This window comes from Streptomyces sp. NPDC091272, assembly GCF_044757485.1.
Classification (GTDB): domain Bacteria; phylum Actinomycetota; class Actinomycetes; order Streptomycetales; family Streptomycetaceae; genus Streptomyces.
In genome coordinates, this window is the sequence record NZ_JBIVVC010000003.1 from 624,975 (window position 1) to 682,645 (window position 57,671).

Genomic DNA, 57,671 nt, shown 5'->3' on the forward strand with positions numbered 1-57,671 from the left:
TCCGGCACCCCGTCCGTCGCGATGCCGTCGTGGTAGGAGAAGGGGCGCCGCAGCATCGCCGCGCCCCCGTTCTGCTCGGGCGCCGAGATCCGGGAGTGCGCGTCCGACGCGATGACCAGCTTGCCGTTCGGTCCCACCTTCTGGAGATCGGGCTCGGTGAACTCGTCGCCGCCGGTCAGCGGGGCACCGTCCTTCTTGCGCCTGCCGATGACCGCCTCCTGCTCGTCCCTGGGCAGCTGCTCCCAGTCGTCCAGGAGCATCCGGATGCGCCGGACGACCGCGTACGAGCCGCCCGCCATCCACTCCTGGCCCGCCGGGCCACCGCTCTCCGGGACGAAGATCCGCTTCTCGAAGTCGGCCTCCTTGGGCTGCGGATTGCCCGTTCCGTCCACCTGGCCCATCAGATTGCGGGTCGTCATCGGGGCGGCGGTCGCGCCGGGCGAGCGGTTGAAGCCGTTCATCTGCCAGCGCACCCTGGCCGCCTCCCCGGCCTCCTTCTGCACCGCGCGCAGCGCGTGAAAGGCGACCAGGGAGTCGTCGGAACCGATCTGAACCCACAGATCGCCGTTGCTGCGCCGGGCGTCGAGGTGGTCGGAGGAGAAGTCCGGCAGCGGATCCAGCTCCACCGGGCGCCTCGCCGTCAGCCCCGTGCGGTCGAAGAAGGTCCGCCCGAAGCCAAAGGTCACGGTGAGGGACGACGGCCCGGCGTCGTTCGCGACACCGGTGTCCGTGCTGCCCGACGATTTGCCCGCCATCAGCCGCTCGGCCAGCCCCGACCAGCGGCGCAGCAACGCCGTCGCCTCCTTGCGGCCGGACCCGGGCGCCAGGTCGAAGGCGATCAGATGACCGCGGGCCTGGAGCGGGGTGGTGATTCCGGCCTGATGTTTCACGTGAAACATCGCCTCCGTCGACCCGACGGAGGACAGCGGGCCCGGCCCGTCGGCGACCGGTTCCCCCTGCAGGGCGGAGACCGCTCCCGCGCCGCCCGCCCCGCCCAGGACGAGCCCGGCGGCCGACGCCGCGCCCGCGGTGCCGATCAGCCGGCGCCGCGAGATACCGGGAGAGGCCGCGGGAGAGGTGTCCCCCGCGGCGCGGGAGGTCTCGGTGGAGGGTTTGTCGCTCACGCCGGTCAGCCGATCTTGACGTTCTGGTTCACGGTCACTTGGTCGATGTCGGAGGTCCTGATCGTCACTTCGATCTTCCACGTTCCGGCCATCGGGATCTGTACGCCGCTCGCACTCCAGTGTCCGGGAGCGAGCTTGTCGGGCACCGCGGGCAGCGGGCCGATCTGCTGGGCCTCGTTGGTGAAGGCGACCTTCAGCTCGGGGGCGTCCACCGGCTTGCTGTCCGGGGAGGTGGCCCAGACGTGCAGCGCGTTGCCGCCGGTACGGCCCGGGTTTATCTGGAGCCGGACGGTGCCCTTGCCGCCCTCGCCGCCGGTGTCGAAGGGCATGTTCAGATCGAGTGGACGATTCGGTACTGCCGGAGCCACCGCGCTGCCGCGGCTCGTCTCCTTGAGTTCGGTGCGTCCCGGTTCGGTGCTGGTCAGGACCGTGGTGACGGCGAGCAGTACGACCGCGACCCCGGTCTCCAGGAGGACGGAGCGGCGCAGCCCCGACCGTTCGGGGTCGGCGTCGCGGTCCCGCTTGGCGCGGGCCGTGCTCATCGCGGCCTGCTGCCTCGCGAGTTGGGCGGCCCGCTCGGGATCGGCGGACCCCGCCCCCGCTTCGCCGCGCTCGGCCTCGGCCGGCACGGTCACTGATTCGGTCCGCGCGGTCTCGGCCTCGGCCACCGGGCCCTGCGCCAGCCGCCCGGTCCACCGGCGCGAGAACCAGGCCGCCGTGACCATGACCGCGACCAGCGCGACCTTCGCCAGCAGCAGCTGTCCGTACGTCGTGTCGACGAGCGCCTTCCAGGAGCCGACCTGCCGCCAGGACTGGTAGACCCCGGTCACCACGAGCACGGCGACCGAACCGAAGGCGAGGCGGGAGAAGTTCCGTACCGCGGTGCGGTCCAGCGCGGGCGACCGGTGGAGGGCGACCAGCAGTGCGGCCAGTCCGCCGAGCCAGGCGGCGACGGCCAGCATGTGGAGCACGTCCACCGGCATGGCGATGCCCGCCTGGATGCCCGTCGAGGCGTGCTCGGACATCGCCCAGGTGGCGGCGATGCCTGCCGCGACGACCCCTCCGCCGAGGGCGAGGCCGAAGGTGAGGTCCTTGCGCGAGGAGTCTTCGTCGTCGTCGGCATCGTCGGCGCCGACCTTCTTCGCGTACGCGCCGAACAGCACGGCCACGAACAGCGCCGCCGCGCCGAGCAGCAGCAGCCGCGACACCAGCGCCGCGCCCGCCTTGGTGGTCAGTACGGCCTTCAGCGCGGCCAGGTCGAAGATGCCGGAGAGCTCCCCCGACCCCGTGTAGGGGGCCCGCAGCAGCAGCATCAACAGCGTCGACGCGGCGAGCACCAGCCAGCCGCGCACCACCAGCCGCTGCATCGGACGTTCGGCAGCCCCCCGCCGCCAGCAGGCGAGCACGAACGTGGCCCCGCCGACGAGCACGATGAAGCCGGCGTAGGCGGCGTACCTGGCGATGCCGTAGAGCGCGCCGACCGCGCCGCCCCCGGCCTCCTGGTCCGGCAGGGCGACGCTGCTCTTGGAGGGGGCGCCGATGGAGAAGGTCTGGGCGCCGGAGATGGGGTGGCTGTCGGCGGAGACGGCCTGCCAGGCGACGGTGTACGTGCCGTCGGGCAGACCGCTGTGCAGGGCGACGCCGTACTTCACGACGTCTCCGCTGCACAGGTCGAGTATCTCGCCGGTGTCGGCGCGCTTGCCCGACGGGTCGAGGACCCGGATGGCGTCGTCGCCGAGCGAGATCTGCTCGGAGAAGTTGAGGGTGACGTCCTTGGGGGCGGTGGCGAGCACCGCCCCGTCCTTCGGGTTGCTGTCGGTGAGCGCGGCGTGCGCGGCGGCAGGGCCGATGCCCGCGAGCAGCGCGCCGAACAGGGCGATCGCCACGAGCAGTACGCGTACCGCTGTGGTGGTCGCGGAGGTTCCGGCGGCCTGGCCGGCCGCCGGGGTTCCGAAGCGCGGGGCGGTGTCCGTCATGGTGTGGTCTCAGCCCCTCAGTGGTGTTGCTGCGGGTTGTGGGTGGCTGCCTCCACCGGCATGTCGACCTTGACGGTGCCGGCCTTCTCGAAGTGCAGCTCGACGGCGACCTTGTCGCCCTTGCTCGGCTTCTTGCGCACATCGAGGAACATGATGTGGTTGCCGCCGCGCTCCAGGTCGAGCGTGCCGCCCGCGGGCACGTCGAAGGACTTCACCTCCTGCATCCTGCCGTCCTTCGTCGTCTCGTGGATCTCTGCCTCACCGGCGAACCCGGGGGCGGTGACGGACTTCAGCCTGTCCGCGACCGCGCCGCTGTTCTTGACGGTGAGGAAGCCGCCCGCCATGTCGGCCATGGCGGGCTCCGGCATGAACGCGCCGGAGACCTCGATCCTGGGCCCGCTGTCGGCCGCCGGAGCGGTCGTCTTCGTGGCGGCGGTCCTGTTCCCCGTGTCGCCGCCGCAGCCGGTGAGCGCGAGCGAGCCCGCGAGGGCCAGGACGGCGAGCGGGGCGACACGTGTGGTGGCGAAGGTGCGGGTGCTGCGGACGCCGCCGGCGCCGCGGGTCCTGCGGCGGTTCACGGCGTCTCTCCCTTGACGATCTTCGGGAGATCGGCGGTGTAGTCGTCGGCGGTGGCCTCGTCGGTGTAGAGGAGGTAGCCGGCGTCGGTCTTCGGCGAGAACGCGATGACCTGCTTGGTGTGCATCGACGTGACCTTGCCGTCCTTGTCCTTGGTGGACGGCTCGATGCTGACGCCCAGCTGGCGTGCCCCGGCCTGGATGGTCGGGAAGTCGCCGGTCAGCCCGATGAAGTCCGGGTTGCCCGCGCCCTTGAGCCACTTCCCGAGTTCTTCGGGGGTGTCCCGTTCCGGGTCGGTGGTGACGAAGACGACCCGGAGCTTCTCCTGGTCGGCCTTCGGCAGCTTCTTGTACGCGGCGGCGATGTTGCTCATCGTCAGCGGGCACACGTCGGGGCAGTTGGTGTAGCCGAAGTAGATGAGCGTCGGCTTGCCCTTGGTGGCTTCCCGCAGGTCGTACTCCTTGCCGTGCGTGTCCTTGAGGACCAGGTTCGGCTTGGTGTAAGGGCGGTCGAGGGCCGTCGCGGCCTTGGCCTTGGTCGGCGAGACCTCGGCGACCGACTGGTTGCCCTCCTTCGGTGTGTCGTTGCCGCCACAGGCGGACAGGGTGAGCGTGGCCGCGGCGACGAGCGTCGCCGCGACCAGCACGTTCTTCTTGGCGATGGAACGCAATGGAGATCCTGGAGCTTGAGGAACGGGTGGATCAGGCGGCGCGGCGGCGACCGGCGAGAACACCGAAGGCCACACCCGCGACACCGACGACGATGCCCACGATGCCGAGGATGCGGGCGGTGGTGTCGCTGCTGTCGGCCGCCGCGGCGGTCGCCTTCTCGTCACCGTCGTGCGAGTCGTCGGCCTTGGCCGCCTTGTCGTCGGCGGCCGGGGTGTCGTGACCGTCGGCGGCGGCGGCCGTCAGCTTGAGGACGGGGGCCGGGGACTGCGGCTCCGGCTGCCCCTCCTTGGGCTCCTCGATCCAGCGGACGACTTCCTTGTTGTCGTACGTCTGGACGGCCTTCAGTACGAGCTGGTCGGCGTCCTCGGGGAGCTGGCCGAGCGAGAGCGGGAACTGCTGGAACTCGCCGGGGGCGATCTTGCCGCCGGTCCAGGTGATCTTGGAGACCGCCTGCTTGATCTCCTTGCCGTGCACCTTCAGCGGCTTCTCGAGATCGGCCTTCTCGACCTTCGCGGTCCAGCCGGGGACGGCCTGCGGCATCACGGAGGTCAGCGGGTGGTCCTTGACCGGGAAGCTCACTTCGAGCTTCACCGTCGAGGCGTTGTCGCGCTCGTTGGGGACCTTGACGTTGACGGTGGCGTAGCCGCCCTTGGCGGCCGGGCCGACGGGCTGCACGCTGACGTGCGCGAAGGCGGGACCCGCCAGCAGCACCACGGACGCGGCGGAGGCCACGGAGACGGCGGCGAGACGGGACAGACGGGTGGTACGACGGACTGCGGTCATGGCTGTGAACCCCATAGGTCGAGAGCGAATCGGGTGACAGGAGCACCTCGTCGAGGCGCACCGGATCCGCGACCCGCTCCGTCGTCAGGAGTGCAGACGTGAGGGGCCGCGTCAGGCGATGAGGGAGTACGCCGAGGCGGGCGGCCCGCGCCTGCTCACCGAGTGCTGCAGGGCCCGCCCTTCCAAGCGCACCGGGGTGCGGAACGCGGCGGGTACCGTGCGCGGTCCGCCCGAGGGCGCGCACACCAGCCCCGCCAGAAGCGCGTGCACGAGTACGAGCGCGGCGCGCAGGGACCGTACGAGTGCTCCCGCGGCGATCTCCTCGGCGCTGTAGGCGGAGAGCCTGCCGAGCCGCCGCAGTGCGAGATCGCCGTGCCGCAGCAGCCACCCGGTGGCGAGTGCCGCCAGCAGGTGCCCGAGCAGCATGGGGAGGGTGGGGACCAGGGAGTGCAGACAGTCGGCCGCCGTACCGGCGCCGCCCTGTCCAGTGCCCGTACCGACATCGCCGTACGCACCGTACGCCCCGGACACGCCGTGACTTGGATGTCCGCCGGCGGCCGGACCGAGCCCCGCCGTGGTCACCACGTCCCGTGCCTCGGCCTCGTCGAGTCCGGCTCCGCCACCGCACATGAGGTCGGCGGCGAGCGCGCCCAGCGGGCCCTTTCCGTCGCCGGCGGCGGCTGCCGTGTGGTTCTGCCCGAGCCCGAACAGGACGTGCAGCGCGAGTTGTCCCGCGGTCAGCGCGAAGGTGATCGACGGCAGCGACCGGGTCCGGCCGACGAGCGGCACGGCCAGCGCGAACACCCCGGCGAAGGCCACCGCGAGGGTCCACCACGGCACGGTCGCCGTGGAGCCCAGCACGTGCCCCGTCGCGGACAGCACGACGCAGACCGCGGCGAACACCGCGGCCCTGGCGAGTCGCGGGGCGACCCTGCTGTGTGCGTCGCGCGAGGCGACCGGCTGTGACATGGCGGAGCCATCATCGCACTGCGACCCCGCCCCGGACCCGGCAGGTCCGGAAGCTCCCGATGGTCCGTTACATCACCCCGGGCGGGCCGTCGGAGCGGCCCGCGAACCGGCCCTGACGCGGCTGCGTATACACCGGCGCGCAGGGCGCGTACATCCGCCGAACGAGCGCTCTCACTCCCGTACCGGGCTTACGGAACGCCGCTTGCGGCAATACGTAGACGTATGTCGAGCCGCAGCCAGGAGGCTGGAGCATGAGCATCTGGTGGTCACTCCACTTGCGGCGCGAAGCCGCGAGCGTCCCGCTCGCCCGCCGTCTTCTGCTCGGCGCCATGGAGACCGCAGGTGTCGACCCCGATGTCTCCTACGACCTGTCGGTCGCGCTCAGCGAGGCGTGCGCGAACGCGGTCGAGCACGGCGGCGGCCCCACGGGGGGCACGCACTGCGCCGAGTACCGCGTGACGGCGTACCTGGACGGCGAGAAGTGCCGGATCGAGGTCACCGACTCGGGACCGGGCTTTCCCTCCGGGCGGCGCCGCAATCCGGCCGCGCAGGGTGGTGGACACCTCCGGGAGAGCGGCCGGGGACTCTGCCTGATCGAACAGCTCGCCGACCACGTGCACTTCCGCAACGGCCCCGGAACGGGCGCGGTGGTGAGCTTCGACAAGATCCTCAAATGGCGCGAGGGCGCGCTGCTCCAGGCATCCTGACGGACCCCGGGCAACGCGCCCTCACCACCTCTGCCCCGGTCAGGCCTTGGTCGCGGCCATCCACGCCTCGACCTCGTCGGAACGGCGCGGCAGGGCGGCCGACAGGTTCCTGTTGCCGTCCTCGGTGACGAGGATGTCGTCCTCGATCCGGACGCCGATGCCCCGGTACTCCTGCGGCACCGTCAGGTCGTCCGCCTGGAAGTACAGGCCAGGCTCGACGGTCAGGCAGACACCCGGCTCCAGCGTGCCGTTGACGTACGCCTCGGTGCGTGCGGCGGCGCAGTCGTGGACGTCGAGACCGAGCATGTGGCCGGTGCCGTGCAGGGTCCAGCGGCGCTGCAGGCCCAGCTCCAGGACCTTCTCCACCGGGCCTTCGACGAGGCCCCACTCGACGAGCTTCTCGGCGAGCACGCGCTGCGACGCGTCGTGGAAGTCGCGGTAGGCGGCGCCCGGCTTGACCGCCGCGATACCGGCCTCCTGCGCCTCGTACACCGCGTCGTAGATCTTCTTCTGCAGCGGCGAGAACGTGCCGTTGATCGGCAGTGTGCGCGTGACGTCGGCGGTGTAGAGGCTGTGCGTCTCCACGCCGGCGTCGAGCAGCAGCAGGTCGCCGGAGCGGACGTCGCCGTCGTTGCGCACCCAGTGCAGGGTGGTGGCGTGCGGGCCTGCGGCGCAGATCGAGCCGTAGCCGATGTCGTTGCCCTCGACGCGGGCGCGCAGGAAGAACGTGCCCTCGATGTAGCGCTCGGAGGTGGCCTCCGCCTTGTCGAGGATCTTCACGACGTCCTCGAAACCGCGGACGGTGGAGTCGACGGCCTTCTGCAGCTCGCCGATCTCGAACTCGTCCTTCACCACGCGCGCCTCGGAGAGGTAGACGCGCAGCTCGGCGTCGGTCTCGGCGGTGACCTTGTCGGCGAGGGCCGCCTCGATGCCGGCGTCGTGCCCACGGACGTTACGGACCCGGCCGGTGCCCGCGCGCAGTGCGTCGGGCAGCTCGCGGACGTCCTTGGCGGGCAGACCCAGCACCTGCTCGGCCTCGGCGAGGGAGTGCCGGCGGCCGACCCACAGCTCGCCCTGGCCGTCGAGCCAGAACTCGCCGTTCTCCCGGTCGGAGCGGGGCAGCAGGTAGATCGTCGCGTCGTGGCCGGTCGCGGTGGGCTCCAGGACCAGAACGCCGTCCTGGGTCTGGTCACCGGTCAGGTAGGCGTACTCGGTGGAGGCGCGGAAGGCGTACTCGGTGTCGTTGGAGCGGGTCTTGAGGTTGCCCGCGGGGATCACCAGGCGCTCGCCGGGGAAGCGCGCGGAGAGCGCGGCGCGGCGGTTGGCGGTGTGCCGCGCCTGCGCGATCGGCTCCAGGCCGTGCAGCTCGGTGTCGGCCCAGCCGGACTTCATGTTCTCGGCGAGCTCGTCGGACACTCCCGGGTACAGCCCGTTCTTGCGCTGCTTGATGGGCTCTTCCTCGGTGGCCCCGGCGGCTTCGCCGTCCACGCTCTCGGGGGTCTCCGGGGTCTCCGGCTTGAGCTCCTCAGACACGACACGTCTCCTCATACGACACAGGGCCAGGGGTTTCCCGCCTCCTGGCCCTCCATCGTATGTCCGTGCGGACGGGCGGTCCCCAGCCTGTGGATAACTGTGAGAAATCAGTCGCCTCCGCACCTGGGTGCCGGCCGGGCCGGGCCGCGAGCAGCCCGGCGCGTCAGTCGAACCGGGTCGCGACCAGTGCTGGTCGTCAGTTGAACCGGGCCGCGAGCAGCACGATGTCCTGCGCCGCCTCGGCCTCGTCCAGCCCGCCGGGCAGCACCGTCCGCAGCACGTGGTCGGCGAGCGCGCCCGGGTCGTCGCGGAGCACCGCCGGTACGCCGGCCGCCGCCGCGTGCAGCCGGGCGAAGGCACGGTCCATGGGGTCGCCGGTCCGGTGCAGCAGCCCGTCGGTGTAGAGCAGCACCGTCTCGCCCGGATGCGGGGTGATCTCCACGCTGGGCGCCTCCCAGCAGGACAGCATCCCCAGCGGCGCCGAGAGCGTCGTCTCCGCGTACTCGGTGCGCCGCTCGCCGACGATCAGCGGCGGGCTGTGCCCCGCGCCCGCGAACACGATCTTCCGCCTGGCGGGTTCGCAGTACGCCATCAGCGCGGTGGCCGAGCGGGCGGGCTCGGTGAGCCGCATCAGCAGTTCCAGGTCGGACAGTACGGCGACCGGGTCCTCGCCCTCCATCACTGCGTAGGCCCGCAGGCTCGCCCGCAGTCGGCCCATCGCCGCCGTCGCGCCGGGACCCGACCCGGTGACCGAGCCGACGACCAGTCCGAGCGCCCCCTCGGGCAGCGGCAGCGCGTCGTACCAGTCCCCGCCGCCGAGCGGTCCTGTCCGGTGGCGGACCGCCATTCTTACGCCGGGCACCCGCGGCAGCCGGCGGGGCAGCAGTCCTTCGGTGAGCGTCGCCACGCGCGCGCGTGCCCGCTCCAGCTCCAGGAGCCGGGCCAGGTGTTCGGTGGCGTACCTGAGATAGAGACTCGCCAAGTGGCGTCTTCGGGCGCCCGGTTCGGCGGGTTCGTCGTAGAGCCACACCACCGCGCCGAGGCGGCCGGAGGGACCGGCCAGCGGGAGGGCGTAACTGGCCGCGTAGCCGAGCCGGGCGGCGACCTCGCGGTGCAGCGGGTCCAGGCCCTCCTCGTGGAGCAGGTCGGGGCTGGCGCCGTCGGTGTCCGTACCGGGGGCGCTCCCGGCGGCCCCGTCGAGGATGCGTCCGTACGCGGTGGAGCCGCGCGGCACCGTCTCCAGGTGGCCGAGATCGGCGTGCGCGAGACCGAGACCCACGGTGCTCGCGGGGCCGAGGCCGTCGGCGGGCTCCAGGGCGGCGAAGCCACGGCGGGCCCCGACGAGAGCGGCTCCGGCGCGCACCACCTCGTGCAGCGCCTCGTCGAGCGTCCCGGTGCCCACCAGGCGTTCGGTGAGTTCGTGAAGGGTGGTCAGGTCGGAGACCCAGCCGGCCAGCCGGTCCTGGATCACTGCTCCCGCAGGCGCGGAAGTCTGGGCGGGGGGTGGTACCAGGGGATCGATTCCAGCCACTTTCGGCACGTGTGGGGCGCTCATGTCAGCCGGCTCTCCGCCTGGTGCGATTCGCTCGATAGCATCGCAAACCCCCATGTCATTCTGCGCCGCTCTCAATGGATCCACATCTACACGCAGATGTAAGGCGATGTCCAGCATTGTCTCCCTGATATTCACGGTGTCCCTGGGGAAACTGAGCAATGCCAAGTTGGCGTGAAAATGCACTCCCCGACAGATATTTGGGGTCGACTGGGGCCGTTCCACAGCGCGTCATATCAAGCCGTGCTGGGTATCTGACACCGTGATGACCGGGGGACTGCGGCCGTGCCGCCGTCGACCTGGAACCCGGCGTAGGGCGCAGGCGTCCTAACCGCTGTGGGCCCGGCACGAACCCCGAGCGGCGGGGAAGCACAGGGAAGGCACCACCGGAGAATCTGGCGACGTCCCACGGGACGGGCAAGCGCCTCGTGCGCGCCACCCCACGCCATGCTCCGCGCTCGGCCCCGATGGGTTGCCGTACCGCAGTCTGTTCAGTGTCTATGCACGCGCAGTAAGTGATGCACACATGGTGCGATGTGGACCTCGGCGTTCAACGGAAAGGAACGAGCGCTCATGCGCGAGATCCCCGGAAGGCGACGCGGGCTCCGGTTCCGGCGAAGCGAGCGGCCCGCCCCACCCGGTACGGCGCTGACCTGCGCCACGGTGTGGCGGTGGCCGGTTCTCCCGGGAGTGGGGCTGTCCCTGGACGGTGCCCGCGGCGGTGCGGGCCGTAGCTGTGCCTGCCCCGACCCCGAGTGCGTGGTGCCCGGCGCGCACCCCTTCGACCCCGGCCTGCTGGCGGCCACCACGGACCCGCGCATGGTGCGCTGGTGGTGGGAGAAACGCCCGGACGCGCCGGTGGTACTGGCCACCGGGGGTCGCGCCCCCTGTGCGCTCAGCCTGCCGGCGCTGGCGGGCGCGCGGGCGCTGGTGGCGCTGGACCGGATGGGGGTGCGGCTCGGACCGGTCGTGGCGACGCCTACCCGGTGGTCGCTGCTGGTGGCCCCGTACTCCCTGGAGCGGCTCGGCGAGCTGCTGTACGCGAAGGACCGCGTCCCCTCCTCCCTGCGGTTCCACGGGGACGGCGGCTATCTGGTGCTGCCCGCCTCGCAGACCGGCACGGGGCCGGTGCGGTGGGAGCGGGAACCGGCCGCCGGCCGGGACGGGCGGCCGTGGCTGCCGGACGTGGAGACGGTGCTGGACGCCCTGGTGACCGCGAGCAGCGGGGCGCCGGGCGGCGGGAGCAGGCTCGCGTACTGACGGGACAGGACCCGCGTGCCGACGGGACAGGCCGTCACGCGGTCGTGCCGCTCACTCGTAAGAGTGCGAGACGGCGCGAGTTCGGCGGAATTGGGCGCGCGGCCGGCAAGGCGCGCGCCTTCCGCCGATATCTTCGGCCCACCGTCCCGAATTCTCGGGCAGTCGACAGGTGGGGCTCTCCTTGAATATCCGCATGATCGGGCTTTCGGCCGTCGTGGTGTTCACCGTGCTGCTGCCGCTGGCGGGGGCGTCGGCGGGGCCGGACGGCTCGGAGGGGGAGGGCGCCGATCCCGCGGAGGCCGCGGCCGACCCCGCAACCGGTGAGCGCAAGGCGCGGCAGGACGGGAAGACCCCGTCCGGGCAGGACCAGGACCCCGCGGCGGAGGGGCAGCGGGAGCAGAGCGGCCCGCCGGTACTCGTGCGCTCGCAGTGCGGACCCGAGGTGGCCTCCCCCGACGGTGTCGAGGCGCAGACGTGCGTACTGGCACAGGGCCGGGAGGTCTGGGCGCGCACGTACTACCGGAACGCCACCGGCGCGGAGCTGGACGCCGTGCTCACCCTCATGGGCCCGGCGGGGCGGACCGTACGGTCGCGCTGCGCGGTGGGTGCGGACGACGAGCCGGGGTCGTGCGAGACGCCGCACGGACAGGCGGGCGGTCGCGGCGCCGAGCCGAGGACGGCCGCCGAGCCGAGGATGACCGAGCCGGCGACGGCCGCCGAGCCGAGGAGGTACGCGGCGGTTTCGGAATTCGCGAGTCCGGGCGAAGGCCGGCTGCTGCTGCGGTCCGGAAGCAACTCGGCCGCGCCCACTCCCGGTTGACCGGGAGCGAAAACTGAAAGGCCCGATCGCTGGCGACGGGGGATGCACCAGCGACCGGGCTCCTAGAACGGTAACAAGAGATCTGCTGTTCGCAAATTCGATCTCGCGTATTCAGACAGCGATTTACCCGTCAGTACGGGGAGTTGTGACCGGAGTCACCGTGCCCCGTCCGTCCCGTTGTGCGCCGTGCAACGGCGACGGGCGCGCCCCCTGGCGAGAGGCGCACCGACGACGGGGGACGGGACTCAGCTGAGGGTCACCTGACGGTTGGTGAGGCCGCCGCGGGCGCGGCGCTCCTCGGCCGTCAGCGGCGCGTCGGAGGCGAGCGCCGGGGCGAGCCGCTCGGCGAACTCGGCGGCAGGCTTCTCGCACTGCTCGGCCGTCATCGCGCTCGGCAGGTCCCAGACCGGGACGATGATCCCGTGCGCCCGGAACGAGCCCACCAGCCGGGTGTCCTCGCCGAGCGACGCGTCACCGGCGGCCTGCAGCCGGGCCAGCGCGTCGAGGAGCTGCTCCTCGGGGTGCGGCATGGCCCACCGCAGGTGGTTCTTCTCCGGCGTCTCGCACCAGTAGGCGCCGTCCACGCCCGTCAGCCGTACGGTCGGGATGGCGGCGGCGTTGGCGCGCTCCAGCGAGGCGGTGACCTCGGCGGACGCGTTGTCGCTGTCCGGCACCCAGAACTCGAAGCCCGTGTGCACGTCGGGCACGAACGCGGCGTCGGGGTCGAGCAGGTCCTGGAGACGCGGACCGTCGGCGGACACCTTGTCGGCCGCCACCGGGTTGCCGGGCTCGGTGGAGAGCGCCCGCTGGAGGGTGTCGGCGAGGTCGCGGCTCAGGTCGCCGGACGGGGTGTCGTTCTGCAGTCCGAGGAGTACGGAACCGTCCTCGCGGCGCAGCGCGGGCCAGGCCATCGGGAGCACGGTCGCCAGGGTGACGGACGGGACGCCGTCGGGCAGTCCGTCCTTGAGGTGGAGTTCGACCGTCGCGGCCGGGACCAGTTCGCGCAGCGCGACCCAGTCGCACTCACCCGCCAGGCCCTCGAAGGGGCGCTGGACCAGTTCGGTCACGGCGTGCGACGCGGCGCGGCCGTGGCACGCCTTGTAGCGGCGGCCGGAACCGCACGGGCAGGGCTCACGCGCCCCGACCACCGGCACGGGCTCGTTGCTGCTGTGCTGCGGCTTGGCGGCCTTGGTCTGCGGGCGCTTCTTGGCCATGCGTGCTTCTCCCATTGCGGCAGTGCGGTGTCGGCGCGAGCCTAGCCGCAATGGGGAGCCCGGCCCTGCGGCCCGTACGGGAACCGCGGTCGCCGGACGGGGCGGGAGCTCCTGCGTGCCGACCATGACGGGCCTTCGCCGACCATGACGGGCCTTCGCCGACCAGCCTTCGCCGACCATGACCGGCCTTCGTGAACCATGACCTGACCGGCCTTCGCCGACCACCGCCGGCTTCGCGGGCAGTCGTAGGCCGTCCCGTCGCCCCGGATCGCCGAGCCCCCCCCGCCACGTGGGTCAGCCCAGATCGTCGAAGGGGACGGCGAAGTCGAGCGACGGTGCAGCGACGCGCGTAGCGAAGTCGCTGTGCCGGTGGTCTCCGTCGAGCAGGACCCAGACCGTCACCTCGCCGGACGCCCTGTCGTCCCGTACGCCCCAGTCGCGGGCGAGCGCGCTGATGATGTTCAGCCCGCGGCCTCCCCTGGCGGTGACCGAAGGGGTGGCCGGAACCGGACGGGTCGGACCGCCGCCGTCCGTCACCTCCACCGTCAGCCGGCCGGCGGGGTCGACGCCCCACGCCGCCTTGACGTCGCCGTCACCCACCTCTGCCGCCGTGCCCAGTGGCCTGCCGTGCCGGCAGGCATTGCTGAGTAGTTCGGAAAGGATCAGAACCGCATCATCAACGACCGATTCGGACACCCCTTTTGTGTGCAACTCCGCACGCATCTGGTGTCTCGCCGCCCGCACGCCGGCAGGGCCATGTGGAATGGCCATGCACGACGACGTGGGCACCTCCTGTGCCTCCACCAACGCCACCCCCGAGACCTCCTTCGCCCCACGCCACGGTGTGAATTCCCCAATGGCCTGGACCGGAAACCGGCCAAGCGTTGGCCAATGATGCACTCGTAACGATCGAATACGGTACGGATGCGCCGGTGCACTCCCAGTAGCGGGCGCCTACAACGGACCTGTTCACCCCCGGGTGGCCACCCGGGGCCTCACCTCGGCTGGTCGCGGCCGAGCTGGGCGAGTACCTGTTTGGGGCGGTTGGTGATGATGGCGTCCACCCCGAGGCGGACGCACATCTCGACGTCCTCCGGTTCGTTCACCGTCCATACGTGCACGCGGTGGCCGGCGCGGTGCAGCCGGGCGATGTAACCGGGGTGGTTGCGCACGATCCGCATGCCGGGGCCCGCGATCCCGGCGCCCGCCGGGAGCCGCCCGTCACGCAGCCGGGGCGTGACGAACTGCATCAGGTAGACCGTCGGGATGGCCGGTGCGGCCAGGCTCACCCGGTGCAGCGACCGCGCGGAAAAGCTCATGATCCGCACCGGGGCCGGGGCGTCGGGCTCCTTCGGCGCACCGTCGAGGCCGAACCGTTTCAACAGCTCCAGGAGTCTCCCCTCGACCTGCCCCGCCCACCGGGTGGGGTGCTTGGTCTCGACGGCCAGCTGGATCGGGCGGCCCGCGTCCGCGACCAGCTCCAGGAGCCGTTCCAGGGTCAGGACGGAGGTGAGGTCGCCGCGGCCGGGATCCCGGTCGGGGCGCTCGATGCTCTCCTCGCGCCCCTTCCAGGAACCGAAGTCCAGGGCGGAGAGGTCGGCCAGTTCGAGGGCGGACACCGCGCCGCGGCCGTTCGACGTGCGATTGACCCGGCGGTCGTGCACACAGACGAGGTGACCGTCGGCCGTCAGACGCACATCACACTCCAGGGCGTCGGCCCCGTCCTCGATTGCCCTCTGGTACGCGGCCAGGGTGTGCTCGGGCTCCTCCTCGGATGCTCCGCGGTGGGCGACTACCTGAATGGTCTGCTGTCGTGCGTGAGTCACCGCGACATGGTGTCACCGACATGGGGCAGGTGTACGCGAAGCAGTACGCAGCGGAACACCCGGCGCGGGCCCGCGGGGCGCCGCCCTGGGCTGGACGGTGGTGGTTCGGCCGCCGATCGGCCTCTTTGAGTGGGCCCCGGGATGCGCCCGAAAGGTCCGTTATAAAGGATGACCAGCGGACACACAGGTCCCGCTTACAGTGCTCCGACGTGCTGTGGGAAAAGCTGACGGCACACACTTGCACAGAGACGATGCAAACTACACAGACCCAGGACGACGCGGAACCGAGGAGAGAGCTGTGAGCACCGAGAACGAGGGCACTGCGGTACCGGCCGCCCCGTCCGCACCGCCGCCGCCTCCCGCTCCGGTGACGGGGCCGGGCACCCCGGACCCCACCAGGGAGCTTCCGACGACGCCGCCCGCCGCTCCCGCGGCGCCTCCCGCGTCGGCCGACGCGCAGCAGCCCGCTCCCCACGGTGGTGCGCAGCCCGCACCCCACGCCGGTGCGCAGCCCGCCCCCCAGGCTGTCGGCGCCCCGCAACCCGCCGCCGCCCAGGGGTCCGGCGCCGGTGCTCCGCAGCCGCCCGGTGCGCCCGGCGCGTCCTGGCCCCCGCCCCCGCCGGCGTACCCCTCTTACGGCAACACCGGCGGCGGCCACGGATACGGCCACGGCGCCCCCGGCAACGGCGGTGGCAGCGGCGACGGCAACCACGGTGGCGGCGACCCCTGGGGCGCTCCCCAAGGAGCCGGTTCCCCGGCGCCCAGGCGCAAGGGACGCGGCGGGCTGATCGCGGCGGTCCTGGTCTCGGCGCTGCTCGCGGGCGGCGTGGGCAGCGGGGTCGGCTACTGGCTGGCGGACCGCGAGGCCAACTCTCCCAGCGGCTCCACCACCATCTCCGCGGCGGGCACCCCGCAGGACTTCAAGCGCGACCCGGGCAGCGTGGCGGGAGTGGCGGGCAAGGCACTGCCCTCCGTCGTGACCATCGACGCGCAGAGCGGCAGCGGCGAGGGCGGCACCGGCACCGGCTTCGTCTACGACAAGCAGGGCCACATCCTCACCAACAACCACGTGGTCGCCTCGGCGGCCGACGGCGGCGAGCTGTCCGTCACCTTCTCCAACGGCAAGAAGTACGCCGCCGAGGTCGTCGGCCGGGCGCAGGGTTACGACGTGGCCGTCATCAAGCTGAAGAACGCGGGCGACCTCAGCCCGCTCCCCCTCGGCGACTCGGACAAGGTCGTCGTCGGCGACCCGACGATCGCCATCGGCGCCCCCTTCGGTCTGTCCAACACGGTCACGACCGGCATCGTGAGTGCCAAGGACCGCCCGGTCGCCTCGGGTGACGGCCAGGGCAGCAAGGCCTCGTACATGAGCGCGCTGCAGACCGACGCCTCGATCAACCCGGGCAACTCCGGTGGCCCGCTGCTCGATTCGCGCGGTGCGGTCATCGGCATCAACTCGGCGATCCAGTCGGTTCCCAGCGGCGGGCTCGGTGGCGGAAGCGGTCAGTCCGGTTCCATCGGCCTCGGTTTCGCGATCCCGATCAACCAGGCCAAGACGGTCGCCCAGCAGCTCATCAAGACGGGCAAGCCGGTCTACCCGATGATCGGCGCGACGGTCGGCATGGACCAGAAGGGCAGCGGCGCCAGGATCGCCGACGCGGGCGCGGGGAACACGCCCTCGGTGACCCCCGGCGGCCCGGCTGCCGCGGCCGGCCTCAAGCCCGGTGACGTCATCACGAAGTTCGAGGACCGGGTCATCGACAGCGGCCCGACGCTCATCAGCGAGATCTGGACCCACAAGCCCGGCGACAAGGTCAAGCTGACCTACACCCGCGGCGGCAAGCAGTCCACAGCAGAAGTAACCCTGCAGGCACGCGAAGGCGACGGCTGACCCGTTAGGCTGTCCTCGCGTCACCGCAGGTCGGTGGCGCGAGGGTGGGTTGCCCGAGCGGCCTAAGGGAACGGTCTTGAAAACCGTCGTGGCAGCGATGTCACCGTGGGTTCAAATCCCACACCCACCGCAGCAGTACGTCGAAGGGGCGTCCGGATCTTTATCCGGGCGCCCCTTTCGCGTGCGTCGGGCGAGGTCGGGTGCGGGTGCCGGTGCCGGTGCGGGTGCGGCGGGCGTTGGTTGTGGGCGGGCGAGCTCGGGTGCGGGTGTGGCGGGCGTGGGTTGTGGTGCGGATGCACCCGTGTGCGCACCGTCGGCCGTGTGGGCCGGGAAGCGGTTATGTCCGCGTGGTGGTCGTCAGGCGGGCCGCCGAGGCGATCGTGGAGCGGGCTTCCTGGAGGGTGAGGCCGGAATGGAGGGCCGCCTCCGTGAGCGCCGGGGTGAGGGTTTCGCCGATTCCGTTCTCGTAGGCGCGGCAGGCGGCCCAGAAGAGGCGGGTGTTGCGCTGGCCCTCGTGGGCGGTGCGGACGAACTCGACGAGGCCGCGGCCCCGGTCCGTACCCGGTAACGGGGGTGGTGGGGGTCCGCGGCGGCCGCGTGGGCGGGGGGTCAGGAGCGGGAGGAGGGCCGGCGGGCAGGGGGCGGCCGGCAGGTGGGCGGTGCCGGGGGCCAGGCGGTAGACGCCGTGGGAGGCGAGGGATCCGGGGCCGACCAGGTAGCCGCCCGCGCCGCGCACGTCGATGCCGGGGGCGAGGCGGCTCGCGGAGTTGGGGACCGTGATGCCGGGCGGACCGGTGAGCCAGAGATGGCGTCCGCCGGAGGGCGTGCGGACGGTGACCGTCTCCGGGATGTCGAACCGGTGCGTGCGGGCGAGGTGTTGGAGGGCCGCGTCGGGGTCGGTGTCCGGGCGAGGGTCCAGGTCGAGGCCGATCAGGTGGTGCGGGGGCCGGCCGCAGGCGATGCCGTAGCCGGTGGCCCAGGGCGCCGCGGCGAACAGGGCCCGTACGACCGCCGGGTCGGTCGACGCGTCGTGGACGCCGTGGCCGGGGAGCCCGCACTCGCCCCGGCAGGGCGGACTGCGCGGATCGGTGTCCTCGTGGTGGGGGGAGCGCAGGGCGGGCAGCTTCGTTCGGGACAGCGGGATGACGGGCAGGCCCCGCTCCGCTGCGGAGAGCGCGTGCGCGAGGGCCAAGGTGGCGGTGAGCCGATCTTGGGTGGCCATGAATCTATAATCGTACGAATGTTCGAACAAGGGAAGCCGGGGAAAGTTGGCCGAAAAAGTGCCGGAACGGTTCACCTTATGGGGTTACTAGCCGCCATGGGCCATTTGCTCGCTCCAGGGCTTTTTGGGGTGAGGTTGGGGGTTTATCGACAAAACCTCACGCTTGCGAGCGAATAAGAGCGTGGTGGGTGGTTCGCCGGGGATTCGGTGGGTGATTCTGATGCAGTGACGTCGACACCAGCTCCGAGGCGGTCGGCCAACTTCCTCGGAAACACCCGTACTTACAGTTCCTGGAGGAATTGACATGGCAAGCATCCGTAGCGCCCGCGTCATCGCCGCTGTCGCCGCTCTCCCGCTCGCTGCCGCCCTCTTCACGGGTGTTGCCGCTGCTGACAACGGCTCTTTCGCGGACGACGGATCGAACGCCACCGTGGCCACGCAGATCGGCACCGGTGTGGGCGGCACGAACAACGGCAACTCCACCACCACGCAGCAGGTGGCGACCGGCGCAGGCGCCTCGAACCAGAACAACACCGCCAGCGTGAACGGCTCCGACGACACCGCCATCCAGCAGGGCAACCACAACGTCGCGGTGTACTTCACCGAGCTCTGGTAGTACCGCGCGGCCTGTTGGGGGTCCGTGCTGCGGGGAATGAACGACTGCCTGTACGGCGGTGCCAAGGCGCCGCCGTACAGGCATTTGCGCGTTCGGGGGTGAGCCTGGCAGGGCGGGCCATGAGCGATGTGTGGCGGGTCCGTGCCGTTGACCTTGACAGGGTGCGTAGATCTGACGGACAGTCAGAAAGTGCTTCTTGTACGTGCCCTCTGAACGCCCGGACGACCCGCCGAAGGACACCGCCGTGCACCTCGCACCGACCGGGCGCCAGCAGCGGCTGCGCGCCGAACTCCGTTCCTACTTCCGTGACCTGATGCCGCAAGGGCCGCCCGTCGGACCGGCGGACCAGCGAGGGCTGCTGCGGCGGATGGGCGCCGACGGGCTGCTCGGCATCGGCTGGCCCGTCGAGTACGGCGGCCAAGGGCGCGGCGCCGACGAGCAGTTCGTCTTCTTCGACGAGGCCTACCGGGCGGGGGCCCCCGTTTCGATGGTCACCCTCAACACGGTCGGTCCGACCCTGATGAAGTACGGCACGAAGGAGCAGAAGGACTTCTTCCTGCCCCGGATCCTGCGCGGCGAGTGCGTGTTCGCCATCGGGTACAGCGAGCCGCAGGCCGGCACCGACCTGGCGGCGCTGCGCACCCGCGCCGTACGCGACGGCGACGACTGGCTGATCGACGGGCAGAAGGTCTTCACCAGCAACGCCCAGCACGCGGACTGGATCTGGCTCGCCTGCCGGAGCGATCCCGAGGCGCCGAAGCACCGGGGCATCTCGATCGTCCTGGTGCCGACGGACGCCCCCGGTTTCTCCTGGACGCCGATCGAGACGGTGGGCGGACTGACCACCACCGCCACGTACTACGACGGGATCCGGGTGCCCGCGGGGAACCTCGTGGGCGAGGAGAACGGCGGCTGGGGACTGATCACCAACCAGCTCAACCACGAGCGCGTGGCCCTCGCCGCGATCGGGATGCAGGCTGAGGACACGTTCGCCGAGGCGCTGGCCCATGCCCGCACCCCGGACCCCGACACCGGCGAAAGGCCTGGTGACAGGGCGTGGGTACGGGCGCGGCTGGCCGAGGCGCACGCCCGTCTGTCGATGGTGCGCCTGTTGAACTGGCGGCTGGTCGGGGACGTGGGGTCGGGGTCGCTGGCTCCCGGCGACGCGAGTGGCGTGAAGTTCGTGGGGACCGAGAGCGCGGTCACCGTGTACCAGATCTGCCAGGAGGTGGTGGGCGACGCGGGGTTGGTGAGAGCGGGGTCGCCCGGGGCGCTGGGGGACGGGCAGTTGGAACGGATGAACAGGGCGGCCCAGATCAACACCTTCGGGGGCGGGGTCAGCGAGGTGCAGCGGGAGATCGTCGCGACGATGCGGCTCGGGATGAGGAGGGGGACCCGGTGAAGGGAGGGTCGGTGGCCGGGGAGGGCGACGAGCTCCACGCGCGGCTGAGGAAGTACGAGGGCCGGCCGGCGGCCACCTCGGGGGTGGGGAAGGACCTGGTCAACGAGGCGATGATCAGGCACTGGTGCGAGGCGATGGGGGACGGCAACCCGGCGTACGCGGGGCCGGGCGCGAGAGCCCCTGCGACGATGCTCCAGGCCTGGACCATGGGCGGGCTGTCCGGGCACACCGACCGTACGTCCGCGCACGAGGAGCTGTTCGCCCTGCTCGACGGCGCCGGGTGCACCGCGGTGGTGGCGACGGACTGCGAGCAGGAGTACGTCAGGGACCTGCGGTGCGGGGACCGGGTGACCTTCGACGCGGTCATCGAGTCGGTGTCGCGGCGGAAGACGACGAAGCTGGGCAGCGGTTACTTCGTGACCACACGGATGGACGTGTACGGGGAGGGACAGCTCGCGGGCACCCACCGCTTCCGGATCCTCAAGTACGCACCGCACGGCAGGAAACGCGAGGAAGCGCCGCACAGCAGGGAACGCGAGGAAGCGCCGCACAGCAGGGAACGCGAGGAAGCGCCGCACGGCGAGGAGCGTACGGACGCGCATGTCCGCAACAAGGAGGAGGCCTCCGCGCGGCGCCCGCGGCCGGTGATCAATCGCGACAACGCCGGTTTCTGGGAGGGGATTTCCGCCCACCGGCTGCTCATCCAGCGGTGCGAGGGGTGCGGAGTGCTGCGGTTCCCCTGGCTGCCGGGGTGCAACGCGTGCGGGTCGGCGCGGTGGGACACCGTCGAGGCGAGTGGCGAGGGGACGGTCTTCTCGTACGTGGTGATGCACCACCCGGCGTTCCCGGCCTTCGAACCCCCGTACGCGGTGGCGCTCGTCGAGCTGGCGGAGGGTGTGCGGGTGATCAGCAACGTGGTCGGGGTGGAGTCAGGAGAGGTGCGGATCGGGCTGCCGGTGCGGCTGGAGTTCCGGCGCTACGACGCGGAGTTGGAGCTACCGGTGTTCCGGGCGGTCGAGGGCGGAGGGGGCACGGGTGGACTTCACACCGACTGAGGAGCAGCAGGCCGCGCGGGACCTGGCGGCGCGGATCTTCGGCGATCTGTCGACGCACGAGCGGCTGGTGGCGGCCGGTTCGGGCACGGACGCGGAGTTGTGGAAGCGGTTGTGCGAGGCGGGGCTGCTCGAAGCCGTCGAGCAGGTCGGTCTGTTGGGCCTGGTGCTGCTCCTGGAGGAGCAGGGACGGACCACTGCCCAGGTGCCTTTCGCGGCGACCGCGGTCTTCGGAGTACTCGCGTTGAGCGCGTACGGGACGGAAGAACAGCGGAAAACGATGCTTCCGGGCCTGCGAAACGGGTCCATGGTGGCCGTAGGTGCGTTTCCGGCCACCGGCGCGAGCCCCGTGCGGGTCGTTTCCGATGAGGACGCGAACCCCGTCCAGGTCCTTTCCGACGAGGAAACGCACGGGTGTGTGCTGTCCGGGACCGTGCCGGTGGTGCCCTGGCTGCGGGACGCCACCCATGTGGTCGTGCCGGACCGGGACCGGGCGCTGTGGATCGTACGGACGGGGGCGGAGGGAGTCGCCGTCGAACCGGTCGGAACCACGGCGCCGTGGTCGGTCGGCCGGCTCACGCTCACCGGTGCGCGGGGAGAACGGCTCGGCGGGCCGGGGCCCGAGGCGTACGGGCGGATCAGGGGTGCGGCCCGGATCGCCTTCGCCGGGCTGCAGGCGGGGGTGTGCGCGGGCTCGCTGGCGCGGGCCGTGGCGTACACCTCGCAGCGCGAGCAGTTCGGCCGGCCGCTGGCCACGAAACAGGGGGTCCAGCTGCGTGCCGCCGACGCCCACATGGACACCGAGGCGATCCGGGTCACCGCGTACGAGGCGGCCTGGCGGTACGACCGGGCCCTGCCGCACACGACGCACATGCTCACCGCGGCCTGGTGGGCCTCGGAGGCGGGGCGGCGGGTGGTGCACGCCGGACAGCATCTGCACGGGGGCGTAGGGGCCGACGTGGAGTACCCGGTGCACCGGTACTTCCTCTGGGGACGCCAGCTCGACGCGTACCTGGGCGGCGGCGGCCAGACGCTGGAGGAGCTCGGTGAGGTGCTGATGGCGGAGGGGACCGGGGCATGAGGACGGGCGAGGAGCTGCCGCAGCCGGAAGTGGGCGAGGAACCGCCGCGGCTGGAGTTGGGCGGGGAACTGCCGCCGCTGGAGATAGCGGTGACCCGCACCCTGATCGTGGCGGGGGCCGTGGCCTCGCGCGACTACCAGGACGTGCACCACGACGCCAAGGCCGCCCGCGACAAGGGGTCGCCGGACATCTTCATGAACATCCTGACGACGAACGGCCTGGTGGGCAGGTATGTGACGGACTGCGTCGGCCCCGATAAGCGGCTGTGTGCGGTACGGATCCGGCTCGGCGCCCCCAACTATCCGGGCGACACGATGGTGCTGCGGGGCACGGTCACGCGGGTGGACGAGGCGGCGGGCACGGCGGAGATCAGCGTGGTCGGTACCAACGGCATCGGCCGGCACGTCACCGGCACGGTGGGGGTCGGGCCCGCACCGGCGGGGGAGAGGGCGGGGTCCGAATGAGCATCCGCAGGGCGGACAATCTCGGCGGGAAGGCCGCCGTGGTGGGGATCGGCGCGACCGAGTTCTCCAAGGACTCGGGGCGCAGCGAACTGAAGCTCGCCGTGGAGGCGGTGCACGCGGCACTCGACGACGCCGGGCTCACCCCGGCCGACGTCGACGGCATGGTCACCTTCACGATGGACACCAGCCCGGAGATCACCGTCGCGCAGGCGGCCGGGATCGGTGAGCTGTCGTTCTTTTCCCGCGTCCACTACGGCGGCGGCGCCGCCTGCGCCACCGTGCAGCAGGCGGCGCTCGCCGTGGCGTCGGGGGTGGCCGAAGTGGTGGTCTGCTACCGGGCCTTCAACGAGCGGTCGGGGCGGCGGTTCGGTTCCGGGGTGCAGCGCAGGGAACCGTCGGCCGAAGGTGCGGCGCTCGGCTGGGCGCTGCCGTTCGGCCTGCTCACGCCCGCGTCGTGGGTGGCGATGGCGGCCCGGCGCTATCTGCACACGTACGGGCTGACTCCCGAGGCGTTCGGGCACGTCGCCGTCACCGGCCGTCGGCACGCGGCGCGCAATCCGGCCGCGTACTTCTACGAGAGGCCGATCACGCTCGCCGAGCACGCCGCCTCGCGGTGGATCGTCGAACCGCTGCGGCTGCTGGACTGCTGTCAGGAGACCGACGGCGGCCAGGCGATCGTGGTGACCGGGGTGGAGCGGGCCAGGGACCTCGCCCGGCCGCCCGCGGTGATCGTCGCCGCGGCGCAGGGTGCCGGGCGCGGGCAGGAGCAGATGACGAGCTTCTACCGCGACGGACTGGCCGGGCTGCCGGAGATGGGTGTGGTGGCGCGGCAGCTGTGGCAGACCTCAGGGCTGCGGCCCGACGAGATCGACGTGGGGATCCTCTACGACCACTTCTCGCCGTTCGTGCTGATGCAGCTGGAGGAGTTCGGGTTCTGCGGACCGGGTGAGGCTGCCGGGTTCGTCGCGGCGGACGCGCTGCCGCTCAACACGCACGGGGGACAGCTGGGCGAGGCGTACCTGCACGGGATGAACGGGATGGCGGAGGCGGTCCGGCAGGTGCGCGGCACCTCGGTCAACCAGGTGCCCGGAGCGGCCAGGACGCTGGTGACGGCGGGCACCGGGGTTCCCACATCCGGGTTGATCCTGGGCGCTGATTGCTGACAGGCCCGGCGTGAGTCGTGGACTCGGCGGCTGATTGCCCGTTAGATCACCTTATGTACCGATTCATTGGTTCTCCGTATGTACGTAAATTCGCGCCGGGGCGGCTGTTCGGTCTGACCGCGGTGGTGTTCGCCCTGCTCGCCACCCTGGTCCTGCCCGGCCCCGGTCCGGCCGCCGCGGCCCAGCCCGCAGCGGTGAAGCCGTACTCGGGCAAGCCCGTGCACTTCAACGGCTGGGCGTTCGACACCTGTGAAGCGCCCTCGCTCGCCACCATGACGGCCTGGCGCAGAGCCTCCCCGTACCGGGCCGTCGGCATCTACTTCGGCGGCCGGGCGCGCGGCTGCCCCCGGCAGAAGAACCTCAACAAGCAGTGGATCAAGTCGGTCGACCGGATGGGCTGGTTCCTGCTCCCGATCTACGTGGGCTCGCAGTCGCCCTGCGTGAAGCTGGCGCACAAGAGGGGACAGCTCATCGGCAGCAACCCGTGGGGGCAGGGCGCCGCCGAGGCGAGGGACGCCGTCACGCGGGCCAGATGGCACGGCATGATCCCCGGCAGCACCCTCTATCTCGACATGGAGGCGTACAACATCCGCAACCGCGCCTGCGCCGCCCGTACCCTCAGCTTCGTCCGCGCCTGGAACCGCGAGCTCCGCAAGTACCGCTACATCCCCGGTTACTACAGCAGCGCCGATTCCGGCATCCGGCACCTGGAGTGGGCCAGGCAGGCACGCATCGGCGACCTGCCGACGGTGCTGTGGTTCGCGCGCTGGGGAAGGAAGCCGTCGGTGGCGGCGGAGCCGTCCATCGCTCCACGGGCCTGGACGCCGCACCGTCGCATCCACCAGTACGCGGGCAACGTCAAGGAGACGCGGGGCGGCCACCGGCTGACCATCGACCGCAACCGGATCGACGCGCTGGTGGCCCGCACCTGGGAGTGAGCGTCCCCGGGCGGGTGCCCGAGAGCCGGAGGAGCCCGGGGAGCGGGAGGGGTCAGGTGCCGGACGGCCCCGGGTGCGACCCTGACGTTCCTCCTGCTCCCCTCCACCTTCAGGAGGTGGGGGGCGCCCCACCCCTACAACCTGAGGCGGACATGTCTTCGGGACCTGGGGCCGATCCCCGGGCCCGGTCCCGCTTCTAGCGTGGACACATGACCACGCCTGTCTGCACCAGCGCATCGAAGGCCGCCACCGGGCACGCCGGGCACGCCGTGAACCCGGGACGCACCGGGCACGCCTCCTCCTTCACCGGGTACCCGTCGTTCTCCAGCTATGTCCGGGCCCGCGGCCCGGTCCTGCTGCGCACCGCGCGCTCGCTGACGGCGAACCCGTGCGACGCCGAGGACCTGCTGCAGACCGCGCTGACCAAGACCTATGTCGCCTGGGAGCGCATCGAGGACCACCGGGCCCTGGACGGGTACGTGCGCCGGGCGCTGGTCAACACCCGCACCTCCCAGTGGCGCAAGCGCAAGGTCGACGAGTTCGCCTGTGAGGAGCTGCCCGAGCCGCCCGCGGGCTCGGGCGCCCCCGCCGCCGACCCCGCCGAGCAGCAGGTGCTGCACGACGCGATGTGGCGTGCGGTGATGAAGCTCCCCGACCGGCAGCGCGCGATGGTCGTCCTCAGGTACTACGAGGACCTGAGCGAGGTGCAGACCGCCGAGGTCCTCGGCGTCTCGGTGGGCACCGTCAAGAGCGCCGTCTCCCGCGCGCTCGGCAAGCTCCGGGAGGATCCGGAGCTGACGCCGGTTCGCTGACCGGGCACGACTCCGGGTTTTTACCTGCCTTTTGGTTACTCCCAGGTAGTGACATACCGCCGGGTACGCGCGCAGAATCGGCCAGACACGCACGCACGTACCGGCGATGACCGGTGCCGTGTGCCAACATCGCGCGCCCACCGGGAGGACGCCGTGCTCAGCACCATGCAGGACGTATCGCTGACCGTGACCCGCATCCTGCAGCACGGGATGACCATCCATGCGAAGTCGCAGGTCACGACCTGGACGGGCGAGGCGGAACCGGAGCGCCGCACGTTCGCCGAAATCGGTGACCGGGCCGTCCGCCTCGCGAACGCCCTGCGCGACGAACTCGACGTGGTGGGCGACCAGCGGGTCGCCACCCTCATGTGGAACAACAGTGAGCATGTCGAGGCGTACTTCGCGATCCCCTCCATGGGCGCCGTGCTGCACACCCTCAACCTGCGGCTCCCCGCCGAGCAGTTGATCTGGATCGTCAACCACGCCGCCGACCGCGTGATCATCGCCAACGGCAGCCTCCTCCCGCTCCTCGCCCCGCTCCTGCCGCACCTGCCCAGCGTCGAGCACGTGGTGGTGGCCGGCGCCGGTGACCGCTCGCTGCTGGACGGCTGCACACCGCGCGTCCACGAGTACGAGGAGCTGATCGCGGGGCGACCCTCGACGTTCGACTGGCCCGACATCGACGAACGCTCGGCCGCCGCGCTCTGCTACACCTCCGGCACCACCGGCGACCCCAAGGGCGTCGCGTACTCCCACCGCTCCATCTACCTGCACTCCCTGCAGGTCAACCTCGCCGAGTCGATGGGACTCACCGACAAGGACACCACCCTGGTCGTGGTGCCGCAGTTCCACGTGAACGCCTGGGGGCTGCCGCACGCCACGTTCATGACGGGCATCAACATGCTGATGCCCGACCGCTTCCTTCAGCCCGCACCGCTCGCCGAGATGATCGAGCGCGAGCGCCCCACGCACGCCGCCGCCGTGCCCACCATCTGGCAGGGTCTGCTCGCCGAGGTGACCGCCAACCCGCGCGACCTCAGCTCGATGGCTCAGGTCACCATCGGCGGCGCGGCCTGCCCGCCCGCCCTCATGGAGGCGTACGACCGCCTCGGCGTGCGGCTTTGCCACGCCTGGGGCATGACGGAGACGTCACCGCTCGGCACCATGGCCCACCCGCCGACCGGCCTCACCGCCGAGCAGGAATGGCCCTACCGCATCACCCAGGGCCGGCTGCCGGCGAGCGTCGAGGCCCGGCTGAGCGGCCCGGCCGGCGAAGTGCTGCCGTGGGACGGCCGGGCGGCCGGCGAGCTGGAGGTGCGCGGCCCCTGGATCGCCGGGTCGTACTACGGCGGCGCGGGCGGCGAGAACTTCCGTCCCGACGACAAGTTCAGCGAGGACGGCTGGCTCAAGACCGGTGACGTCGGTGTGATCAGCGCGGACGGCTACCTCACCCTGACCGACCGGGCCAAGGACGTCATCAAGTCCGGTGGCGAGTGGATCTCCAGCGTCGACCTGGAGAACGCGCTGATGGCCCACCCGGACGTCGCCGAGGCGGCGGTCGTGGCCGTCCCGGACGACAGGTGGGGCGAGCGCCCGCTGGCCACCGTCGTGCTCAAGGAGGGCGCCACCGCCTCGTACGCGGATCTGCGTGACTTCCTCGCGCAGAGCGTCGCCAAGTGGCAACTGCCGGAGCGCTGGGCACTGGTCGCGTCGGTGCCGAAGACGAGCGTCGGCAAGTTCGACAAGAAGGTGATCCGCAAGAGCTACGCGGACGGCGAGCTGGACGTCTCGCAGCTCTGAGCACGGAAGCGGGCCCGGGAGTGTTTCACGTGAAACACCCCCGGGCCCGCCCATGTTTCACGTGAAACACCGCGACCGCCGGTCAGTTGGCGGTGCTGCCAGTGGTGCCGCAGTGATGCTGCCGCCAGTGGTGCTGCCGCCAGTGGTGCTGCCGGTGCCGCGTCAGTTGGTGCCGATCTTCGCCAGCAGGTCGACGATCCGGCTCTGCACCTCGGTACTGGTGGAGCGCTCCGCGAGGAAGAGCACCGTCTCGCCCGAGGACAGCGGGGGCAGCTGTGCCTGGTCCAGCCCCGCGGAGGTGTAGACGACCAGCGGAGTGCGGTTCAACTGCCCGTTGGCACGCAGCCAGTCGACGATGCCCGCCCGCCGCCGGCGTACCAGCATCAGGTCCATGACGACCAGGTTCGGCCGCATCTGGGTGGCGAGGCTGACCGCCTCGGTGTCCGTCGCGGCGCGCGCGACCTGCATGCCACGCCGCTCCAGGGTGGCGGTCAGGGCGAGCGCGATCTCCTCGTGCTCCTCGATCAGCAGGACCCGCGGCGGGTGCTGCTCGCTGTCCCGCGGGGCGAGCGCCTTGAGCAGCACCGCCGGGTCCGCGCCGTACGCCGCCTCCCGGGTCGCCTGTCCCAGGCCGGCCGTGACCAGCACCGGAACCTCGGCCGCCACGGCCGCCTGACGCAGCGACTGGAGCGCGGTCCGAGTGATCGGCCCGGTCAGCGGGTCCACGAACAGTGCGGCGGGGAACGCGGCGATCTGCGCGTCGACCTCTTCGCGGGAGTGCACGATCACCGGCCGGTAGCCGCGGTCACCGAGGGCCTGCTCGGTGGAGGCGTCCGGCGCGGGCCACACCAGCAGCCTGCGCGGATTGTCCAGCGGCTCCGGGGGCAGCTCGTCGTCCACGGGCTGCGGGACCGGCCGGTTGGACACCTCGACGGCGCCACCGGGGCCGTCCAGCGGCTGGGGGCCCTCGCTGCCCTCGTCGGGGGCGCCTATGGCGTACGCGCGGCCCTCGGAGGCCGTCGGGATGAGCTGCGGGGCGTCCGGTCCTGTGGACACGGTGCCGGTGGGAGCGCCGTCGCCCGCGCCGTTCTCGTACGCGCCGGGCTGCGGGCCCTCGGCGTCCTGCGCGTGGCCGCCCTGCGGGTGCGGGCGGGCGGAAGGCTCGGCCGAAGGAGCGAGCGCTGCCGCCGCCGGGCGCTCCGACTCGGAGGGCGTGGCGAGCCGACGACGGCGGCCCGATCCCAGCGTCTGGTTCTGCTGCTGCGCGATCTGCTGGGCGAAGGGCATGCCCTGCCCGAGCGTACGCACGCTGAAGGCGCGCCCCTGGGTCGAGTGCGTCGACTCGGCGGGCAGGGGCAGCGGTTGAGCCTGGGACGGGTTGTGCGGCTGCGGCAGGGGCAGCGGCCGGGGCTCCGGGTTGGCCACGTCAGCGGCGGGCGTGGGCCAGCCGCCGTGCGCAGTCTGCTCGCCGGGCGCCTGGGCGGACGCGTCACCTGCGCGGCCCGGCGCACGGTCCGCGTCGGCGGGCGGCAGGGCGAACGGGCTGCGTGCGCTCTCCGCCTCCGCCGCGGCCGGAGCGGTGGCCAGTGCGCGGCGGGCGCGGCGGCCTCCGGAGGTACCGCTGCCGGTGGCGGCCTGGCCCTGGCCCGGTCCGTGGGCGGGGCCGCCCTGCGCCGACGCGCGGGCGTGGCCCGGGTACTGCGCGGCGCCCGCGGCGGCGAACACCTGACCGTGCCCGGAGGTGTCGTCGGCGGAGGGGGCGCCGTTGCCCGCGGGGTCCGTGTCGTTGCCGCCGGGCCCGGGAACGTTTCCGGTGCCGGGCATGGCGGAGGCCTCGGCGCCCGGCGGTCGCAGGCCGTAGGGGGCCTCGGCCTGACCCGGCCCGGCCGTCCGTCCTGCTTCACCTGCCTGGCCGCTGCCCGGTCCCGGTGCGGGCGCACTCACGGGACCGGCAGGGCCGGACGTCGTCCCTGCCGACGGGCCGGCCTGTCCGCCCTGGACCGGCTGCCCCGGCCGGCCGTCGTGGCCCGCCTGTCCTGCCGGATCCGTCCGGTCTGCCGCACGGGCCCGGTCCGCACGGGCCTGGTCCATCTGCGCTTGGTCCGTCCGTGCCTGGTCCGTCCGGTCCGAGGTACGGCCCGCGGGCGGCAGCGCGGGCATCGCCCCGCCGTCACGACGCCCTGACGGAGCCTGCGACCCCTCGGGCTGCGCGGCAGATGCGTGCGCGTGAGCGCCCTGCGGGCCGAGGCCCTGAGCGGAAACACCTTGAGTGCCGAGGCCTTGTGGGGAAACACCCTGAGTGCCGAGGCCTTGCGGGGGAACGCCCTGGCCCCGGTGGGCTCCCGGGCCCTGCGGAACGCCCTGCGGGGGAACCACTCCGTGCGGGTCGACGCCCTGCTGGCCCGAACCCTGGTGGCCGGAGCCCTGTTGGGGGGCGCCCTGCTGGCCGGCGCCCTGCTGGGGCACTCCCTGCGGGGGAACTGCCTTCCCCAGTGCAGCCCGACCGGCCGCACCCTCTCCAGCCGTGACCACGGAGCCTTCGGACGGACCGTCGGACGACCTCGTGGGGCCGGGCAGGGCCAGGGCCTGGCCGGGCTGCCGGCCGTCACCGGCTCGGCCGGCACCACCCGTACCCGCGGCTTCGCCGGACCCGGTGCCGTTCGCTGCGCCCGGTGCCGACGGCGACGGCGTGCCGTCCGTGCCGCCCGGACCCTCGGCAGGGCTCGGCCGGCCGCGCCTGCGACCCGTACCGCCGCCCGCACCGCCGGAACCCTCGCCCGTGCCCTGGGCCGGGATCAGTTCCTGCGGCTGTTCGTCGGCGGGCCCGCGGCGCGCACGCCGACGACCGCTCGGAACCTGCGCGGCGGCAGCCTCGGCGAGCGCACCCGGGCTCGCCTCGACCCCACCGCCGTTCGCGTCGAGGAACGCGTCGGTCGAGGACCGCCTGGCCCGCCGTCCGCCACCCTGCTGGGCGGGCAGCGCGGCGGTCGGCCCGTGGCCTTCCGCGGCCCCGTGACCGGCCATGTCCCCGGCGCCGTCCGTGCTCCCGGCACCGTCCGCGACCTCGGCCGGCGGGTTCTCGGCGGAGGGCGTCCCGGCGGCCGGTACGGAGGGGGCGGCAGGAGCCGTGGCTCCCGCGCCCGCGCCCAACGGCACCTCCAGCACGTACGCGCTGCCGCTCATGCCGGGCACCTCGTGCGTCTGGAGGACCCCGCCGTGCGCCGCGACGATGCCGCGCACGATCGGCTCGTGCACCGGATCGCCGCCCGCGTACGGCCCGCGCACCTCGAAGCGCACGACCTCGCCGCGCTGCGCGGCGGCCACCACGATCGTCGAGTCGACGTACCCGCCGCCTGCTGCTGCGGCCGGAGCCTTGCCGGTCGAGTCCACGCCCGCCACGTCCGCGACCAGGTGGGCGAGAGCGGTCGCCAGCCGGCCGCCGTCCACCTCGGCCTCGATCGGCGGTGCGTGCACGGCGAACTGGGCGCGGCCAGGACCGATCAGCTCGACCGCCCCCTCGACGGCGGCCGCCACGATCCCGTCCACCGACACGTTCGCCTTGACCAGGGGTTCGGTCCCGGCGGCCAGCCGTTGGAAGCCCAGCACGTTGTCGACGAGGGTCGTCATCCGGGCGTACCCGGCGGCCAGGTGGTGCAGCACCTGGTTGGCCTCGGGCCACAGCTGTCCCGCCGGATCGGAGGCCAGCGTGCCCAGCTCGCCCCTGAGCTCCTCCAGCGGTCCGCGCAGCGACCCGCCCAGCACGGCGCTCAACTGGGCGTGCTGCCCCGCAAGTTCCTCGTACCGCTCCTGGCCGAGCGCGACCTCGGCGTCGTACCGCTCGCGCGTCGAGGCGAGCTCCTCGGCGTGCAGGGCGGTCAGCTGCTCCAGTTCCTCGGCGTGCTGGACGGCCTGTTCCTCGTACGCGCGGCGGTCGGTGAACGTCATCACCGCACCGACCAGCTGCTCCCCGTCCCGCACCGGGGCGGTCGTCAGGTCGACGGGCACCTGCTTGCCGTTCTTCGCCCACAGCACCTGCCCGCGCACCCGGTGCTTGCGCCCGGACTTCAGGGTGTCGGCGAGCGGCGACTCGTCGTACGGGAACGGTGTCCCGTCCGCACGCGAGTGCACGGCGAGCGTGTGCAGCTCCTTGCCGCCCAGGTCGCTGGCCCGGAAGCCGAGGATCTGCGCGGCGGCGGGGTTCGCGAGGACGATCCGGCCGTCGTTGTCGGTACCCACCACGCCCTCGGACGCGGCGCGCAGGATCATCTCGGTCTGCCGCTGCGAACGGGCCAGCTCGGCCTCGGTGTCGACGGTCCCCGACAGGTCCCGTACGACGAGCATCAACAGCTCGTCACCGGTCAGCGAGGTGGAGCCGGGATGCCGCTCGACGGTGAACGCGTCCCTGCCGTCCTCCAGGTTCGCGCTGGTCACCTCGACGGGGAACTCGCTCCCGTCGGTGCGCCTTGCGATCATCCGGGTCGGCTTGGTGCGTCCCAGCGCGTCGGCGTTGTCGGGCCGGCGCATCGAACCCGGGATCAGCTTGGAGTCGAACTCGGGCAGCAGGTCGAGCAGCCCGCGCCCGACCAGGGCGGTGCCCGGGGTCTCGAAGGTCTCCAGGGCGATGGTGTTGGCGTTGACGACGGTTCCGTTGCAATTGACGAGCAGCAGCCCGTCCGGAAGAGCGTCGAGTATCGCTGCGAGGCGAGCAGCGCCTCGGAATGGCCTGCTGCTCACAACGACGGTTCCTCCCTGAATTACTGCACTTGTCCAGGCGATCATGCCCGGTTGGCGACCCTCCGCCGGCCCCAATTTTTCCCCTCGGGACGCGCGTTGTCACTGCAAGGAGTCTAAAGGCTGGGAATACGGGCGTGACGGCGGATGAGGGGAGCGACTGTGGAGCTGTGCCTGCCCACGAGGTGGATCTTTACGCCGGGCGGGCCGGGATCATCGGCGCGGCGCGGCGCGGCGCGGCGCGGTGTGGCGTCGCGTCACAGGTTGCCGGTGCGCGGGCCCTCCTGACTGTGGCGCCGACGAACGGGCTGGCCGCCCTCCGGCCGCGGGGCCGACGGGCAGGCCCTCCGGCCGAGGCGCCGATGGACAGGGTGGGCGGTGCGGGCGGTGCGGGCCGTACGGGCGGGGCGGGCGCGCGCGGAAGTGCTTTGCCCTGGTGCCCGCTCGACCGGTACCGTGGGCCGCGATTGGTGACACCGCGCGATGCTGTGCCATCATTTGCATCGCACCTACCCGTGATCGCGCAGGCGATTGCGTTACGTGGGTCGTGTTGGAGGCGTCGCCTAGTCCGGTCTATGGCGCCGCACTGCTAATGCGGTTTGGGTCTTAAAGCCCATCGAGGGTTCAAATCCCTCCGCCTCCGCCAGCACATCGAAGCCCCGGTCCACCAGGACCGGGGCTTCGTTCGTTCCGTGCTGCCGTAGGTCTGCCGCAGGTCTGCCGCGGGCCGACGCGCCCGTCACTCGTCCGGGTGTCCGTGCAGCTCAGGCCGGGTGTGCGCAATGGATTTCGCATGACGGCGCAGGTCATGTAATGTTCTTCTTGCAACGCCGACGGGGCGGAAAAACGGCCCGGAAGCACAGCGACAAGCACTCGTAGCTTAACGGATAGAGCATCTGACTACGGATCAGAAGGTTGCAGGTTCGAATCCTGCCGAGTGCACAGCGAGAGAAGCCCCCCGGACATCGTCCGGGGGGCTTCTTCGTGTCATGCCCCTTCTCCGAAATTGGCATGTACCGCACAATGGTCTGGACCTTCGCTCTCCCCCCACTGTTCGAGGAGTGATGAATCGATGTCCAGGCGATGCGTGCGGGCCGGACTGGCCTGGTTGCTGGCGCTGTGCGGTGTGGTGTTCGTGGCGGGGCCGGGCAGGCGGCGGCCGTGGACCGGGAGCGGCCGCACCGGGGGTTCGTCGTCGGGGAGGCGCAGTTCGAGCGGATGTTCCCGCAGCGGAACTCGTTCTTCACGTACGAGGGACTTGTCGAGGCGGCCGAGGCGTTCCCGGCGTTCGCCAGGACGGGTGACCGGGAGACGCGGAAGCGGGAGGCGGCGGCCTTCCTGGCCAACGTCAGCCACGAGACGGGCGGGCTGTTCTACGTGGTCGCCCAGAACACGGAGACGTATCCGATCTTCTGCGACGAGACCCAGCCGTACGGGTGCCCGGCCGGGCACGACGCCTACTACGGGCGCGGCGCGATCATGCTGAGCTGGAACTTCAACTACAAGGCGGCGGGCGACGCGCTGGGCATCGACCTGCTGAACAACCCGTGGCTGGTGGAACGGGATCCCAAGGTCGCCTGGATGACCGCGCTTTGGTACTGGAACACCCAGCGGGGCATGGGCGAGTACACCGGGCACGAGGCCATGGTGCGGGGGAAGGGCTTCGGGGAGACGATCCGCAGCCTGAACGGGCCCGAGTGTGACGGTGGGAAACCGGAGCAGGTGGCGCACCGCGTGGGGTTGTACCGGGAGTTCGTACGCCTTCTGAACGCGCGGCCGGGGCGCGGCGTGAGCTGCTGACGAGAGGCGGCCGGGAGTGCTCCGGCGGGGCCGGCTGTGCTTCGGCGGGGGCCGGGTGGGCTTCGGGGGAGGCAGGTGGGTTGGCCTCGAAGCGTTGTCAGTGGTGCGGGACACACTGGAGGCATGGAGAGGCAGTGGCGTAGCGCGGGGGTGAGCTGGGCGGGCGGCGTGCCCGGCCTGCGGTGGGAGCCGGGGACGCTCTCCGGCGGGGTGGGCGCCGGTGCCGGCCGGGCCGCGTCGGGGCCCGGGGCCGGGAGCGGCACGGGCGCCGGGAGAGGGAGCGGTACCGGGGCCGGGGGCCGTGCCGGGGCGGGATCCGGGCCCGTCAGTCCGTTGTCGTACGGGATGGTGGAGGGCCGGGTCTCGTACGGGCGGGAGATCGGTTTCCGGGTGGTCGGGGAGCGGCGGTGCGTGGGGGTACGGGGGAATCCGTGCCCCCACGCGGCGGCGATGGCGGGGCGGGCCACGCAGGCGCAGTGCGCGGACTGCGCGCGGCTGGACCGGTCGCGGTCGGTGGCGGCCGACACGATGGCCGACGACCCGCGTCCGTACGCGGTCTACCTGGCGTGGTTCGGGCCGGGGATGGTGAAGGTCGGGATCACCCGCGAGGACAGGGGCCCGGCGCGACTGCTGGAGCAGGGGGCGGTGGCGTTCAGCTGGCTGGGGCGGGGGCCGCTGATGTCGGCGCGGCGGTGCGAGGAGTTGCTGCGGGCGGGGCTCGGGGTGCCGGACCGCATCCCGTACGCGAGGAAGCGAGGCGTGCGGGCCGCGCTGCCGGGGCCGGCGGACCGGGCGGCGGAGGTCCGGGAGCTGCACGCGCGGGCGGTGGGGCTGACGGGGTGGCCGGAGGCGCTGGCGGCGGCGGAGTGCGAAGTGGTCGATCACGCGGACGTGTTCGGGCTTTCGGGGCTGCCGGAGGCGGCGGGCGTGGTGAGTGAGCTGGTGAGCGGGGGGAGTGTGGCGGGCCGGGTGGTGGCTGTGGCGGGTCCGGATCTGCATGTGGAGGTCGGGGGCGCGTCGCGATCTGGTGCGGCGGTCGCGGGCGCCGCTGCTGGGAGCACATCTGCTGGGGGCACCTCTGCCGGAGGCACTACTGCTGCGGGTACGTCGGTCGCGGGGAGCTTTGGGGGCACGCCTGGTGCGGGCGCGTTGGTCGCGGGCGTCACCGGGGGCATGCCTGGTGCGGGCGCGTCGGTCGCGGGGACGACTGGGGGCATGCCTGGTGCGGGCACGTCGGAGGTCGTGGTGGTGGACAGCCGGCTGTTGGCGGGGTGGGGGTTGGCGAAGGGGGACGTGGGGGATGGCCTGACGGTGCCGGTGAAGTGGACGGTGAGGGAGCCGGAAGTGGGGGTGCAGGAGGGGTTGTTCTGAGGCAGCCGCTGCGGCCGTGTTTGCTGAGCGTGTGGTGGCGGGTGGGGCCGCGGGTGGCGTTGGGGTGTCGATCGGTGGGGCCGCGGGTGACGCTGCGGGGTGTCGCTCGGTGCTGCCGCCGGTGACGCTGGGGGTGTCCCCGGTGCCGCCGCCTGTGCCGCTGCGGGAGGCACCGCCGCGGGTGCTGCCGGCGGGTGGGCTGCGGGTGCGGCTCGGTGTTGCCGGCGGGTCCGCTGGGGGTGCGGGCCGGTGTTGTCGGCGGTGACGCTGGGATGGGTACCCGGTGACGCCCCCTGTGACGCTGCGGGAGGTACCGCCGGGGCCGGTGCTGCCGGCGGGTCCGCTGCGGGTGCGGCCCGGTGCCGCCGTGCCTGTGACGCCGCCGGAGGTGGGTGGGGTCCGTCTGTGTCTTTTTCGAGGCGTGGTCCGCACGTAGCGTGCCGGCATGACGACGAGTGCGGATGAGGCAGCGGAAGTAAGGGCCTTCTGGGGGCGGCTGGGGCTTCCGGGGCTGGTGGATGTGCATACCCACTTCATGCCCGAGCGCGTGCTGGACAAGGTGTGGGCCTACTTCGACGCCGTGGGGCCGATGACCGGGGTCGAGTGGCCGATCACGTACCGGTTCGAGGAGGAGCGGCGGGTCGCGCTGCTCCGGGAGTTCGGGGTTCTCGGGTTCACGTCGATGATCTATCCGCACAAACCGGGGATGGCGGAGTGGCTGAACGGGTGGGGGGAGGAGTTCGCGGCTCGGGAGGCCAGGTGCTTGCGGACGGGGACCTTCTATCCGGAGCCGGGTGTCGAGGCGTATGTGCGGCGGGCCGTGGAAGGCGGGGCCCGGATCTTCAAGTCGCATCTCCAGGTGGGGGCCTACGACCCCAACGACCCCCTGCTGGAGCCGGTCTGGGGAATGCTGGCGGAGGCCGGTGTTCCGGTGGTGATGCACTGCGGGTCGGGGCCGCAGCCGGGCAGGTTCACCGGGCCCGCCCCCGTGGGGGAACTGCTCGCCCACCATCCCCGGCTGCGGCTGATCGTGGCGCACATGGGGATGCCGGAGTACGCGGAGTTCATGGCGCTCGCGGAGAAGTACGAGGAGGTGCGGCTCGACACCACGATGTCGTTCACGGACTTCAGCGAGCGGATGGCACCCTTCCCGCCGGGTGAGTTGGGGCGGCTGCGCGACCTGGGGGACAGGGTGCTGCTGGGAAGCGACTTCCCCAACATCCCGTACGGGTACCTGCACCAGCTGGAGTCGCTGGAGCGGCTCCAGCTGGGCGAGGAGTGGCTGCGGGCGGTCTGTTACGGGAACGGGGCGCGGTTGTTCGGGGTGTGAGGGGCGGCCGGGCGGTGGGGCCTCCGGGAGCGGGACCTGTCAGAGGTCGGTCACAGGAGTGCCTTGGCCAGTGCTCGCCATTCGGCGCGCGGGAGGGCCGCGTGCCTGTCGTCCGCCGTCAGGGCCTGCAGGGCCAGGTGGTCGGCGCCCGCCGCGTAGAACTCCTCCGCCTTCGCCCGTACCCGGTCCGCGTCGCCCAGGGCGAAGAGGGTGTCGAGGAGACGGTCGCTGCCGTTGTTCTCGAAGTCGGCCTCGGTGAAGCCGAGGCGGAGGAGGTTGTTGGAGTAGTTGGGCAGCCCCAGGTAGAAGCCGAGCATCGTACGGGCGACCGTGCGGGCCCGGTCCAGGTCCGCGTCGAGGACCACCGTGAGCTCCGGGGCGAGGAAGGCGTCCGGGCCGAGCGCCGCGCGTGCCTGCGCCGTGTGCTCCGGCGAGACGAGGTACGGGTGCGCGCCCGCCGCGCGGGAGGCGGCCAGCTCCAGCATCTTCGGGCCGAGGGCCGCCAGGATCCTGCGCTCGGCGGGAAGCGCGTCCGGGGCGGCGTCGAGGGCGTCCAGGTAGGCGACCATCGCCGAGTAGGGCCGGGTGTACTGCGGGGCCATCGCGTCGTGGCTCACGCCGAGGCCGAGCAGGAAGCGGCCTGGGTAGCGGGCCTCGAAGTCGGCGATCTGTGCGGCGACCGACTCGGCCGGGTGGTCCCAGATGCTGAGGATGCCCGTCGCGACCTTGATCCGGCTCGTGGCGTCGAGGAGCGGAGCGACGTCGTCCAGGGACGGGCTGCCCCCCGACCACACCGTGCCGTAACCGAGGTCTTCCAACTCGGTCACCGCGTCGGTCAGTTCGAGGCGGCCCTCTGGGGTGGTGGGGCGGAGCGCCCCGCTCCAGATGCCGAGGCGGCCGAAGGAGTGGGCAGTACGGGAGGCGGGTGAGTCGGAGGTCATGTGGGGGCAACGGGAAGGTGCGTGGGGCTATTCCACGGGGTCAGGGGTTCTGCGGGGTCAGGGGTTCTGCGGGGTCAGGGGTTCTGCGGGGCCATGGGTTCTGCGGGGCCATGGGTTCCACAGGGCCATGGGTTCCACAGGGCCATGGGTTGTGCGGGTTCTGCGGGTTCCAGGGGTTCCGCGGGTTCCACAGGTCCCACAGGTCCCACAGGTCCCACAGGTTTCACGGAGGTGAGACCGGAAGTCCTCGCGGGCCGGTCGCGCCTCGGTGGTGCCTTCGCTTCTCAGCAGATTCACAGGGATGGACAAGGGGGCTCTCACCGGTCGCGATCAGGGTGGCCCCATGAGGACAGCGAACGCACCCCGGACGGGCGGGACCTACCGCGGCGCCGACAGCCCCAGCCCCAGTCACAGCCTGGGCCATGCCCCCACCCACACCCACACCCACACCCCCAGCCCCGGCATCAGCACCGGTTCCCGCGGCGGTGCGGGCGGTGGTGAGGTGCGGGTGCTGGTCGTGGACGACGAGGCCTCGCTCGCCGAGTTGCTGTGCATGGCCCTTCGGTACGAGGGCTGGCAGACCAGGAGTGCGGGGGACGGCGCCACCGCGGTGCGTACCGCGCGTGACTTCCGGCCGGATGCCGTCGTACTGGACGTGATGCTGCCGGACATGGACGGGCTGGCCGTGCTGCGGAAGGTACGGGCGGACCTGCCCGAGGTACCGGTGCTGTTCCTGACGGCACGGGACGCCGTGGAGGACCGGATTGCCGGACTCACGGCGGGCGGCGACGACTACGTGACCAAACCGTTCAGCCTGGAGGAGGTCGTCGCGCGGCTGCGCGGGCTGATCCGGCGGACCGGGGGGCGCGGCCTGACCGCCAGGCCCGGATCCGAGCTGGTGGTGGGGGACCTCCGGCTCGACGAGGACAGCCACGAGGTGTGGCGCGGCGAGGACGAGGTGCGGCTCACCGCGACCGAGTTCGAACTGCTGAGGTTTCTGATGCGCAATCCGAAGCGGGTGCTCAGCAAGGCGCAGATCCTCGACCGGGTGTGGAACTACGACTTCGGGGGCCAGGCCAACGTCGTCGAGCTGTACATCTCGTACCTGAGGAAGAAGATCGATGCCGGGCGCACGCCGATGATTCACACGCGGCGCGGGGCCGGGTACCTGATCAAACCGGGTGGGTGACGGGGTGCGGGGGGCGAGCCCCGGGGGCCGGCCGTTCGCCCGGCGCGGCGGGCGGAAGCTGTCGTTGCGGGCCCGGCTCGTGGTGTCCTGCGTCGCGCTGATCGCGGTGGTCGCGGCGGTGATCGGGGTGGTGACGTCGGTCGCCCTGCACTCCTACCTGGAGCACCAGGTCGACGAGCAGTTGAGCGCGGCGCTGGCGCGTGAGCACGGGCGGGGGCTGCAGTTCGTGGCCGCGCCGGGTCATCCGTTGAAGACCGTCGGGCTGCGGGGCGGCGCGGGGGCCCGGAGCGTGGACGCCGCCGGGGCGCGCCCCGAGGCTCACCTGGCGCGGCTCGACACCGCCCAGGTGAAGGCGTTGCAGGGGGTGCCGCGGGACGGCGAGCCGCACACGGTGACGGTGCCGGGACTCGGGGACTACCGCGTGGTCGCGCGGAACGGGGGCACGGGCGGCCAGGGGCCGGGGAGCGGGCCGGTGCCGGGGGTGGTTCCGGAGCCGGGAGGGGTGTACGGATCGGGCGGGGACGGGAGCGCGTCTGCTGGGAACGACCAAGCCGGCGAAGGTCAGGCTGGCGAAGGTCAGGCCGGAGGAGACCAGGCCGGGAGTGACCAGGCCCAGAGTGGTCAGGTGGTGCTCGGGTTCCCGCTGGCGGAGGCGCAAGGGACCGTACGGACGCTCGTCGTGGTGGTGGTGTGCGTGACGCTCGCCGCGCTGCTCGCCGCAGGGCTCGCGGGGAACGCGCTGGTGGGTGCCGCGCTGCGACCGCTGCGCCGGATCGCGGCGACCGCGACCCGGGTGTCCGAACTGTCGCTGGACCGGGGCGAGGTGGCGCTCCACGAACGGGTGCCGCAGGCGCAGGCGGATCCCCGTACCGAGGTCGGCCAGGTCGGGGCGGCGCTCAACCGGATGCTCGGGCACGTCGGTTCGGCGTTGGTGGCGCGGCAGGAGAGCGAGACGCGGGTACGGCGCTTCGTCGCCGACGCGAGCCATGAGCTGCGGACACCGCTCGCCTCCATACGGGGGTACGCGGAGCTGACGCGCAGGAGCCGGGAGGCGGTGGCGGCCGGGCCCGACACCCGGCACGCGCTCGGGCGGATCGAGTCGGAGGCGACGCGGATGACGGGGTTGGTGGAGGACCTGTTGCTGCTGGCGCGGCTGGACGCGGGGGTCGAGGGCGGGGGCTCCGCGGCCGGAGCGTCGCTCTCGCTGGAGAGCACTGATCTCGTACCGCTGGTTGTGGACGCGGTGAGCGATGCGCGGGCCGCGGGGCAGGACCATGTGTGGCGGCTGGAGCTGCCGGACGAACCCGTTCTCGTACGGGGAGATCCGGCGCGGCTCCAACAGGTACTGGTCAACCTGCTGGGCAACGCGCGCACGCACACGCCGGCGGGGACCCGGGTCACGGCGCGGGTGCGGGGGGTGCCGGCGGCCGGGCCAGCAGGTGCCCGGGGCGCGGGGGCTGCGCGCGGCGCTCCGGACGAGGTCCTGGTGGAGGTACGGGACGACGGGCCGGGAGTCGCTCCGGAGTTGCTGGGCCGGGTGTTCGAGCGGTTCGCGCGGGGGGATGTGTCGCGGACGAGGCTGGGTCGGGGGGCGGGGGTTGCGGTGGGGGTTTCGGCGGGGCCGGGGAATTTGCCGGCGTCCGCGTCCGTATCGACAGCTGCGTCCGCATCGGCATCCGCGTCAACATCCGTATCCGCAGCCGCAGCCGCAGCCGCAGCCGCAGCCGCAGCCGCATCCGCATCCGCACCCGCATCCGCGGCCGCATCCTCGTCCGCCTCGACGGGGCTGGGGTTGGCGATCGTTCGGGCGGTGGTGGAGGCGCACGGGGGGCGGGTGGGGGTGGAGAGTGTGCCAGGGTGCACGGTGTTCTCGGTGTGGTTGCCGGGGGAGTGAGGCGGCGGGTCCGGGACCGACGCGGGCGCGGGCGCGGGTGTGTGGGTAGGTGCGGGGCGGTGGGGGTGGGGCTTGCCTGCGGCGCGGATCCCCTCCCCGCCCCTTCCCGAAACCGCTGGCCGCGGGGCCGGGGGCGGCACGGCGACGCCGGTGGGGGTGGATGTCCGGGGCTGCGCCCCGTGCCCGGCTGCGCCGCGCGTCCTCAAACGCCGGACGGGCTGGATGGGCGCCCCCCCCCGCGCCTCCCCCGACTCACAGCCCTCCCACAGCCCCGTCACACCCTCACGACAGCCGCCTTGACCAGCCTCTTCTTCATGAGGCCATCCAGTGAGAGTTCGCTGCAGGATTCGTCGCAGGCTCCGTCCAGGCGGGCCGGGCCGGCTGGGTTGTCCGCGCTGCCCGCCCGGCGGCCCATGGGCGCCGCAGGTGACGGGGCGCCGTTGCTCGACATCGTCATTCCGGTGCACAACGAGGAACGGGACCTGGAGCCGTGCGTGCGGCGGGTGCGGGCGCATTTGGACGGGAGCTTTCCCTATCCCTTCCGGATCACCGTCGCGGACAACGCCAGCACGGACGCGACGCCCGCCGTCGCCGCCCGGCTCGCCCGGGAGCTGCCCGACGTCGCATGGGTGCGGATGGGGGAGAAGGGGCGGGGGCGGGCCCTGCGGGCGGTGTGGGAGGCGTCGGACGCGCCCGTGCTCGCCTACATGGACGTAGACCTGTCGACGGACCTGAACGCGTTGCTGCCGTTGGTGGCGCCGCTGGTCTCCGGACATTCGGACCTGGCGATCGGGACCCGGCTGGCGGGCGGCTCGCGGGTGGTGCGCGGGCCGCGCCGGGAGTTCGTGTCGCGGACGTACAACCTCATCCTTCGGTCCTCGCTGGCCGCCAGGTTCACCGACGCCCAGTGCGGGTTCAAGGCGATACGCGCCGATGTCGCACGGCGGCTGCTGCCGATGGTGGAGGACACCGGGTGGTTCTTCGACACCGAGATGCTGGTGCTGGCGGAACGCGCCGGGCTGCGCATCCACGAGGTGCCCGTCGACTGGGTCGACGACCCCGAGTCGAGCGTACGGATCGTCCGTACCGCCGTCGACGACCTCAAGGGGGTCTGGCGGGTGGGGCGCGCGCTCGCCGTCGGCGCGCTGCCGCTCGACCGGCTGGCCCGGCCGTTCGGGGACGACCCGAGGGATCGCGAAATCGCTGCCGTTCCGCGGGGGTTGGCGCGGCAGTTGATCGGGTTCTGTGCGGTGGGCGTGCTCAGCACGCTGCTGTACCTGGGGCTGTACGCCGCCGTGCGCACCTTCGCTGGGCCGCAACTCTCCAACGTGGTGGCCCTGCTGGTGTCCGCCCTCGCCAACACCGCCGCCAACCGCCGCTTCACCTTCCGGGTGCGCGGGCGCCGCCGCGCGGTCAGGCAACAGGCCCAGGGACTGGTCGTCTTCGCCATCGGACTGGCCCTGACCAGCGGCTCCCTGGCCGCGCTCACCTCCGCGACCGGGGCCCCCTCGGCGCACAGCGAGCTCGCCGTCCTCGTGGCCGCCAACCTCGCCGCCACCGTCCTGCGCTTCCTGCTGCTGCGCGCCTGGGTCTTCCCCGAGGCGCCGGCCACGGCGGAAGCGTTCCCCCATGCCGAGAAGAGCTGAAGTTCCCATGAAACCAACGCAGTTCGTCCGGGCAGGCATGCCGAGGATCAGGCCGGGGCTCGTCGTCCTGCTCCTCGCCACCGCCGGCCTCTACCTGTGGAACCTCAGTTCCTCCGGTTACGCCAACTCCTTCTACTCCGCCGCCGTCCAGGCCGGCTCCGAGAGCTGGAAGGCCTTCTTCTTCGGCTCGTCCGACGCCGCGAACTCCATCACCGTCGACAAGCCCCCGGCCGCGCTGTGGCCGATGGCGCTGTCCGTACGGCTCTTCGGGCTCGGCTCGTGGCAGATCCTCGTACCCGAGGTACTGATGGGCGTGGGCACCGTCGCCGTGCTGTACGCGGCGGTCCGCCGGCGCTTCTCGTACGGCGCCGGGCTTCTCGCCGGTGCGGTGCTCGCGCTCACACCCGTCGCCGCGCTGATGTTCCGCTTCAACAACCCGGACGCGCTGCTCGCCCTGCTGATGACCGTCACCGTGTACTGCGTGCTGCGCGCGCTGGAGGACGCGCGGACGAAGTGGCTGGTGTGGGCGGGCGTCGCGGTCGGCCTCGCGTTCCTGACCAAGACCCTCCAGGCGTTCCTCATCCTGCCGCCGCTGGCCGTGCTGTACGCGGTCTGTGCGCCCACCGGGGTCGGCCGCCGTTTCGGGCAACTCGCGCTTGCGGGCCTGGCGTTGGTCGTTTCCGGCGGGTGGTGGGTCGCACTCGTCGAGCTGTGGCCCGCGGGTTCGCGCCCGTACATCGGCGGCTCCCAGACCAACTCCTTCCTGGAGCTCACCTTCGGCTACAACGGGCTCGGCCGGATCAACGGCGACGAGGCCGGCAGCGTGGGCGGCGGAGGCGGACCCGGCGGCGGAGGTGGCGGGGGTGGCATGTGGGGCGAATCCGGGATCTTCCGGATGTTCGGTGCGAGCGTGGGCGGCCAGATCTCCTGGCTGCTGCCCGCCGCGCTGATCCTGCTGGTGGCGGGGCTCGTGGTGACCTGGAAGGCGCGCCGTACCGACACCGCGCGCATCGCGTTCCTCGCCTGGGGCGGGGCGCTGCTCGTGACCGCCGGCGTCTTCAGTTTCATGGCGGGGATCTTCCACGAGTACTACACGGTGGCCCTCGCCCCGTACGTCGCCGCCCTGGTCGGCATGGGGGCGAGTGTCCTGTGGGAGGAGCGGCGCAGCCCGGCGGCCGCACTCACGCTGGCCACGACGGTGGGCGTGACGGCGTACTGGGCGTACGTCCTGCTCGGCCGCACCCCGGACCATCTCCCCTGGCTGGGCGGGGCGGTGCTCGGCGGGGGCGTGCTCGCCGCGCTCGGGCTCCTGGCCGGCGGGCTGCTGCCGGGGCGGTACGCGGAACGGCCGGTGCTGCGGTACGTCGCCGTGGGCGCGGCCGGTCTCGGCCTCGCCACCGCCCTCGCGGGCCCGGCGGCGTACGCGGCGCAGACGGTCGGCACCGGACACTCCGGCTCGATCGTGACGGCCGGGCCGTCCACCAGGGGCGGCGGCGGGCCGGGAGGCGTGCGCTTCGGAGGCGGCGAGCGCCCCGGCCGGTGGACGGGCACCGGCAACGGACCGCCGGGCGCGGGGGGCGGCCGTGGCGCGCCGGGTGGGCCCGGTGGGCCGGGCGGCACCGCCCCCGGTGCACAGTCCGCGCCCACCGCTCCCGGTGCACAGTCCGCGCCCACCGGCCCTGGCGGACAGTCCGCCCCCGGCGGGCAGCGTGGTGGCCTGGAAGGTGCTGGTGGAGGCGCCCCCATGAACGGCCTCCTCGACGGCCAACGTGTCGACCCCGCCGTCCAGGCACTGATCGGCGCACACGCCGACGACTACACCTGGGCCGCCGCCGCCATCGGCTCCCAGAACGCCGCCAGCTACCAACTCGCGACCCGTAAGCCCGTGATGGCCATCGGCGGTTTCAACGGGAGCGACCCGTCGCCGACCCTTGCCGCGTTCCAGACGTACGTACGCCAAGGGAAGATCCACTACTTCCTCGCAAGCGGCGCGAGCGGCGCGGGCGGGCGCGGTGGCGGGCCGGGCGGCGGCAACAGCAGCACCCTCACCACCTGGGTCGAGGCCAGCTTCGCCAAGGTGTCCGTGGCCGGGACCACCCTCTACGACCTGACGAAACCGCTCACGAGGTAGCGAAGCAGCGAGGTAGCGAAGCTGCGAGGTAGCTAGCAGCGAGAGCAACTCGCTTTACGGCGTACAAGGGACCCCTCTACGGTGTATAGCCAATAGCTATACACCGTAGAGGGGTTTCCCATGACGTCGTCGTCATCGCCAACCGCCGCAAGCACACCGCCCGGTGCCGGAACGCCCGGTGCCGGAACGCCCGGTGCCGGAACACCCGGTGCCGGAACACCCGGAGCCGGAACATCCGATGCCGGGACACAGCGCCATCCGCAGCGCTGGCTGGTCCTCGGGGTCATCTGTCTCGCCCAGCTCACCGTGCTGCTCGACAACACCGTCCTGAACGTCGCCGTCCCCTCCCTCACCACCGAGCTCCACGCGACCGGGGCGGACGTCCAGTGGATGATCAACGCCTACTCGCTCGTCCAGTCCGGGCTGCTGCTCACCGCGGGCAGCTCCGCCGACCGGTACGGCCGCAAGAAGATGCTGCTGGCCGGGCTCGCGCTGTTCGGCGCCGGGTCACTGGCCGCCGGACTCGCCCAGTCACCCGGCCAGTTGATCGCCGCACGCGCCGGGATGGGTGTGGGCGGGGCGCTGCTCATGACGACCACCCTGGCCGTCGTCGTCCAGATCTTCGCCGAGGACGAGCGGGTCAGGGCGATCGGGCTGTGGGCGACCGTCAGCTCCCTCGGGGTCGCCACCGGCCCGCTGGTCGGCGGGTTCGTGCTCGACCACTTCTGGTGGGGAGCGATCTTCCTCGTCAACATCCCGGTCGCGCTGCTCGCGCTGGTCGCGGTCGCCGCCCTCGTACCGGAGTCGAAGAGTCCGGCGGGGGGCCGGCCCGATGTGCCCGGGGCGTTGCTCTCGACCCTCGGCATGTCGTCGGTCGTGTACGCGATCATCTCCGGCCCCGAGCACGGCTGGACGTCTGCCGGGGTGCTCCTCGCGGCGGGCGCCGGGGTGGTCGTGCTGGCCCTGTTCGTGGGGTGGGAGCTGCGGATTCCGTATCCGATGCTCGATCTGCGCTTTTTCCGCGACGAGCGCTTCGTCGGAGCCGTCGCGGGGTCGATCCTGGTGACCTTCGGGATGGCGGGTTCGCTCTACCTGCTCACCCAGCACCTCCAGTTCGTGCTGGGGTACGGGCCGTTGGAGGCGGGCCTGCGGACGGCCCCGCTGGCGGTCACCGTCGTCGTACTGAACGTGGCGGGGGCGGGCGCACGACTGCTGCCCAGGCTGGGGACCCCGGTGACGATCGCCTTCGGCATGGCGCTGATCGCGGCCGGTCCTGCGGTGATCGGCTGCCTCGGGAGCGAGAGTTACCCGTGGACGCTGGTGGGGCTCGTGGTGATGGGAGCGGGCATCGCGCTCGCGGGGCCCGCCATGGCCGCCGCCATCATGAGCGCCATCCCGCCGGAGAAGGCGGGGGTCGGCGCCGGAATCAACGGGATGCTCGGCGAGTTCGGCAACGGACTCGGGGTGGCGGTCCTGGGCGCCGTGCTGACCTCCCGCTTCGCCGCACTCTTCCCGGCGGCGGCCGGCGCGGTGTCACTGCCGGCGGCGATGGCGGCAGCGGACGGCGCGCAGGAGCGTGCACGCATCCGTCACGCCTTCGCCTCCGCCCTGCAGAGCGGCCAACTGGTGGGGGCCGCGGCGGTACTGGCGGGGGGCCTGCTCGCCGCGGTGCTGCTGCGCCGCGCGGAGGCGCGCGGCGACCGGCCCGGCCGAGCGGGCGCGGACCCGCAACAGGTGCCGGACCAGCGGAATCCGTCCTGCGCACCCGTACCGCCCGGGTAGTCCTCGGCATACCATCGGGCGGGACGAACCGGAACAACACGGTCCGTCCCGCCCGACGGAGCAGAACCGAGGAGTGTGTCCCATGGTGCCCGCGGCCGACCGCGTCAACAAGCCTGGACAGAGCAGTGTGTGGCTGGACGCGAGGACGCCGCGGAGCGGTGGCGGCACGGGGCGGGCGGGTGCGGGGGGCGGTGGCGCCGGCGGGGGTACGGGAGCTGGGGGCGCGGGCGGACGCAGGGCCGAGTCGGCCGCGGCCGGGCTGGACCGGGAGAAGATCACCGTCGTGACCGTCGCGCTCCTCGACGCCGAGGGTCTGGCCAAGTTCTCCATGCGCAGGCTCGCCGCCGAGCTGAACGTCACCGCCATGTCCGTCTACTGGTACGTCGCCACCAAGGACGACCTCCTCGAACTCGCCCTCGACCGGGTGGTCGGCGAGCTGGCGCTGCCCGACCCCGAGGACGGCTCCGACTGGCGCGGACAGCTGCGCCGGCTCGCCCAGAGCTACCGGGAGATGCTGGTCGGCCACCCGTGGGCGGCCTCGCTGATGAGCCGCTTCCTCAACATCGGGCCGAACATGATGCGCTTCTCCACCGCCTCGCTGGGGCTGATGGCCAGGAGCGGGCTGCCGCTGGAGCGGCAGGGCGGCGCGATCGCGGCGGTCTTCCAGTTCGTGTACGGGTATGCCAACAGCGAGGGCCAGTTCCACCGCAGGGCGGCCGACCTCGGCCTGAGCGCGGACGAGTTCTACCAGCAGGCGATGGGGACGATCGCGGGGGAGATCGAGTCCTCCGAACTGTTCCGCAGGTCCACCGAGGTGATGGAGGCACGCGGCGGCGACACGGTGGCCGAGATGTACGGCCGCGACTTCGAAGTGGCACTCGACGTCCTGGTCGCGGGCATCGAGGCGATGAGTTCGGGGGGCGGAGGGAGCGACGTGTAGCGGGTGGGGGGCGCAGGGCAAGCCGCGCGGCGGCTGCGGGCGCGGACAGGCGGCCGGGTGCCCCCGCGGCGGCTGCGGGCGGACAGGCGGCCGGGTGCCCCGCTGCGGCTACGGACCGACACGTGGCCGGCCGCCCCCGCGGCGCGCTACGGGCGGACACGCGGCCCAGTGCCCCGCGAGGCCGTTACGGCATTCCCAGCGTGTCCGTGCCCCGTACCGCCTCCGCCACCGTCGCGTAGACGGGGACGTCACGGCGGGTTCCGGTCAGGGTGATCACCCGTCGGACCACCCCGTCCTCCTCCGCCGCGAGCCGCACCGCGACGCCGGACTCCTGGGCGTACTCCCGTGTGGCGGAGATCAGCCGGGCGCCGCGGCTGTCGGTGAAGGTCGTACCGGTGAAGTCCAGCACCAGGACGTCGAGGAGGCCGCGGCGCAGGTCCACGGCTTCGAGCACGGCCCCGTACAGCTCCTCGCAGTTGGAGATGTCGATTTCTCTCGGCATCGCGAGGAGCGTGCAGCGCGGCGCGTTCGGACGTTCCGGGAGATCACAGGGGGTCAGACGGAAGGGCACAGCTGTCACCTGTCCGATGCCGACGGCAACCGGTGCGCGTCGTGTTCGGTGGGGCCGCTTCCTGACCGGGTCCTCCATTGGACCACGCGCGCGGCGACCGGGTCGAGTGGACGACCGGAAGGGGACGGAAGCTTTGCGCGGAGGGCCGGGCTTGTCCGATCCCCACATGATCCCCGCCCGATTGCTTCGCCGCAGGACAGGAGCGGATAGAGTCTGTTCGTCCTTTGCTCGCAGTCGGGAATGTGCTGCGGAGCTCTCCCGGGCACGGTCGCGTCCTTGGCCGTGCACGCCGAAGAGGTTCGTGGTGACTGCGTCCGACATTCCAGAAATTCCGTATGCCCAGGTCGATTTCAGACTTGCCGAGGCACTGGCCTCCGCTGCGCTGAAACTGCACGAGACCGCGGGGCGTGAGGAGACCGCGCGGGCCGCGGTCCGCCTCGCGCGCGACATGGTCCCCGGCGCCGACCACGCGAGCCTCTCGGTCGTCGAGCGCTCCGGCAAGGTCCGTACCCTCGCCACCACCCTGCCGCAGCGCTGCGAAACCGCCTGCCCGGACGCCGATGACGGCGGGTCGCCGCCCGTTCCCGGCGACGAACTGTGGGAGACGCCGGTCTCCCGGGTCGCCGACGACGCGGGCGGGTCCGCGCTGTTCCTGCGGCTGCGCGGCCATCAGAGCCGGTTCAGCGTGCTCGGTCTGTACGCGGCGAAGCCGCACGCCTTCGCGGACGAGGAGCCGGTACGGGTCGGCAGGCTGCTCGCCGGGTACATCGGCATCGCCTTGGAGACGGCCGACGTGCAGGAGCAGCTCCAGGAGGCCATGCAGACCCGCGACGTGATCGGCCAGGCCACCGGTCTGCTGATGGGACGGCTGAACATCGACGCCGTACAGGCCTTCGACCGCCTGGTGCGTGCCTCGCAGAAGGGCAACGTCAAGCTGCGCGACATCGCGTCACGCATTGTGGATGCCTCAGCGACCGAATGACGACCGTGCGTGAGGAAACGGCGTTTGTGGCGCGATCCGGGGCACTCGCGAAGGTATGACCGACACGACTGACGTAGGTGCCGGGCCGGGACGCAGCAGTCGCTCCGGCGCCGGGATCGGCGCTGGACTCAACGGCTTCGACCTGCGGACGATGCACGACGCCCTCACCGATTGGAGGGGACTCGACTCCTTCCTCCAGGAGCTGACGGTGCAAGCCGTGCGGGCCGTGGAGAGCGCGGACTCGTGCAGCGTCACGATGCGCAGGGGCGGGCGGCTGGTGACGACCGCGAGCAGCGACAGCGAGGCGCTGCTGCTCGACGCCATGCAGTACGAGGTCGAGGCCGGTCCCTGCGTGTGCAGTCTGGAGAACGGGGTCGAGGAGTACGTCGCCGACATGCGGCGCGAGCAGCGCTGGGGGCCCTATCCGGGGCTCGCGGCGGCGCAGGGCATCCGGTCGGTGTTCGCGGCCCCGCTGTCGCTGCAGGCGAGGCCGGCGACCTCGCTGCCGACGGAGCAGGTGCGGCGGCACACGGTGGGGGCGCTGAACCTCTACTCGCAGCGGCCGGAGGCGTTCCGCGAGGAGCGGGAGATCGCCCGCCGCTTCTCCGAGCAGGCGGCCGGGGCGGTCGCGGTCGCCGAACGCATCGAGCGGGAGTCGGAGGCGGCGCGGGACCTGCGGACGGCGATGGAGTCGAGATTCGTGATCGACCAGGCGATCGGGATCGTGATGGCCAGGCAGCGGTGCCCCGCGGAGGACGCCCTGGTGATACTCAGGCGGGCGTCGCAGGGCCGGAACGTCAAGCTTCGGGAGCTGTGCAGGGAGCTGGTGCAGCAGACGGGGGGAAAGCCGCCGCAGCCGGGGGGGTTCGTGCAGCGGGGGTAGGCGTGGGCCGGGTGAGGAGGGGGCGGCTCCGCGTGGGGGCCGCCCCCTTGCCCGCCCGTTCCGCCCCCCGGGGGCGGCCCCGCCGCCCAAGGAAGCGGCGGGGGGTGGCTGGGCGCGGCCCCGCCGCCCGAGGGAGCGGGCGGGGGGTGGCTGGGCGCGGTCCCGCCGCCCAAGGGAGCATCATGGACGGCGGCAGCGATGCCTGAGTCGAGCCAGTGGCTGGCCGACGAGGGCCCCAGAGAGGGTCAGGGCTGGGGGAGGGCGTCGCCCTGGACGGCCTGGATGTCGAGTTCTACCCGCAGGGTGGCGCCGATCGCCGAGATGCCGGCCTGGACCACCTGGTTGTAGTTCATCGCGAAGTCGTCGCGGCGCAGGTCGGCCGTCGCGCGGAAGGCCGCCCGTACCCCGCCCCACGGGTCGGGGCCGGTGCCCAGGTAGCTGAGGTCGAGGTCGACCTCCCGGACCACGCCGTGCAGCGACAGCTCGCCCTTGACCGTCCAGCGGTCGGGCCCGGCCGGCACCAGGCCGGAGCTGCGGTAGGTGATCTGCGGGTGCGTCTGCACGTCCAGGAAGTCGGGCGACTTCAGGTGTCCGTCGCGCATCGCGTTGCCGGTGTCGATCGTCTCCGCCGAGATGACCGCCTCGACGCGTGACTTCTCCACGTCCTGCGCGATCTCGATCCGTCCGCCGAAGTCCGTGAACCGGCCGCGCACGCTGGAGATGCCCAGGTGCTGGGCGACCGCGCCAACCGACGAGTGCACGGGGTCGATCGTCCACGCGCCCGGGGGCGGCAGTTCCACACCGCCCTGGCGGGTCAGCACCACGTTGCCCGCGTCGATCCGGCCGGCCGCCGTGACCAGTGCGGTCGAGGCGACGGGCGCGTAGCCGACGGCGGTCACGATGACCGTGTACGGGCCGGGAGCCAGCGTCGCCGCGTCCACCACGGCCCCGTCCCCGTCCGCCGCGGCCCGCAGCACCTGCGAACCCGTCATGTCGGTGACGGTCACGACGGCGTGCTGCACGGCCCAGCCGTCCCGGGTCCGTACCTGTGCGCGAAGTCCCATACCGATACCTGCCCTGCTTCTTTCTCGTACCTACGAACAAAAAGAGGGGGGCGGCAGGCCGTCCCCTGCCTGCCGCCCCCTCGACTCCGCCGCCGGGGCGCGCCTCCGCTCGAAACGCGCCCCGGGTCAGGAGGTCTGTACTACTCGCCCGGGTGGGCGAGCTCGATGTCGTGCGCGTCCACGCCGCGCCCCGCCACCGTCAGGTTGCCCGCCATCGGGGGGTAGCCGGTCGCGATGACCGTGTACTCGCCGGCGTCCAGGTCGGTGAAGGCGTACGCGCCGTCCTCACCGGTCGTGGAGGTGGAGACCACATTGCCCGCCGCGTCCATGATCGTGACGCGGGCGTCCGGCAGCGGCCGCCGTGCGGCGCCGGCCCGGACGGTGCCCTGGACCAGCGCGCCGGCCTGGAGGACCGCCTCGACGCGGGTGATGCCCGTGCCGCCGATCTCCACCGGAAGTGCCATCGGCCGGAACCCGGCCGCGTTGACCGCGATGGTCACCGGTCCGGGGACCAGCTCGCCGAAGGCGAACTCGCCGCTGACGCCGGACTTGCCGGTGGCCAGGACGTCGCCGCGCACGTCGGTCACGATGACCATCGCGTCGGCGACCCCGGTCCCGTCGGCCGCGCTGCGCACCGCGCCGCTGAGACCGCTGGTGCCCGAGAGCAGGATGTCGTACGCCATCGGCTCGTCCCCGACGGTGACCGTCGAGGCCTGTGGCTGGAAGCCGTCGGCGGAGGCGATCAGTACGTACGAGCCGGCGGCCGGTGCGTCCAGGGCGTAGCGACCGTCGGGCTGGGCCACCGAGCGGCCGAGCTGACGCCCCGCGAGGGAGATCAGCGTGACCGCCGCGCCGCGCACCGAGACACCTTCGGCGGTACGGACGACGCCGTGCAGGGTGCGTCCGGTGGGCGGGGTGGTGGGAAGCGGCTGGGTCACGGGTGCCTCCTCGTGGGCCGGGGCCGCGCCGGACGTGCCCTCTGCCGGGGTCTCCGACGGGACGGTGGCGGCGGTCGGGGCCGCGGAGCCGTCGTTGGAGGACTTCAGGGCGACCTCCTTGACGAACAGCACCAGCAGCAGGGCGACCAGGGCGAAGGGCGCCGCGTACAGGAAGACGTCCGCGATGCCGTTGCCGTACGCGCTCTCCATCACCTTGCGGATCGGGGCGGGCAGGGCGTCCATGTCGGGGATGCCGCCGCCGGAGCCGCCGGCCGGGGCCTTGATGCCCAGGGCGGCCATGCCGTCCTCGGCGTAGTGCGAGATACGGGTGGCCATGACCGCGCCGAGCGCGGAGACGCCGATCGCGCCGCCGAGGGTGCGGGTGAAGGCGACCAGGGAGCTCGCCGCGCCGAGCTCCTGCGGCTTGACCTGGTTCTGGGTGGCGAGGACCAGGTTCTGCATCATCATGCCGAGACCCAGGCCCAGGACCGCCATGTAGATGGCGACCTGCCAGTACTCGGTGTCGTACGCCATCGTCGAGAGCAGACCGAGGCCCGCCGTCAGACCGACGGCGCCGCCGACCAGGAAGCCCTTCCAGCGGCCGGTCTTGGTGATGATCGCACCGGAGACCGTGGAGGAGAGGAACAGACCGGCGATCATCGGGATCGTCATGACGCCGGACATCGTCGGCGACTTGTCCCGGGCGAGCTGGAAGTACTGGCTCAGGAAGACCGTCGAACCGAACATCGCGACACCGACGAACAGGCTCGCCGCGGCGGTCAGCGCGATGGTGCGGTTGCGGAAGAAGCGCAGCGGGATGAGCGGCTCGCCGACCTTGGACTCGATGGCCACGAAGATGATGCCGAGCACGATCGAGCCGCCGACCATGACGTAGGTCTGCCACGAGTTCCAGGCGTAGTTGTCGCCCGCGAGGGTGACCCAGATCATCAGCAGCGAGGCCGAGGCGGCCAGGAAGAACGCGCCGAACCAGTCGATCTTGACCTTGCGCTTGACGACCGGGAGGTGCAGCGTCTTCTGCAGGATGATCAGGGCGATGGCCGCGAACGGCACGCCCACGTAGAAGCACCAGCGCCAGCCGAGCCACGAGGTGTCGGTGATGACACCGCCGAGCAGCGGGCCGCCGACGGTGGCCACCGCGAAGGTGGCGCCGATGTAGCCGGAGTACCGGCCGCGCTCGCGCGGCGGGATCATCGCGGCGATGACGATCTGGGTCAGTGCGACCAGACCGCCGGTGCCGACGCCCTGGAGCACGCGCAGGCCGATGAGCATCCCGGTGTTCTGCGAGAGTCCGGCCAGTGCCGAGGCCACCACGAAGATGATCAGGGATATCTGGACCAGCAGCTTCTTGCTGAACAGGTCGGCGAGCTTGCCCCAGATGGGGGTGGTGACCGCCATCGACAGCATGGCGGCGGTGACGACCCAGGTGTACGCGCTCTGGGTGCCGTCGAGGTCGCGGATGATCTCCGGAAGGGCGTTCGACACGATCGTCGACGACAGCATCGCGACGAACATGCCGAGCAGGAGGCCCGCGAGGGCTTCCATGATCTGGCGGTGTGTCATCGGAGCGGCACTGTCGGAGGCAGGGGCCGAGGGGGCCCCGTGCTTGGCGTGGCCGCCCCGCACACCGGGAGGTGTGGTCGTAGCCAATTGAATCCTTGTCCTTTTCGCTTACGCGGGTGTTGCGGGTGGTGCGGAAGTCATGAGTGCGCTGCCCCCGGGCGAGTACCCCGCCGGAGGTGACTGTCCCGCCCTACGGGGCGAGTGCGCCGCAGTCGTGCTGCGCGGGCGTCCAGGAACGGCAGTCGCCGAAACTGTCGCGCAGCCGGGCGAGCATCGTGTTCAGCTGCCCGACCTCGTCGTCGGACCAGTCCTCAAGGGTGTGTGCGAGGACTTCGGTGGTGCGCAGGGAAAGCTCGTCCAGGACGGCTTCCCCCTCGGTCGTGAGGCGGAGGATGCGCGAGCGCTTGTCACCCGGGTCGGGCGAGCGCACGATCCAGCCGCGTTCTGCGACATGGGCGACATGTCGACTTGTAACCGAGATGTCGATGGCCATGAGCTCGGCGAGACGGCTGAGCCGCATTTCGCCGTGGCGTGCGAGGAGGGTGATCACTGCCGCGGAACCCGGTGGGCACTCGACGGGCAGAATGCGCGCCAGACCTCTCTTCACGGCGCCGATGGCACTGAGCTGGCGGGCCAGTTCCTCGTACTGACTCTTGGCTGCCACAGCACCTCCCAGAACAGCTGCACAGCTTGGTACCGCTGTTATCTTGTTGCTTTAGGCAACCATATGACTAGATGGTTGCTTCAGACAAATTAATTTCGGGCCTCTGGGGCAAAGGAATCCAAAAGGCTCGTCGATCGGCCGGTCAAGGGAGCCGCGGGGGCGTGTAAAGCCGCAGCTCAGTACATATGGGCGCTTGGGGTGTCGCCGAGGGGCCCACCTTCGCTAGGGTCTCGCGCATGGCACACAACCCCCACGCCCCCCAGGGCCAAGGTCCCGAGGGCAGCTACGACCCGGCGGGCAGCACCCAGATGTTCCGTGCGTTCGTGGACGAGGAGCCCGCGCAGCAGGGCCGCTCGCAGCCGGCCGCGCAGGCGTCGGGCCCGAAGACCGGCCTGATCGTCGCCGTTGTCGCCGTCGTGATCGTCCTGGCCGCGGTGGCCTGGCTCGCGCTCGGCTAGCACCCGCCCGCTCCTCGTCACGTCCCCTGTCCCTACTTCCAGGTGGCGGTGACCCGCCGGGTTTCCACGTGCATTCCCAGCGGCACCCGCCAGGCATCCACACAGACGGTGTACGTCGCACTCCTGGTCGCTCCCGGCCCGATGGATCCGGGCAGCGGCTGGGAGGACGTACGCGTCCCCCAGTCGACGCCGAGCGCCCCGATGATGTGCGTCGCGAACGTGACGGTGCCCGAACGCACCGCCGTACCACCGGAGTTGCGCAGCGACACGGTCACCTTCTCGCACCACCGCCGGTCCGCCTTCGCGCGCACCGGTGAACCCACGGCGAGTGCGGCGGGGCCGGGCGGCCGGGGCTTCGGCGGCGCCGGCTTCGGCGGGGCGGGCTCCGAGGGCTTCGACGGGGGCGGTCCGGACTGCGGCGGCCTCGCGCCGGACGCCCCTCCGGCGCTGCCCGCGGGCGCGCCTCCGGTCGACCCGTCGCCCCCAGGGGTACGGGAGGGCTGCCCGCCGGCTCCGGAACCGGACCCCGAGGACGTACCGGCCACGGACCCCGGCGCGGACTCCCCGGGCACGGTGGAGCCGGGCGCGGTGGAGCCGGCTCCGGCAGATCCGGCTGTGGCAGAAGTGGATCCGGCAGAAGTGGATCCGGCAGAGGCGGATCCGGGAGCAGTGGATCCGGCAGAGGCAGCTCCGGCAGAGCCGGCCACGGCTCCGGTGGAACCCGGTGTGCCTGCGGGATCGGCCGGATCCGCCCCCGAACTGCCCGCATCGCCGCGGGAGTTGGTAGAGGTCGGGTCGAGCGGTACCAGCTCGACCTTCCCCTCGGGCGGTACGGCCTTCGTCGGCGCCCCCTCGGGCCCCGCCCCGGCCGCTCCCACCGCGACGAATCCCTTGTCGGACCCGCCCTCGCCCCCGAGGGCGAGCCAGCCGCCCAGGCACAGTGCGACCGCACCGGCCCCTACCGCCACACCCTGACATCGCATCGCGCCAGTCTGGCTGACGACCCGTCAAATGACCAGAGTGAGCCTGGACTTGGGCAGCAGCGCGGGGATCGGTCGGCGATCAGTCGGCGATCAGTCGGCGATCAGCCCTTCCCTGAGCTGCGAGAGGGTGCGGGTGAGCAGCCGCGAGACGTGCATCTGGGAGATGCCGACCTCCTCGCCGATCTGCGACTGCGTCATGTTCGCGAAGAACCGCAGCATGATGATCTGGCGTTCGCGCGGCGGGAGTTTGGCCAGCAGCGGCTTGAGCGACTCGCGGTACTCCACGCCTTCCAGGGCGGTGTCCTCATACCCGAGGCGGTCCGCGAGGGAGCCCTCGCCACCGTCGTCCTCGGGGGAGGGGGAGTCCAGCGAGGAGGCCGTGTACGCGTTCCCGACGGCGAGGCCGTCGACCACGTCCTCCTCGGACACGCCCAGTACGGCGGCGAGTTCGGGCACGGTGGGCGAGCGGTCCAGCTTCTGTGCGAGCTCGTCACTGGCCTTGGTGAGGGCCAGGCGCAGCTCCTGGAGCCGGCGCGGCACCCGCACCGACCACGAGGTGTCGCGGAAGAAGCGCTTGATCTCACCGACGACGGTCGGCATGGCGAAGGTCGGGAACTCCACGCCGCGTCCGCAGTCGAAGCGGTCGATCGCCTTGATCAGGCCGATGGTGCCGACCTGGACGATGTCCTCCATCGGCTCGTTGCGCGACCTGAACCGCGCGGCGGCGTACCGCACGAGCGGGAGGTTGAGCTCGATGAGGGTGTCACGGACGTACGTGCGCTCCGGGCTGCCCTTGTCGAGGACGGCGAGCCGCAGGAACAGGGAGCGGGACAGCGTGCGGGTGTCGAGTGCTTCCGGCTGGGTGACGATCGGCGGCGCCGAGGCGGCGGGAGCCTGGTCGGGCACGGGCTGGACCGGAATCGCGGGGATCACCGGTGCACGGTCGAGCATGTCGGGCGCATCCTTGATGAGCACCTTCGAACTGCCCTGTTCTACGGACATGCCACCCCCTCTTAGGGTCGCGGACGGTAGCGGCGGACGCTTCCCGTCGGAGGAAGCAGCCTCCACCTGAATACCGGCGGCGGAGGTGCTGCAAACGCGGTTCCAGCAGAATGTCACATGTCGGCAACGCGCTGTAGCGTCAAGTCGACAAATACATGCAGGAAAGAGGGGGTGTGGGGCTTTTCTTCCCCCCACAGGTTCCAGCTGGTTCTACCCGTGAGGATTACGCCTCGATCCGATTTGCGGATCGCAGTCGCGCGAAGCTCCTGGCAAGCAGCCGGGACACATGCATCTGGGAAACTCCCAGCTCGGCACTGATCTGGGACTGCGTCAGGTTGCTGTAGTAGCGCAGCATCAGGATCCGCTGCTCGCGCTCGGGGAGCTGGACGAGGAGGTGCCTGACCAGGTCCCGGTGCTCGACCCCGGCCAGCGCCGGGTCCTCGTACCCCAGGCGGTCGAGCAGGCCCGGCAGGCCGTCGCCCTCCTGGGCCGCCTCCAGGGAGGTCGCGTGGTAGCTGCGCCCCGCCTCGATGCAGGCCAGCACCTCCTCCTCGGTGATCTTGAGGCGGTCGGCGATCTCGGCGGTGGTGGGGGAGCGGCCGTGGGCGGTGGTGAGGTCCTCGGTGGCGCCGTTGACCTGTACCCACAGCTCGTGCAGACGGCGGGGTACGTGCACGGTGCGGACGTTGTCGCGGAAGTAGCGCTTGATCTCGCCGACGACGGTCGGCATCGCGAAGGTGGGGAACTGGACGCCGCGGTCCGGGTCGAACCGGTCGATCGCGTTGATCAGGCCGATCGTGCCGACCTGGACGACGTCCTCCATCGGCTCGTTGCGGGACCGGAAGCGGGCGGCGGCGTACCGCACGAGCGGGAGGTTGGCCTCGATGAGCGCGGCCCGCACCCGGGAGTGCTCCCCGCAGCCGGGGGTCAGCCCCTTGAGCTGGCTGAACAGCACCTGGGTGAGGGCCCGGGTGTCGGCGCCCCTGGTGCGGGCCGCGGGGGTGCCGGGGACGCGCTCGGGGGTCTCGACGAGCGGGGGCTCCTGGAGCGGCGCTTCCTGGGCTGGCGCACCCTCGGGCGAGGTCCCCTGCTGGGGCGGCGCTTGCGGAGCAGTACTGGCCGGCACAGTCGCCACCCCTTTTTCGGTCGCTATCTGGACACTTCGCTTAACTCGTCTGTCAAAAGCGGTCATAGCATCACAAGACATGTGCACTGTGTGCAAGCACCGTATAGCGCCGTGTTGAGGGCAAGTTGGGGCATAGGCATACAAAAACCCCGCATCGAAGAGATGCGGGGCCGGGCGTTTCTTCCGCTCTGAAAATACGTTTCTGCAACACC

At 72.0% G+C, this 57,671-nt stretch carries 45 protein-coding genes, 3 tRNA genes and 1 pseudogene (1 of these 49 only partly in view); 28 read left to right on the top strand and 21 right to left on the bottom strand.

Translation table 11 applies throughout. The annotated features are described in order from the left end of the window. From efeB to ACIQM4_RS12140, 6 genes are all read right to left on the bottom strand, one after another. A protein-coding gene (gene efeB / locus ACIQM4_RS12115) for an iron uptake transporter deferrochelatase/peroxidase subunit (protein ID WP_401590147.1) crosses the window boundary here: on the bottom strand, positions 1–1,055 show its 5' portion. The gene continues 184 nt to the left of window position 1, outside the view; only the first 1,055 of its 1,239 coding nucleotides appear in the window; the start codon lies at positions 1,053–1,055; the stop codon falls past the left edge of the window. A 74-nt stretch (positions 1,056–1,129) separates the two neighbouring features. After that, complete coding sequence (locus ACIQM4_RS12120; RefSeq protein WP_401589632.1) at positions 1,130–3,100, bottom strand: copper resistance CopC/CopD family protein; 1,971 nt, start codon at positions 3,098–3,100, stop codon at positions 1,130–1,132. Between the two features lie 17 nt (positions 3,101–3,117). Then, complete coding sequence (locus tag ACIQM4_RS12125) at positions 3,118–3,678, bottom strand: copper chaperone PCu(A)C (RefSeq protein WP_401589634.1); 561 nt, start codon at positions 3,676–3,678, stop codon at positions 3,118–3,120. Further along, the gene (locus tag ACIQM4_RS12130) at positions 3,675–4,337 is read right to left on the bottom strand and encodes an SCO family protein (RefSeq protein WP_401590150.1); all 663 of its coding nucleotides are present in this window, start codon (positions 4,335–4,337) and stop codon (positions 3,675–3,677) included. The genes ACIQM4_RS12125 and ACIQM4_RS12130 overlap by 4 nt, the downstream gene beginning before the upstream one ends. Positions 4,338–4,377: 40 nt before the next feature. Continuing rightward, a complete protein-coding gene (locus ACIQM4_RS12135; RefSeq protein WP_401589637.1) occupies positions 4,378–5,130 on the bottom strand; it encodes a YcnI family protein in 753 nt (250 codons plus the stop codon). 111 nt (positions 5,131–5,241) lie between these two features. Beyond that, positions 5,242–6,099: a hypothetical protein gene (locus ACIQM4_RS12140; RefSeq protein WP_401589640.1), complete on the bottom strand. Its 858-nt coding sequence runs from the start codon at positions 6,097–6,099 to the stop codon at positions 5,242–5,244. A gap of 251 nt (positions 6,100–6,350) precedes the next feature. Between ACIQM4_RS12140 and ACIQM4_RS12145 the strand changes: the two genes are divergently transcribed. Then, complete coding sequence (locus ACIQM4_RS12145; RefSeq protein WP_401589642.1) at positions 6,351–6,806, top strand: ATP-binding protein; 456 nt, start codon at positions 6,351–6,353, stop codon at positions 6,804–6,806. Positions 6,807–6,845: 39 nt separating this feature from the next. Here ACIQM4_RS12145 and ACIQM4_RS12150 read toward each other — a convergent pair whose 3' ends face one another. Together ACIQM4_RS12150 and ACIQM4_RS12155 are read right to left on the bottom strand one after the other, a co-directional pair. Further along, positions 6,846–8,339 carry an aminopeptidase P family protein gene (locus ACIQM4_RS12150; protein WP_401589645.1) on the bottom strand — a complete coding sequence of 498 codons (1,494 nt, stop codon included), beginning with the start codon at positions 8,337–8,339 and terminating at the stop codon, positions 6,846–6,848. Positions 8,340–8,535: 196 nt separating this feature from the next. Beyond that, entirely contained in the window at positions 8,536–10,011 is a 1,476-nt protein-coding gene (locus ACIQM4_RS12155) for a PP2C family protein-serine/threonine phosphatase (RefSeq protein WP_401589647.1), read from the bottom strand. 453 nt (positions 10,012–10,464) lie between these two features. On the opposite strand from ACIQM4_RS12155, the gene ACIQM4_RS12160 reads away from it, so the two are divergent. Together ACIQM4_RS12160 and ACIQM4_RS12165 are read left to right on the top strand one after the other, a co-directional pair. Then, positions 10,465–11,151 carry a bifunctional DNA primase/polymerase gene (locus ACIQM4_RS12160; protein WP_401589650.1) on the top strand — a complete coding sequence of 229 codons (687 nt, stop codon included), beginning with the start codon at positions 10,465–10,467 and terminating at the stop codon, positions 11,149–11,151. A 193-nt stretch (positions 11,152–11,344) separates the two neighbouring features. After that, positions 11,345–11,971, top strand: coding sequence for a hypothetical protein (locus tag ACIQM4_RS12165; RefSeq protein WP_401589652.1), 627 nt, complete (start codon positions 11,345–11,347; stop codon positions 11,969–11,971). Between the two features lie 245 nt (positions 11,972–12,216). Here the strand turns inward: ACIQM4_RS12165 and ACIQM4_RS12170 are convergent, their stop codons facing one another. The 3 genes from ACIQM4_RS12170 to ACIQM4_RS12180 all read right to left on the bottom strand — a co-directional run bounded on the left by ACIQM4_RS12170 (position 12,217) and on the right by ACIQM4_RS12180 (position 15,011). Further along, entirely contained in the window at positions 12,217–13,185 is a 969-nt protein-coding gene (locus ACIQM4_RS12170) for a DUF5926 family protein (protein WP_401589654.1), read from the bottom strand. A 294-nt stretch (positions 13,186–13,479) separates the two neighbouring features. Continuing rightward, entirely contained in the window at positions 13,480–14,085 is a 606-nt protein-coding gene (locus ACIQM4_RS12175) for an ATP-binding protein (protein ID WP_401589656.1), read from the bottom strand. A gap of 95 nt (positions 14,086–14,180) precedes the next feature. Next, the gene (locus ACIQM4_RS12180; RefSeq protein WP_401589659.1) at positions 14,181–15,011 is read right to left on the bottom strand and encodes a glycerophosphodiester phosphodiesterase; all 831 of its coding nucleotides are present in this window, start codon (positions 15,009–15,011) and stop codon (positions 14,181–14,183) included. A 298-nt stretch (positions 15,012–15,309) separates the two neighbouring features. On the opposite strand from ACIQM4_RS12180, the gene ACIQM4_RS12185 reads away from it, so the two are divergent. Then, the gene (locus ACIQM4_RS12185) at positions 15,310–16,902 is read left to right on the top strand and encodes a S1C family serine protease (protein ID WP_401589661.1); all 1,593 of its coding nucleotides are present in this window, start codon (positions 15,310–15,312) and stop codon (positions 16,900–16,902) included. A 43-nt stretch (positions 16,903–16,945) separates the two neighbouring features. Next, positions 16,946–17,032: transfer RNA gene (locus ACIQM4_RS12190), tRNA-Ser, on the top strand. A gap of 207 nt (positions 17,033–17,239) precedes the next feature. On the opposite strand, the gene ACIQM4_RS12195 is transcribed toward ACIQM4_RS12190, so the two are convergent. Beyond that, the gene (locus ACIQM4_RS12195) at positions 17,240–18,124 is read right to left on the bottom strand and encodes a bifunctional DNA primase/polymerase (RefSeq protein WP_401589664.1); all 885 of its coding nucleotides are present in this window, start codon (positions 18,122–18,124) and stop codon (positions 17,240–17,242) included. A 304-nt stretch (positions 18,125–18,428) separates the two neighbouring features. Between ACIQM4_RS12195 and ACIQM4_RS12200 the strand changes: the two genes are divergently transcribed. From ACIQM4_RS12200 to ACIQM4_RS12240, 9 genes are all read left to right on the top strand, one after another. Beyond that, complete coding sequence (locus ACIQM4_RS12200) at positions 18,429–18,740, top strand: hypothetical protein (protein WP_401589666.1); 312 nt, start codon at positions 18,429–18,431, stop codon at positions 18,738–18,740. A 244-nt stretch (positions 18,741–18,984) separates the two neighbouring features. Next, positions 18,985–20,142, top strand: coding sequence for an acyl-CoA dehydrogenase family protein (locus tag ACIQM4_RS12205; RefSeq protein ID WP_401590153.1), 1,158 nt, complete (start codon positions 18,985–18,987; stop codon positions 20,140–20,142). After that, entirely contained in the window at positions 20,139–21,197 is a 1,059-nt protein-coding gene (locus ACIQM4_RS12210) for a bifunctional MaoC family dehydratase N-terminal/OB-fold nucleic acid binding domain-containing protein (RefSeq protein WP_401589669.1), read from the top strand. Before ACIQM4_RS12205 ends, ACIQM4_RS12210 begins: the two co-directional genes overlap by 4 nt. Next, entirely contained in the window at positions 21,178–22,275 is a 1,098-nt protein-coding gene (locus ACIQM4_RS12215; RefSeq protein WP_401589672.1) for an acyl-CoA dehydrogenase family protein, read from the top strand. Before ACIQM4_RS12210 ends, ACIQM4_RS12215 begins: the two co-directional genes overlap by 20 nt. Positions 22,276–22,325: 50 nt before the next feature. Beyond that, on the top strand, positions 22,326–22,739 hold the full coding sequence (locus ACIQM4_RS12220) for a MaoC/PaaZ C-terminal domain-containing protein (protein ID WP_401590155.1): 414 nt from the start codon (positions 22,326–22,328) through the stop codon (positions 22,737–22,739). After that, positions 22,736–23,902 (top strand): lipid-transfer protein, encoded by a 1,167-nt coding sequence (locus ACIQM4_RS12225; protein ID WP_401589674.1) that lies wholly within the window; start codon positions 22,736–22,738, stop codon positions 23,900–23,902. Before ACIQM4_RS12220 ends, ACIQM4_RS12225 begins: the two co-directional genes overlap by 4 nt. 53 nt (positions 23,903–23,955) lie before the next feature. After that, positions 23,956–24,840, top strand: a complete 885-nt coding sequence (locus ACIQM4_RS12230; protein ID WP_401589677.1) for a DUF1906 domain-containing protein — start codon at positions 23,956–23,958, stop codon at positions 24,838–24,840. Positions 24,841–25,049: 209 nt separating this feature from the next. Next, a complete protein-coding gene (locus tag ACIQM4_RS12235) occupies positions 25,050–25,652 on the top strand; it encodes a SigE family RNA polymerase sigma factor (RefSeq protein WP_401589680.1) in 603 nt (200 codons plus the stop codon). Positions 25,653–25,805: 153 nt separating this feature from the next. After that, positions 25,806–27,452 (top strand): long-chain fatty acid--CoA ligase, encoded by a 1,647-nt coding sequence (locus ACIQM4_RS12240; RefSeq protein ID WP_401589682.1) that lies wholly within the window; start codon positions 25,806–25,808, stop codon positions 27,450–27,452. A 162-nt stretch (positions 27,453–27,614) separates the two neighbouring features. Here ACIQM4_RS12240 and ACIQM4_RS12245 read toward each other — a convergent pair whose 3' ends face one another. Next, the gene (locus tag ACIQM4_RS12245) at positions 27,615–32,186 is read right to left on the bottom strand and encodes a PAS domain-containing protein (RefSeq protein WP_401589685.1); all 4,572 of its coding nucleotides are present in this window, start codon (positions 32,184–32,186) and stop codon (positions 27,615–27,617) included. 549 nt (positions 32,187–32,735) lie between these two features. On the opposite strand from ACIQM4_RS12245, the gene ACIQM4_RS12250 reads away from it, so the two are divergent. From ACIQM4_RS12250 to ACIQM4_RS12270, 5 genes and pseudogenes are all read left to right on the top strand, one after another. After that, positions 32,736–32,829, top strand: a tRNA-Ser gene (locus ACIQM4_RS12250). A gap of 223 nt (positions 32,830–33,052) precedes the next feature. Continuing rightward, a tRNA-Arg gene (locus tag ACIQM4_RS12255) sits at positions 33,053–33,125 on the top strand. 141 nt (positions 33,126–33,266) lie between these two features. Next, entirely contained in the window at positions 33,267–33,983 is a 717-nt protein-coding gene (locus ACIQM4_RS12260; RefSeq protein ID WP_401589688.1) for a chitinase, read from the top strand. A 345-nt stretch (positions 33,984–34,328) separates the two neighbouring features. Beyond that, positions 34,329–35,003 (top strand): annotated as a pseudogene (locus ACIQM4_RS12265) (DUF2797 domain-containing protein); the annotation flags it as partial. A 796-nt stretch (positions 35,004–35,799) separates the two neighbouring features. After that, positions 35,800–36,684 (top strand): amidohydrolase family protein, encoded by an 885-nt coding sequence (locus ACIQM4_RS12270; RefSeq protein WP_401589690.1) that lies wholly within the window; start codon positions 35,800–35,802, stop codon positions 36,682–36,684. 50 nt (positions 36,685–36,734) lie between these two features. Here ACIQM4_RS12270 and ACIQM4_RS12275 read toward each other — a convergent pair whose 3' ends face one another. Further along, the gene (locus ACIQM4_RS12275) at positions 36,735–37,625 is read right to left on the bottom strand and encodes an LLM class F420-dependent oxidoreductase (protein WP_401589692.1); all 891 of its coding nucleotides are present in this window, start codon (positions 37,623–37,625) and stop codon (positions 36,735–36,737) included. 343 nt (positions 37,626–37,968) lie between these two features. Here ACIQM4_RS12275 and ACIQM4_RS12280 point away from each other — a divergent pair, with 343 nt between their 5' ends. The 6 genes from ACIQM4_RS12280 (at position 37,969) to ACIQM4_RS12305 (ending at position 47,207) form a co-directional block, all read left to right on the top strand. After that, positions 37,969–38,814: a response regulator transcription factor gene (locus ACIQM4_RS12280; RefSeq protein ID WP_401589695.1), complete on the top strand. Its 846-nt coding sequence runs from the start codon at positions 37,969–37,971 to the stop codon at positions 38,812–38,814. A gap of 64 nt (positions 38,815–38,878) precedes the next feature. Then, on the top strand, positions 38,879–40,708 hold the full coding sequence (locus tag ACIQM4_RS12285) for a sensor histidine kinase (RefSeq protein WP_401589697.1): 1,830 nt from the start codon (positions 38,879–38,881) through the stop codon (positions 40,706–40,708). Between the two features lie 413 nt (positions 40,709–41,121). Then, entirely contained in the window at positions 41,122–42,354 is a 1,233-nt protein-coding gene (locus ACIQM4_RS12290) for a glycosyltransferase (protein ID WP_401590158.1), read from the top strand. A gap of 7 nt (positions 42,355–42,361) precedes the next feature. Continuing rightward, a complete protein-coding gene (locus ACIQM4_RS12295; RefSeq protein ID WP_401589700.1) occupies positions 42,362–44,485 on the top strand; it encodes an ArnT family glycosyltransferase in 2,124 nt (707 codons plus the stop codon). A 120-nt stretch (positions 44,486–44,605) separates the two neighbouring features. Continuing rightward, entirely contained in the window at positions 44,606–46,267 is a 1,662-nt protein-coding gene (locus ACIQM4_RS12300; protein ID WP_401589703.1) for an MFS transporter, read from the top strand. 82 nt (positions 46,268–46,349) lie between these two features. After that, entirely contained in the window at positions 46,350–47,207 is an 858-nt protein-coding gene (locus ACIQM4_RS12305; RefSeq protein WP_401589705.1) for a TetR/AcrR family transcriptional regulator, read from the top strand. 184 nt (positions 47,208–47,391) lie between these two features. Here ACIQM4_RS12305 and ACIQM4_RS12310 read toward each other — a convergent pair whose 3' ends face one another. After that, positions 47,392–48,099 carry an STAS domain-containing protein gene (locus tag ACIQM4_RS12310; RefSeq protein ID WP_401589708.1) on the bottom strand — a complete coding sequence of 236 codons (708 nt, stop codon included), beginning with the start codon at positions 48,097–48,099 and terminating at the stop codon, positions 47,392–47,394. Here ACIQM4_RS12310 and ACIQM4_RS12315 point away from each other — a divergent pair. Together ACIQM4_RS12315 and ACIQM4_RS12320 are read left to right on the top strand one after the other, a co-directional pair. Then, positions 48,083–48,760: an ANTAR domain-containing protein gene (locus tag ACIQM4_RS12315; RefSeq protein WP_401589710.1), complete on the top strand. Its 678-nt coding sequence runs from the start codon at positions 48,083–48,085 to the stop codon at positions 48,758–48,760. The two genes, ACIQM4_RS12310 and ACIQM4_RS12315, sit on opposite strands and share 17 nt — an antisense overlap. A 55-nt stretch (positions 48,761–48,815) precedes the next feature. Next, entirely contained in the window at positions 48,816–49,643 is an 828-nt protein-coding gene (locus tag ACIQM4_RS12320; protein WP_401589713.1) for a GAF and ANTAR domain-containing protein, read from the top strand. Between the two features lie 245 nt (positions 49,644–49,888). On the opposite strand, the gene ACIQM4_RS12325 is transcribed toward ACIQM4_RS12320, so the two are convergent. The 3 genes from ACIQM4_RS12325 to ACIQM4_RS12335 all read right to left on the bottom strand — a co-directional run bounded on the left by ACIQM4_RS12325 (position 49,889) and on the right by ACIQM4_RS12335 (position 53,890). Next, positions 49,889–50,707, bottom strand: a complete 819-nt coding sequence (locus ACIQM4_RS12325) for a YceI family protein (RefSeq protein WP_401589715.1) — start codon at positions 50,705–50,707, stop codon at positions 49,889–49,891. 140 nt (positions 50,708–50,847) lie between these two features. Further along, the gene (locus ACIQM4_RS12330; RefSeq protein ID WP_401589717.1) at positions 50,848–53,313 is read right to left on the bottom strand and encodes an MFS transporter; all 2,466 of its coding nucleotides are present in this window, start codon (positions 53,311–53,313) and stop codon (positions 50,848–50,850) included. A gap of 103 nt (positions 53,314–53,416) precedes the next feature. Continuing rightward, positions 53,417–53,890, bottom strand: a complete 474-nt coding sequence (locus ACIQM4_RS12335) for a MarR family winged helix-turn-helix transcriptional regulator (RefSeq protein WP_401589719.1) — start codon at positions 53,888–53,890, stop codon at positions 53,417–53,419. A 236-nt stretch (positions 53,891–54,126) separates the two neighbouring features. On the opposite strand from ACIQM4_RS12335, the gene ACIQM4_RS12340 reads away from it, so the two are divergent. Further along, positions 54,127–54,348, top strand: a complete 222-nt coding sequence (locus tag ACIQM4_RS12340; protein ID WP_401589721.1) for a hypothetical protein — start codon at positions 54,127–54,129, stop codon at positions 54,346–54,348. A 32-nt stretch (positions 54,349–54,380) separates the two neighbouring features. Here the strand turns inward: ACIQM4_RS12340 and ACIQM4_RS12345 are convergent, their stop codons facing one another. The 3 genes from ACIQM4_RS12345 to ACIQM4_RS12355 form a co-directional block, all read right to left on the bottom strand. Next, positions 54,381–55,331 (bottom strand): hypothetical protein, encoded by a 951-nt coding sequence (locus ACIQM4_RS12345; RefSeq protein ID WP_401589724.1) that lies wholly within the window; start codon positions 55,329–55,331, stop codon positions 54,381–54,383. A 90-nt stretch (positions 55,332–55,421) separates the two neighbouring features. Beyond that, entirely contained in the window at positions 55,422–56,333 is a 912-nt protein-coding gene (locus tag ACIQM4_RS12350; protein ID WP_401589726.1) for an RNA polymerase sigma factor SigF, read from the bottom strand. A gap of 223 nt (positions 56,334–56,556) precedes the next feature. Then, positions 56,557–57,459 (bottom strand): RNA polymerase sigma factor SigF, encoded by a 903-nt coding sequence (locus ACIQM4_RS12355; RefSeq protein WP_401589728.1) that lies wholly within the window; start codon positions 57,457–57,459, stop codon positions 56,557–56,559. Positions 57,460–57,671 lie beyond the last annotated feature (212 nt).

Bases quoted from the DNA above. Each gene is read 5' to 3' on its own strand.
- ACIQM4_RS12120 (WP_401589632.1), bottom strand. From the start codon at position 3,100: ATGACGGACACCGCCCCGCGCTTCGGAACCCCGGCGGCCGGCCAGGCC.
- ACIQM4_RS12135 (WP_401589637.1), bottom strand. From the start codon at position 5,130: ATGACCGCAGTCCGTCGTACCACCCGTCTGTCCCGTCTCGCCGCCGTC.
- ACIQM4_RS12140 (WP_401589640.1), bottom strand. From the start codon at position 6,099: ATGTCACAGCCGGTCGCCTCGCGCGACGCACACAGCAGGGTCGCCCCG.
- ACIQM4_RS12145 (WP_401589642.1), top strand. From the start codon at position 6,351: ATGAGCATCTGGTGGTCACTCCACTTGCGGCGCGAAGCCGCGAGCGTC.
- ACIQM4_RS12155 (WP_401589647.1), bottom strand. From the start codon at position 10,011: ATGCTGGACATCGCCTTACATCTGCGTGTAGATGTGGATCCATTGAGA.
- ACIQM4_RS12160 (WP_401589650.1), top strand. From the start codon at position 10,465: ATGCGCGAGATCCCCGGAAGGCGACGCGGGCTCCGGTTCCGGCGAAGC.
- ACIQM4_RS12165 (WP_401589652.1), top strand. From the start codon at position 11,345: ATGATCGGGCTTTCGGCCGTCGTGGTGTTCACCGTGCTGCTGCCGCTG.
- ACIQM4_RS12170 (WP_401589654.1), bottom strand. From the start codon at position 13,185: ATGGCCAAGAAGCGCCCGCAGACCAAGGCCGCCAAGCCGCAGCACAGC.
- ACIQM4_RS12195 (WP_401589664.1), bottom strand. From the start codon at position 18,124: ATGGCCACCCAAGATCGGCTCACCGCCACCTTGGCCCTCGCGCACGCG.
- ACIQM4_RS12200 (WP_401589666.1), top strand. From the start codon at position 18,429: ATGGCAAGCATCCGTAGCGCCCGCGTCATCGCCGCTGTCGCCGCTCTC.
- ACIQM4_RS12225 (WP_401589674.1), top strand. From the start codon at position 22,736: ATGAGCATCCGCAGGGCGGACAATCTCGGCGGGAAGGCCGCCGTGGTG.
- ACIQM4_RS12230 (WP_401589677.1), top strand. From the start codon at position 23,956: ATGTACCGATTCATTGGTTCTCCGTATGTACGTAAATTCGCGCCGGGG.
- ACIQM4_RS12235 (WP_401589680.1), top strand. From the start codon at position 25,050: ATGACCACGCCTGTCTGCACCAGCGCATCGAAGGCCGCCACCGGGCAC.
- ACIQM4_RS12260 (WP_401589688.1), top strand. From the start codon at position 33,267: ATGCGTGCGGGCCGGACTGGCCTGGTTGCTGGCGCTGTGCGGTGTGGT.
- ACIQM4_RS12270 (WP_401589690.1), top strand. From the start codon at position 35,800: ATGACGACGAGTGCGGATGAGGCAGCGGAAGTAAGGGCCTTCTGGGGG.
- ACIQM4_RS12275 (WP_401589692.1), bottom strand. From the start codon at position 37,625: ATGACCTCCGACTCACCCGCCTCCCGTACTGCCCACTCCTTCGGCCGC.
- ACIQM4_RS12280 (WP_401589695.1), top strand. From the start codon at position 37,969: ATGAGGACAGCGAACGCACCCCGGACGGGCGGGACCTACCGCGGCGCC.
- ACIQM4_RS12290 (WP_401590158.1), top strand. From the start codon at position 41,122: ATGGGCGCCGCAGGTGACGGGGCGCCGTTGCTCGACATCGTCATTCCG.
- ACIQM4_RS12295 (WP_401589700.1), top strand. From the start codon at position 42,362: ATGAAACCAACGCAGTTCGTCCGGGCAGGCATGCCGAGGATCAGGCCG.
- ACIQM4_RS12300 (WP_401589703.1), top strand. From the start codon at position 44,606: ATGACGTCGTCGTCATCGCCAACCGCCGCAAGCACACCGCCCGGTGCC.
- ACIQM4_RS12305 (WP_401589705.1), top strand. From the start codon at position 46,350: ATGGTGCCCGCGGCCGACCGCGTCAACAAGCCTGGACAGAGCAGTGTG.
- ACIQM4_RS12310 (WP_401589708.1), bottom strand. From the start codon at position 48,099: ATGTCGGACGCAGTCACCACGAACCTCTTCGGCGTGCACGGCCAAGGA.
- ACIQM4_RS12320 (WP_401589713.1), top strand. From the start codon at position 48,816: ATGACCGACACGACTGACGTAGGTGCCGGGCCGGGACGCAGCAGTCGC.
- ACIQM4_RS12325 (WP_401589715.1), bottom strand. From the start codon at position 50,707: ATGGGACTTCGCGCACAGGTACGGACCCGGGACGGCTGGGCCGTGCAG.
- ACIQM4_RS12340 (WP_401589721.1), top strand. From the start codon at position 54,127: ATGGCACACAACCCCCACGCCCCCCAGGGCCAAGGTCCCGAGGGCAGC.
- ACIQM4_RS12345 (WP_401589724.1), bottom strand. From the start codon at position 55,331: ATGCGATGTCAGGGTGTGGCGGTAGGGGCCGGTGCGGTCGCACTGTGC.
- ACIQM4_RS12350 (WP_401589726.1), bottom strand. From the start codon at position 56,333: ATGTCCGTAGAACAGGGCAGTTCGAAGGTGCTCATCAAGGATGCGCCC.